Genomic DNA, 57671 nt, shown 5'->3' with positions numbered 1-57671 from the left:
CGCATGCCTTTTTCGTAGTATTCCTGCACTTCCTTGTACAGCGCCCATACCTGCGGCACCTTGGTCACGTCCGGGTTGATCTCTTTGGCGATGATGCCGCGCTGGTCGCTGACAATGTGTTCCAGCAGCGCGACGTTGGCATCGCGCGACATCGGCTCGTCGCCATCGCCGCGCATGCCCAGCGTGATCAGCTTTTCCTGGCCTTGCGAGACGCGCAGACCCTGCGTCCAGAATTCGCGCAGGGCGTCGCCGCTGCGGTTGTAGTCCCACGGCTTGCCGCCGCCATAGCGGCGCCACTCATCGTGGGCGCGCATCATCGGTTCGTGGTGCGAGGTGCCGATCACGACGCCGTATTCGTCGGCGGTCTTGCCGTTCAGCTTATCGTCGTCGTAGAAGGCTTCGCCCCACATGGCCGGCCACAGGTAATTGCCGCGCAGGCGCAGGATCAGCTCAAACACCTTCTCGTAGAACTGGTGATTGAAGCCGCCGTAGCGCTGCTTGACCCAGCCGGTCAGCGCCGGCGCTTCGTCATTCAGAAAGATGCCGCGATACTGTACCACCGGCGCATCGCTGACGGCGGCGCTGGCGGAGGCGTACACGTTACCGTGCTTCGCCGCCGGCACGTCGGCCCACCAGTTCCAGGGCGAGACGCCAATCTGCTCGGACATCTCATAGATGCCGTAGATGGTGCCGCGCTTGTCGCTGCCGGCGATGACCAGCGCGCGCTCGACGCCTGGCAGCGGTTTGCTCAGCGTCTGTACCTGCCAGCCTTCCCATTTGCCCTTGATGGCGGAGACATCCAGCTTGCCGGCCGCCACCAGTTGATCGATCAGCGCGCTTTTTCCCACGGTGCCGATGATGACCACATCGGTGCCGGCCGGCTTGCCGTCCTGGTTCAGCACCGGTTTGGCGGCGCTGACGCGGCCGATGTCGGCCTGCAGATCGCCGGCCGCGCGTATCACGCCGGGATAGTCGTTCGCATCGATATACAGTCGGGCGGCCTGGCCGTTACGGGCCAGCGCGACGGCGTCGGCGGGCGGCTGGTCGAACCAGGCCAGTTTTTTCTGGCCCAGCGCATGGGCGGGCAGGGCGTGGGAAAACAGGGCCAATAGCACGGCCCCGGCGGCGATCAAGCGTTGTCTCATATCGGTTTATTTTTCCACTGGCTGGTAGTCGAACCATGCAAAATCTGCGGCAGGCATGGCTTGCCGCGGTTTGGCGCCTTCGGCGTACATGCCGATGAAGACGCCGGTAAATCCGCCCGCCGCTTCCGACGACAGCGGTGCGGTAGGCAAGGAGCCGACAGGCTTGAACGGCCCGCTGCCGCTGCCAAAACTGAAGACATAATGATCCGGCCACGATTCGACCTGCAGCACCACGGGACCGGCAGGCAGCTCCGCGCTGCCCTTCAGCGTGGTCACACCCTGCACGCGTTCCACCAGCTCCAGCCGGCGCCGCGGCGCGCCGGTGATCCGCAGTTCGTAGTAGTTCTTCTCATTCTGGCGCAGCACCAGGCCGGCCGCTTCGCTTGCGGCAGCCGGCTGGAATTCGAGCTGGGTGGCCGCGCGCATGCGCATGTGTTCCTGCCGGCGCGCGATAAATGCCGGCTGGGCGATGTCGTTCATGGTGACGCTGCTGCCCTTCAGACGCAGATGGCCGGCACACTCGCTGAGTGACCACAGGCCGTCGCCGGGTCCGCGCAGCTGTGTCCAGTGCAGCGCGAGCCTCGGGGCGTCGAATTCGTCGCGCACCGGTTGCGCGGGCCATGGTGCCGCCGGCGGCAGGCCGGCGCCGGACATCTCCAGTGCCAGCGGCTGGCCGCTGTTCACGGTCAGCCAGCCGTCCTTGTTCCAGGCGACTGGCGTCAGCATGGTCTCGCGGCCCAGATGATGTTTCTGCTCCACCGGCCGTATGCCCAGCAGCGGCATCCACCATTTGCCTTCCGGCGTTTGCACCAGATCGCCGTGACCGATGGCTTGCAGCGGCAGCTCGGGATGGCCGCGGTGCGTGATGACGGGATTGCCCGCATAAGCGGTGTATGGTCCCATCGGCGACGGGGAGCGCGCCATGGTCAGGCTGTGGTTATAGGAGGTGCCGCCTTCCGAAATCAGCAGATAGTACTGGCCATCGTGCTTGTACAGATGCGGACCTTCCGGCCACACGCCGCCGGTGCCGGACCAGACGAGGCGCGGCTGTTCCAGCAGCTTGCCGGCCTTGAGGTCGATTTCGGCCTGGTACACGCCACCGTGCTCGCCGCCGCCGTGACGGGTGTAATACACCTTGCCGTCGTCGTCGAAGAACAGCGATGGGTCCATGGCGAAGGCCGGATCGTTCAGCCACACCGGTTCCGACCATTCGCCGGCTGGATCGCGGGTGTGCACGTAGAACGCGCCGCCGCCCTCCATATTGGTGGTGACCATGTAGAACACACCGTCATGGCAGCGCAGCGTCGGTGCGTAGATGCCCTGCGAGCTGCGGGTGTGCGTCAGATTCAGCTGGCTGGCGAGTGTCAGCGCGTGGCCGATCTGGCGCCAGTGCACCAGGTCCTTGCTATGGAAGATGGGTACGCCGGGGAAGTATTCGAAGCTGCTGGTGGCCAGATAATAATCGCCGCCGACGCGGCAGATGCTGGGATCGGCGTGGAAACCGCTCAGCACCGGGTTGCTGTAGCTGGCGGGCTGCTTCGCCTCGGCCGCATGTGCCGGCGCCGCCAGGGAGGTTATACCGACCAGCGCCGAGAATGCCGAAAGTGTCGAAAGTGTCGAAAACGCCGATGCGGCGGTGCGCAGCGACATCATTTGCCGCCTCCGCAGCTTTTGCGCAAAGCCGCCAGCGGCACGGTATCGCCGAGCGCGCGGTAGCCGGCCAGATTGGGATGCAGGCCGTCGTTGTCGTAGACTTTTTTCAGCAGCTTGGGCTGGGCCGGGTCGCGCAGCGCCGCGTCGAAGTCGGCCACCGCGTCGAACACGCCGGAGCCGCGTATCCAGTTGTTCAGCTCCTGCCGGTCCGCCTCGTTTTCAGCGGCGGGGCGATAGTAATCGCTGCCGCTGTAGGGCGTGATGGTGCCGGCGATCAGGCACACGCCATGGGCGTGTGCGCGTTCGGCCAGCTGACGGTAAGCCAGTTTCAGATCGGCCAGCAGTTGCTGGCGGTCGGCCGGCGTATCAGGACCATTGCGGTGCTGGCTGCCCATGTCGTTCACGCCGATCAGCACCAGCGCGTGGGTGACGCCTGCGCGTGACAGCACGTCGCGGTCGAAGCGTGAGGCCAGATTCGGGCCGGTGCCGTCGCGCAGCATGCGGCCGCCGCCAATCCCGGCGTTGACCACGCCCATCGTGTAGTGGTTGTCACGCAGGCGCGCCGCCAGCACGTCCGGCCAGCGGGTGTTGGTGTCGGTGGGGACGCCGTAGCCGTCGGTGATGGAATCGCCGATGGTGACCACGGCGCCGGTGGAACGGGGCGCCCGCACCTCGACATCGCTGAGCGCGTACCAGTGGGCGATCTTGTCGGTGTCGCCCCAGGCGGCGTCCATGACGCGATTGCCCTTGGCAATAAAGCTGTTGCTGCGCGAGCCAGGATGGCCGCTCTGGCGCGCCGGCGCGTCCTTGAAATACATGGAGATCGCCAGGTCCGAGGCCGGTTTCACCGTCATCTGTACCGGATCGCTGTAATACTCGGCGCCCGCGGGAATCATGATGCTGGTGCGGCCGTCGAAGGTCAGCGGATGCAGGGAGCCGGCGGCGATATCGGCATTGCCGGGCGCCGTGGCCAGGCCGACGCTGGCGCCTTCGAGCAATAATGGTGCGGTGCCATATGCATTGCTGATCCGCACCCGCAACTGCTGCCCGCCCAGAGTGAGGCGCACGATCTGGCGCAGGCTGGCGTCGCGCCATTTTTCCGCCGCCAGCTCGTTGTTGGGCTCGACGATCTGTTGCGCCGCACCCCAACTGGCCACCCAGTGGCTCGCCGGTTCGGCGCCGGCGGAACCCATCAAACATACTGCGGCAGCAGCCCCTAAACAGCTACGTAATGCGTGTTGACTTGATCGCATAAATCCTTCACACTCACAAAATGTTAGCGCTATTCATTTTAGGGTAAGAGGATGGTATATGCAACAAAAACGCCGGAAGCAGTCGGTCCGGTGATAACGGAGATGCGGGTGATACCAGTGGCAGGTTACGACAGCATGCTGTTGAATCTGTGCGGCGCCCATGCTCCGTTCTTTACCCGTAATCTGGTGTTGTTGAAAGATAGCGCAGGCAATACCGGCATGGGCGAAGTGCCGGGCGGCGCGGGCATCCTGCGCGCGCTGGAAACCGCCGTACCGCTGGTGGTGGGGACTGCGATCGGCCGCTACAACCGCACGCTGAACAGCATCCGCGCCGCCATCGGCGGCCATCACCAGGTGACTTCGGCCGCCGAGGCGGAAGTGCTGAAGCAGCCGCACGAGATCAATCTGCGTCTGGACAACGTCATCACCGCCGTCGAGGCGGCGCTGCTCGACCTGCTGGGGCAGCACCTGGGCGTGCCCGTCTGCGAACTGCTGGGCGCGGGCCAGCAGCGCGACAGCGTGCCGATGCTGGCCTACCTGTTCTACCTCGGCGAGCGTGAGCGCACCGATCTGCCGTATCTGAGCGGCGAAGGGCAGAGCGGCTGGTATGCCCGCCGCCATCAGGCCGCGATGACGCCGGCCGCCATCGCCGAACTGGCCGAGGCCACGGTGGAAAAATACGGCTTCAAGGATTTCAAGCTGAAGGGCGGCGTGATGCGCGGCGCCGACGAGATGGAAGCTGTCGCCGCCATCAAAGCGCGCTTCCCCGATTCCCGTGTGACGCTGGACCCGAACGGCGCCTGGTCGCTGCGCGAAGCAATCGACCTTTGCCGCGGCCAGGGCCACATCCTGGCTTACGCCGAAGATCCTTGCGGCGCCGAAGACGGCTATTCCGGCCGCGAGATCATGGCCGAATTCCGCCGCGCCACCGGCATCCCCACCGCCACCAACATGATCGCCACCGACTGGCGCCAGATGGCGCACTCCCATCTGCTGGGCGCCGTCGATATTCCGCTGGCCGATCCGCACTTCTGGACCATGCAGGGTTCGGTGCGTCTGGCGCAGCTGTGCGATGACTGGGGACTGACCTGGGGCTCGCACTCGAACAACCACTTTGACGTTTCGCTGGCGATGTTCACCCACGCGGCGGCGGCCGCGCCGGGCCGCATCACCGCCATCGACACGCACTGGATCTGGCAGGAAGGCCAGGAGCGCCTGACGCGCGCACCGCTGCGGATCGCTGGCGGGGCGGTACAGGTGCCACAAGCGCCTGGCCTGGGCATTGAACCGGACATGGACCGCATCGCAGCGGCGCATGCGCTGTACAAGAAGGTGGCCACCACGGCGCGCGACGACGCGGTGGCGATGCGTTATTTAGTACCTGGCTGGACGTATTCTCCGAAAAAACCGAGCCTGGGGCGCTGACCCCAGCTTTACGAGACAAGGAAATCCCGTGAAAAACACTCTCAAGCACGCGCCGCTGGCGGCGCATCTGCCGGCCGACCTGTCGGACGCCCTGCTGGTCGGCCGCGTATGGCGCGCCGGCGACATCAACGGCCCGAGCGTGGTCGTGGTGCGCAATGGCGAAGTCTTCGACATCACCAAACAGATATCCACCGTGGCCGACCTGCTGGACCGCCAGGACGTGGTGGCCTTCGCCAAATCGGCGCAAGGCGAATCGCTGGGCGACGCCGAGGCGCTGATCGAAAATTCGCTGAACGGCACCGCCGGCGCGCCCTACCTGCTGGCGCCGAACGACCTGCAGGCCATCAAGGCCTGCGGCGTGACCTTCGCGGTCAGCCTGCTGGAACGCGTGATCGAAGAACAGGCCGGCGGCAACCCGGCCAAGGCCGACGAGCTGCGCAAGTCGCTGCTGGAAGATATCGGCGCCGACCTGTCGGCCATCAAGCCCGGCTCGCCGGAGGCGGAAAAGCTGAAGCAGCAGTTCATCGCGCGCGGCGCCTGGTCGCAGTACATGGAAGTCGGCATCGGTCCGTACGCCGAGGTGTTCTCCAAATCGCAGCCGATGTCGGCGGTCGGCTTTGGCGCAGACGTGGGTCTGCATCCAGCCTCGAAGTGGAACAACCCGGAACCGGAAGTGGTGCTGGCGGTGAACAGCCGCGCGGAAGTGGTCGGCGCGGCGCTGGGCAACGACGTCAACCTGCGCGACATCGAAGGCCGCAGCGCGCTGCTGCTCGGTAAAGCCAAGGACAACAACGCCTCCTGCGGCATCGGGCCGTTCATCCGCCTGTTTGACGACAAGTTCACGCTGGACACCGTACGCAACGCCGAAATCCGCCTGCTGATCGAAGGCGCGGAAGACGAGTTCCGTCTGGATGGCGAGAGCCGCATGCGCGAAATCAGCCGCGATCCGCTCGACCTGGTGTCGCAGACCGCCGGCGCGCACCACCAGTACCCGGACGGCTTCATGCTTTTCCTGGGCACCATGTTCTCGCCGATCAAGGACCGTGGCGCGCCTGGCGCCGGCTTCACCCACAAGCTGGGCGACCGCGTCACCATCAGCACCCCGTCGCTGGGCGCGCTGGTCAATCACGTACAACTGAGCGACGCGATCACGCCGTGGACTTTCGGCGTACGCGCCCTGTATCGCAATCTGGCGCAGCGCGGACTGCTGGCCTAATCACATAATCAACTGGAGGAATACAAGATGGTGCAATCAACCGGCGGACAGCGACCTTTGGTCTTCGCCACTTATCCGGACCTCGCCGACAAGCGGGTGCTGATCACTGGCGGCGGCACCGGCATCGGCGCCGGCATCGTGGACGCTTTCGTCAAGCAGGGCGCCCAGGTGTTCTTCATCGATATCGTGGTCGATGCCTCGCGCGAACTGGTCGACAGCCTGAAGGGCGGCAAGCACGCGCCGGTGTTCTTCCACTGCGATCTGACCGACCTGGACGCCTTGGCCAAGGTGATGGAACAGATCGAGCGCGATCACGGCGCCATCGAAATCCTGATCAACAACGCCGCCAACGACAACCGCCACCAGGTGCAGGACGTCACCGCCAAGTATTGGGACGACAGCCTGGCCGTCAACCTGCGCCACCAGTTCTTCTGCGCCCAGGCCGTGGCGCCGGGCATGAAGAAAGCTGGCGGCGGCGTGATCCTGAACTTCGGTTCGATCTCCTGGCACCTGGCGCTGCCGGACCTGACCCTGTACATGACCGCCAAGGCGGCCATCGAGGGCCTGACCCGCGGCCTGGCGCGCGATCTGGGCAAGGACGGCATCCGCGTCAATTGCGTCATCCCTGGCTCGGTGCGTACCCCGCGCCAGATGGCGCTGTGGCATACGCCGGAAGGCGAGCAGGAAATCCTCAACGCGCAGTGCCTGCACGAGCGCGTGGAGCCGGAGGACATCGCCGCCATGGCGCTGTTCCTGTCCTCGGATAACGCGCGCCGCTGCTCCGGCCGTGACTATTTCGTCGACGCCGGATGGTATGGAGCATGAATTTGTACCAGCCTGAGTGCATCTGGTCATTGGGCGCGACCCTGGGCGAAGGCCCGGTCTGGCATCCGGAACACAAGGCCCTGTATTTCGTCGACATCAAACAGCGCGCGATTCATCGCTGCGCTGAAGATGGCAGCCGCCGTCAGAGCTGGACGGTGCCGGACGAAGTGGGCTTCGCGCTGCCCATGCACGGTGGTGATTTCGTCTGCGGCCTGCCGGGCCGCATCGCCCGCTTCTCGTTCGAGACCGGCGAGCTGACCACGCTGCAGGAACTGGAAGCGGACCTGCCGGGTAACCGCCTGAACGACGGCTACGTGGACCGCCACGGCGCCCTGTGGTTCGGCTCCATGGACAACGCCGAGGTGGCGACTAGCGGCTCGCTGTACCGCGCCACCGGTGTCATGGCAGGTGCGCCGCTGGAGCGCATGGACAGCGGCTACGTGATCACCAACGGCCCCTGCACCAGCCCCGACGGCCGCACCTTCTACCACACCGACACGCTGGAGAAGACGATCTACGCCTTCGACCTGGACGAGCAGGGCAGGCTGTCCAACAAGCGCGTGCTGGTGCGCATCGAGGACGGCTATCCGGACGGCACGGCGGTGGATGCCGACGGCGCCTTGTGGGTGGGCCTGTTCGCCGGCGGCCGCATCGACCGCTACGCACCATCGGGCCAGCTACTGGACACCATCAACATGCCGTGTTCGAATATCACCAAGGTCGCTTTTGGCGGTGAAGATCTGCGCACCGTATTCGTCACCACGGCCCGCAAGGGTCTGACGGCCGAGGAATTGAGCCGGGAGCCGCTGGCCGGAGGCATTTTCAGCTTCCGCGTGGCCTCGCCGGGACAACTGCAACATCTGTATCTACCTGAATAGGCAAGCATTATGAGCACCCAATCGCGTCGCTACCGCTCGCAGGACTGGTTCGATAATCCGGACCACATCGACATGACCGCGCTGTACCTGGAGCGCTTCATGAATTACGGGATCACGCCGGAGGAACTGCGTTCCGGCCGCCCGATCATCGGCATCGCCCAAAGCGGCAGCGATATCAGCCCGTGCAACCGCATCCACCTGGAGCTGGCCAAGCGCGTGCGCGACGGTATCCGCGACGCCGGCGGCATCGCCATGGAATTCCCGCTGCATCCGATCTTCGAGAACTGCCGCCGTCCCACCGCCGCCATCGACCGCAACCTGGCCTATATGGGCCTGGTCGAGATCCTGCACGGCTACCCGATCGACGCGGTGGTGCTGACCACCGGCTGCGACAAGACCACACCGTCGCAGTTGATGGCCGCCGCCACCGTGGATATCCCGGCCATCGTGCTGTCCGGCGGGCCGATGCTGGACGGCTGGCTCGATGGTGAGCTGGTCGGCTCGGGCGCGGCGATCTGGAAGGGGCGCAAGCAGCTGGCCGCCGGCAAGATCGACAACGAGAAGTTCCTGGAAATCGCCGCCGCCTCGGCGCCGTCGGCGGGTCACTGCAACACCATGGGCACCGCTTCGACCATGAACGCCATCGCCGAGGCGCTGGGCATGTCGCTGACCGGCTGCTCGGCCATTCCCGCGCCTTACCGCGAGCGTGGCCAGATGGCCTACGAAACCGGCAAGCGCATCGTCGAAATGGCCAAGCAGGACATCCGTCCGTCGCAGATCCTGAACCGCGACGCCTTCCTGGACGCGATCGTGGTGAATGCCGCCATCGGCGGTTCGACCAACGCCCAGCAGCACATCGTCGCCATGGCGCGTCACGCCGGCGTCGAGCTGAAATCCAGCGACTGGATGGAGTACGGGCACAAGGTGCCGCTGCTGCTGAACATGCAGCCGTCCGGTAAATTCCTGGGCGAGCGCTTCCATCGCGCCGGCGGCGTGCCGGCCGTGATGTGGGAACTGGAACAGCAGGGCAGACTGCGCTCCGACCGTTTCACCGTCACCGGCAAGACCATGAAGGAAAATCTGGTCGGCCGCGAGACCAACGACCGCGAGGTGATCTACCCGTTCAGCGCGCCGCTGAAGGAGGACGCCGGCTTCTTCGTCCTGAAGGGCAATCTGTTCGACTTCGCCATCATGAAGACCAGCGTGATTTCGCCGGAGTTCCGCCAGCGTTATCTGAGCACGCCTGGCCGTGAAAACATCTTCGAATCGCGCGCCATCGTGTTCGACGGTTCGGGCGACTACCACGAGCGCATCAACGATCCGTCGCTGAACATCGACGAGAACTGCATGCTGGTGATCCGCGGCGCCGGCCCGATCGGCTGGCCGGGGTCGGCGGAGGTGGTGAACATGCAACCGCCGGATGCCCTGATCAAGCGCGGCGTCAACTGGCTGCCGACACTGGGCGACGGCCGTCAGTCCGGCACCTCGGACAGCCCGTCCATCCTCAATGCCTCGCCGGAAAGCGCGGTTGGCGGTGGCCTGGCCTATATCCGCACCGGCGACACCGTGCGCGTGGACCTGAATGAAGGCAGCTGCAATATGCTGATCAGCGACGAGGAACTGGCCAAGCGCAAGGCGGAAGGCATTCCGCCGGTACCGGCCAGCCAGACGCCGTGGCAGGAGATTTACCGCTCCACCACCGGACAGATGGAAACCGGCGCCTGCATGGAGCTGGCGCTCAAGTATCAGGGAGTCGGCGAGAAGCTCGCGCGCCACAATCACTAAAGAATTCGAATCTCAGGAGACAAAATGAAGAAGACTGTAGTTAGCGCCCTTATCGGCGCCACGCTGGCCCTGAGCGCCGGCGCCGCGATGGCCGATGCCAAGAACCCGAAGATCGGTTTCTCGATCGACGACCTGCGCCTGGAACGCTGGGCGCGCGACCGCGAATATTTCACCGCCGAGGCGGAGAAGCTGGGCGCCAAGGTCTACGTGCAATCGGCCGACGCCAGCGAGCAGCGCCAGATTTCGCAGATCGAGAACCTGATCTCGCGCGGCGTGGACGTGCTGGTGATCGTTCCCTACAACGCCACGGTGCTGAACAACGCCGTGCGCGAGGCGAAAAAGGCCAAGATCAAGGTGGTGTCCTACGACCGCCTGATCCTGAACGCCGATATCGACGCCTACATCTCCTTCGACAATGCCAAGGTCGGCGAACTGCAGGCCAGCAGCCTGGTGGCGCTGAAACCGAAAGGCAATTACTACCTGCTGGGCGGCGCGCCGACCGACAACAACGCCAAGGTGCTGCGCGAAGGCCAGATGAAAGTGCTGCAGCCGCTGATCACCAAGGGCGACATCAAGGTGGTGGGCAGCCAGTGGGTCAAGGACTGGAGCGCGTCGGAAGCGCTGTCCATCGTGGAAAACGCGCTGACCGCCAACGGCAACAAGATCGACGCCGTGGTCGCATCGAACGACGCCACCGCCGGCGGCGCCATCCAGGCGCTGGCCGCACAGAAGCTGGCCGGCAAGGTGCCGGTCTCCGGCCAGGATGCCGACCTGGCGGCCGTCAAGCGCGTGATCGCCGGCACCCAGGCCATGACCGTCTACAAGCCGCTGAAACTGATCGCCACCGAAGCGGCGCGCCTGTCCGTCAAGCTGGTGCGCAACGAAGCGCCGGCCTACAACGCCAACTACAACAACGGCATGAAAAACGTCAGCACCATGCTGCTGACGCCTATCGCCCTGACCAAGGCGAACGTGAACGTGCTGGCTGACGACGGCTTCTACAGCAAGGCCCAGCTGACCGCCAACTAAGGAATCCGCATGTCCGAATATCTTCTGGAAATGCGCAACATCGTCAAGGAATTCGGCGGTGTGCGCGCATTGAACGGCATCGACATCAAGTTGAAGCGCGGCGAATGCGCGGGCCTGTGCGGCGAGAACGGCGCCGGCAAGTCGACCCTGATGAAGGTGCTGTCCGCCGTCTACCCGCACGGCACCTGGGATGGCGAAATCATCTGGGACGGCAAGCCGCTGCAGGCGCAGTCCATCCGCGAAACCGAGGCGGCCGGCATCGTCATCATCCACCAGGAACTGATGCTGGTGCCCGAGCTGTCGGTGGCGGAGAATATCTTCCTCGGCAACGAGATCACGCTGCCGGGCGGCCGCATGGATTATGCCGCCATGAACCGCCGCGCCGAGGAGCTGCTGAAAGAGCTGAACATCAACGATGTCAACGTGGTGCTGCCGGTGAAGCAGTACGGCGGCGGCCATCAGCAGCTGATCGAGATCGCCAAGGCGCTGAACAAGAACGCGCGCCTGCTGATCCTCGACGAGCCTTCGTCCTCGCTGACCGCTAACGAGATCAAGGTGCTGCTGAATATCATCCATTCGCTGAAGGCCAAGGGCGTCACCTGCGTCTACATCTCGCACAAACTGGACGAAGTGGCGGACATCTGCGACACCATCATCACCATCCGCGACGGCCAGCACATCGCTACCACGCCGATGTCGGAGATGAATATCGACCGCATCATCGCGCAGATGGTGGGCCGCGAGATGACCCAGTTGTATCCGCAGCGCGAACACACGCCGGGCGAGGTGATCTTCGAAGCCCGCAACGTGACCTGCTACGACGTCGACAATCCCGAGCGCAAGCGCGTGGACGACATCTCGTTCAAGCTGCGCCGGGGCGAGATCCTCGGCATCGCCGGCCTGGTCGGGGCGGGGCGCACCGAACTGGTGTCGGCCATCTTCGGCGCGTATCCCGGCGATTATCAGGCCGAGGTCTGGTACAACGGCCAGAAGCTGGATACCGGCTCGCCGATGAAATCCATCCGCAACGGCCTGGCGATGGTGCCGGAAGACCGCAAGCACCACGGCATCGTGCCCGACCTGGGCGTCGGCTACAACATGACGCTGTCGGTGCTGAAGGATTTTTCGCGCGCCACCCGCATCGACCAGGAGGCCGAACTGGCCACCATTCGCCAGGAGATCAAGGCCGTCAAGCTGAAGACCTCCAGCCCGTTCCTGCCGATCACCGGCCTGTCCGGCGGTAACCAGCAAAAGGCGGTGCTGTCCAAGATGCTGCTGACCAAACCGAAAATCCTGATCCTGGACGAACCGACCCGCGGCGTGGACGTCGGCGCCAAGTTCGAGATCTACCAGCTGATGTTCGATCTGGCCAAGCAGGGCATGTCCATCATCATGGTGTCGTCGGAGCTGGCAGAAGTGCTGGGCATTTCGGACCGCGTGCTGGTGATCGGCGAGGGCAAGCTGCGCGGCGATTTCGTCAACGATAACCTGAGCCAGGAAACCGTGCTGGCTGCCGCGCTGGATCAGGCGCATTGAACTCATTGGATGACTTATGAAGAGTAACAACATCAAACAGCTGTTCACGCAGTACAAAATGCTCGCGCTGCTGATCGCGGTGGCCATCATCTGGGGCTTCTTCAGCTATCACACCGAGGGCGGCTTCATCACCCCACGCAACCTGTCCAACCTGATGCGCCAGATGGCCATCACCGGCATCGTCGCCTGCGGCATGTCGCTGGTGATCATTGCCGGCGAGATCGACCTGTCGGTCGGCTCGCTGCTTGGCCTGCTGGGCGGCGTGGCGGCGGTGCTCGATGTCACGCACCACCTGCCGCTGCCGGCCACGCTGGCCGTGGTGCTGGCGGTGGGCCTGGTGATCGGCCTGTTCAACGGCTACCTGACCGCCTACCTGGGCATCCCTTCGTTCATCGTCGGTCTGGGCGGCATGCTCGCCTATCGCGGCATCGTGCTGGGCGTGACCGGCGGCACCACCATCGCGCCGGTGTCGGACGACATGGTCTACCTCGGCCAGGGCTATCTGTCGCCGACGCTGGGCATCGCGCTGGGCGTGCTGCTGTTCGTGGTGGCGATCTACCTGATCTTCCAGCAGCGCCGCAGCCGCGCCGCGCACGCGCTGGACGTGGCGCCGGTGTGGCGCGACGCCGCCAAGCTGGCCATCATCGGCGTGGTGCTGGCCGCGTTCATCATTACCTTCAACGATTACGAAGGTATCCCGCTGCCGGTGCTGCTGTTGCTGGCGCTGCTGGGTATCTTCAGCTACGTGACCACCCAGACCGTGTTCGGCCGCCGCGTGTATTCGGTCGGCTCGAACATGGAAGCCACCCGCCTGTCGGGCATCAACGTCAAGTCGATCAAGCTGTGGATCTTCGGCATCATGGGCCTGATGTGCGCCTTGGCTGGCCTGATCAACACCGCACGTCTGGCGGCGGGTTCGCCGTCGGCCGGTACCTCCGGCGAGCTGGATGCGATCGCGGCCTGCTTCATCGGCGGCACCTCGATGCGTGGCGGTTCGGGCACCGTGCACGGCGCCCTGATTGGCGCGCTGGTCATGGCCTCGCTGGACAACGGCATGTCGATGCTGGACGTGGATACCTACTGGCAGATGATCGTCAAGGGCGCGATTCTGACCCTGGCCGTCTGGGTGGACGTCAGCACCCGCGCCGGCAAGCGTTAAACACCAAAAAAATCACTAGGAGACAAACGCATGAGCAACAACCGCAGGCAGTTCCTCACTTCCATGACCGGCCTGGCCGGACTCTCGGTGCTGCAGGCGCCGACCGCGCTGGCCGCCGCCGCGCAGGCGCCGTACAAGGACGCCGCGCTGCCGGTCGAGAAGCGCGTCGACGATCTGTTGGGCCGCATGACGCTGGAAGAGAAAATCGCGCAGATGCAGTGCACCTGGCAGGCCAAGACCGAGATCCAGGACGCCAAGGGCGAATTCTCGGCGGCCAAGGCGCAGAAGGTGTATCCGCATGGCCTGGGCATGATTGCCCGTCCGTCGGACCGCCAGCTGGGCCAGGCGGCCGGCGCCGGCGACACCGGCGGCGTCAAGAACCGCAATGCGCACGACACGGCGGTGTACATCAACGCGGTGCAGAAATGGGCGGTCGAACAGACCCGCCTGGGCATTCCGTTGTTCATGCACGAGGAATCGCTGCACGGTTACGTGGCGCCGGACGCCACCTGCTTCCCGCAGGCGATCGGTATCGCTTCCTCGTTCGATCCTGAACTGACCACCAAAATCTTCAGCGTGGCGGCGCGCGAGATGCGTGCGCGTGGCGCCAACCTGGCGCTGGCGCCGGTGGTGGACGTGGCGCGCGAACCGCGCTGGGGTCGTATCGAAGAGACTTACGGTGAAGACCCCCACCTGTGCGGCGAGATGGGCAAGGCGGCGATCCGTGGCTTCGCCGGCGACAATCCCAAGCTGGCCAAGGACAAGGTATTCGTCACGCTGAAGCATATGACCGGCCACGGCCAGCCGGAGAGCGGCACCAACATCGGTCCTGCGGAGGTCAGCGAGCGCACGCTGCGCGAGGAATTCTTCCCGCCGTTCGAGAAGGCGATCAAGGAAACCAACGTCGGCTGCGTCATGCCGTCGTATAACGAGATCGGCGGCGTACCCTCGCACGCCAATCACTGGCTGCTGCACAAGGTGCTGCGCGAAGAGTGGGGCTTCAAGGGCATCACCGTGTCGGACTACTTCGGCATCAATGAGCTGATCACCCGCCACAAGCTGGTGGCAACGCCGAAAGAAGCGGCATTCCGCGCCATCAAGGCGGGTGTCGATGTCGAGACGCCGGACGGCCTGGCCTACAAGGAATTGGGCGCGCTGGTGAAGGAAGGCCGCGTCTCGGAGGCGGAAATCAATGACGTGGTGCGCCGCATCCTGACCATGAAGTTCCAGTCCGGCCTGTTCGAGAGCCCGTACGTGGATGCCAAAGTGGCCGACAGCCTGACCGCGACGCCGGACGCCGTGGCGCTGGCGCGCCTGGCCGCGACCCGCACGCCGGTGCTGCTGAAGAACGACAAGGGCCTGCTGCCGCTGGATGGCAAGAAGGTCGGCAAGCTGCTGTTGATCGGCACCCATGCCAAGGACACGCCGATCGGCGGCTACTCCGACCATCCGCGCCACATCGTCTCGATCCATGACGGCCTGGCTGCGGAAGCCAAGGCGCAGGGCTTCCAGCTGTCCTACTCGGAAGGCGTGCGCATCACCGAGGAACGCATCTGGGGCGCGGACGAAATCAAGTTCACCAAGCCCGAAGTCAACGCCAAACTGATCGCCGCCGCCGTGGAAGCGGCCAAATCGGCCGACACCATCGTCATGGTCCTGGGCGACAACGAGCAGACCAGCCGCGAAGCCTGGGCCGACAACCACCTGGGCGACCGCGACAGCCTGGACCTGATCGGCCAGCAGAACGACCTGGCCGCGCAGATTTTCGCGCTGGGCAAACCGACCGTGGTGTTCCTGCTGAACGGCCGCCCGCTGTCGATCAACCTGCTGGCGGAGAAGGCCGACGCCATCATCGAAGGCTGGTACATGGGCCAGGAAACCGGCTATGCCGCCGCCGACCTGCTGTTCGGCCGCGCCAACCCGGGTGGCAAGCTGCCGGTGTCGATCGCGCGCAGCGTCGGCCAGCTGCCGATCTTCTACAACCATAAGCCTTCGGCTCGCCGCGGCTACATCGATGGCTCGACCAAGCCGCTGTATCCGTTCGGCTTCGGTTTGAGCTACACGACGTTTGCGATCTCGGCGCCGCGTCTGGCCAAAGCGAATATCGCAGTGGGCGAGTCGACCAAGGTGGAAGTGGATGTGGCGAATACCGGCAAGCGCGCCGGCGATGAAGTGGTGCAGATCTACATCCGCGACGATGTGAGTTCGGTGACCCGGCCGGTGCTGGAACTGAAAGCCTTCCAGCGCGTGACGCTGCAACCGGGCGAGAAGCGTACGCTGAGCTTCGACATCAAGCCGTCGGACCTGTGGTTCTACAATACCGACATGCAGCGTGTGGTGGAACCGGGCAGCTTTACCATCCACGCCGGCCCGGATAGCGCCAACCTCAAGTCCGTCAAGCTGATGGTGGGTTGACGCTCGGAGAATACAGGACCAGCCGCAATGGCTGGTCCTCGATGCTGCTTAGTAGCGGTAAGCGGCGCGGACCACGAACAGGTTCACGCCGCCGTTAGGATGCTTGATGCCGCCGTTCGAGTAGTGCTGCAGGCGCACGCCCAGATCCCACTTGTTGGACATCACATAGCCGAAGCCCACGTGGTCGGCGAATTCGAACGCGGTCGACAGGTGGCGGTCGGTATTCTGGTACACGCTGGAGAACAGCGCGGCGCCGATACCGGCGTCGGCGTACAGGCCCAGCTTGTTGTCAGCTTCCCAGCGGAACACCGGGGTGATGCCGACCACGCCCAGATTCTTGTGATTACCCGAGACACCCAGCCAGTCGTTGGCGCGCCAGTAGGCGACGTTGGCATCCCAGTAGCCCGACAGGTGGTAACCGCTGGTCGGGAACCAGTTCTTGTTCCAATCCTTTTGTGCCGACAGGCGCACCATCTGCATGCTCTCGCCACCGCCGGCTTCCAGCGAAACCGAATCAACCAGGCCGGTGCCGGCATGGCTGGATTGTGCGAGCGACAGCGCGGCAACGGCGACCAGGGAGCTGAGGAGTTTTTTCATTTGTGATTCAACCTTTATTCTGAATAATATTTTGCGATAGGGTAGTGGATAGCACCTTACCCCGATCAGGTAACAGATTGTATACGGAAGCGGCAAAGTTCGCCGGAGAGCTAAAGGGAGAGCCAGGGGCGGAAATTTAATATCGGTAAAGATTTTGTCGCTACTGTTGGTGGTAATTAACTCGAAATCACCCCATGACCGCCATTTCTTCTGTCAGCAGCAGGCCACTTGCAGTCGTGCCGATTTGGCCGGAGCGCCGCCCGGACGATGCATTGATTGCAAGCGATGGCGTCATGCCGCAAGCGGCGGTTTCCTCTTCCCCCGCCGGCCTGGCCAGCCTGCAACCGCCGCTGTTGAACGCGCTGAGCTGGAAGACCCGTTCGAGCGATGCGCTCACGTCCCTCATGACCGTCAACTTCGGCGCCAGTACCTTGCTGGATCGCTTGCAGGGGCTGGGCGCCGCGGCGCTGCAGCGCTTCGGTAGCGAGGCGGGCGATTTTTCGCAAGCGGTCTCGCGGTTGAATTCGGGCGGCGGCCAGAGCGCATACCAGGTAGCGCTGAAGATCAGATTGGCCGATGGCGTCGACGTCAGCGTGGGGATGGACAGCAAGGGCGACAGCCTGGCGTTGCAGATCAAGAGCAGCGGTCAGCTCAGCGCCGCCGACCGCCACGCCGTGACCGGTATGGCGACCGCCTTCCAGAACGCCATCGACGGCATGACGCGCTCGTCCGGGCTCGATTTCAGCGGCCTGCTCGACCTCGATCCGGCGCTGGTGGCGTCGATTGATCTGCAGACGAAATACACTTTTCAGGGCCGGGAGGTGCAAAGCCAGGAATTCCATGCCGATCAAAGCGCGCGTTCGTTCAGCAGCGTGGGGCAGGATGGCAGCATCAAGCTTGGCATCGATCTGCGCCAACTGGCGGCCATGGGCAATGCGCGGCAGCGCCAGACGGGCGTGCAGGCATATTTGAAGCAGTTCGATGAAGCGGGCGTCCGCGGCCATGCCCATGCGGCGACGCTGGCCAGCTTCAAGGACGCGTTCTCGCAGATGATCGGAGCATCGTCCACCACTGCCGCCGACCAGCGCGCGACCCCACTGTCCGAGGACGATCTTGCCCTATTGAGCGGGGTGCCGGATTTCAGCGCATCGATCAGCGACACCCCGGTGTCGTCCAACCCGATGCGGCTGGAAGAAACCGATACGTTTTCCTATCGGGTCGAGCAGGGCACCAGCATCAGCGCCCATGGCCAGGGCAACCGTGCGATTTCGCAGCGCCGGCATGCGCATCTGGAGGCGAGTTTTCATGAATCGCTGCGGGCGGGGATGCCGCTGGCGCTGGACAATAGCCGCCAGTCGCAAAACTATGCGTACAAGCGGGTCAGCGAAGACGCGGTCAGCGACACGGAAATCCGCCACGACAACGGCCTGATGACGAGCGCCGCGACCGGACAAACCGTCAGCCGCTCCACGCAGGAATGGAAATATCTGATGGGCGTGCTGACCGGGCAAACTACGACGCCGGAGACCAGTACGGTCAAGCGCGACCTGCTCAAGGAGCTTCTGCCGAAAGGTGCGCGGGCCGCCAGAGCTGCATTGTAAAATCCACGACTACAGCCCGTCCGGGCGGCGATCAGAGGAGAGAGATGATGGCTAACAAAAACACGATCTGCCTGTGGTACGAAAAAGATGCGGAAGAAGCGGCGAATTTCTACGCCAGCGTGTTTCCCGACAGTGCGGTGAGGTCCGTGCACCGCGCGCCCGGCGATTTTCCGGGCGGGAAGGAAGGCCAGGTGCTGACGGTGGAATTCACGGTGCTGGGCATCCCCTGCATGGGACTGAACGGCGGCCCGGTGTTCAAGCACAGCGAGGCGTTCTCGTTCCAGGTCGCCACCGACGACCAGGAAGAAACCGACCGCTACTGGAACGCCATCGTCGGCAACGGCGGCAAGGAAAGCGAATGCGGCTGGTGCAAGGACAAGTGGGGCCTGTCGTGGCAGATCACACCGCGCGTGCTGACCGACGCCATGGCGCAGGGCGGCGAGGTGGCGCAGCGCGCCTTCCGGGCCATGATGACCATGGGGAAAATCGACGTCGCCAAAATCGAAGCCGCCGTGCGCGGCTAGGATATCCGGGTCACTGGCCGGCTGGCGGCTGCCACAGTTCGACCTTGTTGCCCTCGGGGTCGATCACCCAGCCGAATTTGCCGTAATCGGAATCGTCGGTCTTGTCGAGCACCTCGCATCCCTCGTCGCGCAGGGCCTGGAGCAGGGCGTCCAGGTCGGCGACGCGGTAATTGATCATGAACGAAGCGCGGCCCGGCGCGAAATGGGCGCTGTCGGCCGCGCTGATGCACCAGGCCGTGGTGCCGCCCACCGGTTTGCCGGTATCGTCCGACCAGTCGAACGCGGCGCCGCCCCACACCTGCACGTCGATGCCCAGATGCTGTTTGTACCAGGCGCGCAGCGCCGCCGGATCCTGCGCGTAGAAGAACACACCGCCGATTCCCGTTACCCGTTTCATGTCTGCCTCCCTGTCTTGATCCACACACTGTAGCATGCAAAATCGTGCTCAGGCCGGGCAACGTGAGAGTTTATGTTCAAGCGTTCAGCAGCGCGTAGCCGAGTCCCGAAACGGCCACCGCCATACCCCCGATCAGCGGCACGAAGACGCCGGCCAGACCGCCCCAGGTGGCGCGTTCCACCCGCCCGAGTGTGGCAAGGTCGTAGGCGATCGCCAGGATGACGAGCAGCAACATGCCGGCCATGGCAAATATCGGCGCCATCCCGAGGCCCAGTCCGACCACCGGCCAGAAGGCGAAACGGGCGAAAGCCGGTCCGATGATGGACAGGGAAGCGAAGAAGATCAGGCGGTGATGCGCCGGCGGACGATGGCGGCGTTTCACCGCCGCCGCCAGCAGGATCGCAAAGGACAGCAGGCTGGTGAAATTCGCCCAGATAAACATGTTTTCCGGGTCGCTTGCGGAGCTGAGCTGAAGTGCCAGGCGCAGATTCACCCACGCGCCGCTGACGATGACGGCGACGATCACCGGCAACGTCAGCCAGGCCAGACGCCGATGCCATGCGCGCCGGCGCCCAGACATCAGCAGGCCCTGAATCACGACCACGGCGAACCACAGCGTCAGGGCGATGCCGTGCAGTTGCAGCAGCAGCGGCAAAGGACGCGGCACGAACAGCCCGCGCAGATAAAAGGTGCGGGCGAAGCCGGCCAGTACGATGCACAGCAGGGCCAGGTGCGCAAACAGAAAAAACGTGGTTTCTTTCGAGCGTGGCCCCATCATGACTCCCTCGTGCTTGCGGAGTGTGCATTATACGGCGGCGCGGCTGCTTACTGCATGAACCAGCCGTGGCTGACGACGATCGACTGACCGGTCAGAGCATTCGACGGGAAGGCGGCCAGGAACAGCGCGGTCTGGGCGACGTCGTCGACGGTGGTGAATTCGCCGTCCACGGTTTCCTTCAGCATCACTTTCTTGACCACGTCGTCCTCGCTGATGCCCAGCTCCTTGGCCTGTTCGGGGATCTGCTTTTCCACCAGCGGCGTGCGCACGAAGCCGGGGCAGATCACGTTGGCGCGCACGCCGTGGGCGGCGCCTTCCTTGGCGACCGTCTTGCACAGGCCGACCAGGCCGTGCTTGGCCGTCACGTACGGCGCCTTCAGCACCGACGCTTCCTTCGAGTGCACCGAGCCCATATAGATGATGCTGCCGCCGCGCTTCTGTTGATACATGCGCTGCAGGCAGGCACGCGTGGTGAGGAAGGCGCCGTCCAGGTGGATCGCCAGCATCTTCTTCCAGTCGGCGAATTTGAACGACTCCATCGGCGCCACGATCTGGATGCCGGCGTTCGACACCAGCACGTCGATGCCGCCCAGCTTGTCGGCGGCGGCGGCGATGCCGGCGTCGACCTGTTCCTCATTGGTGACATCCATCGCCACCGCGATGGCGCGCTGGCCGGACGGATCGAGCTCGCTGGCGACCGCCTGCGCCGATGCCAGATTCAGGTCGGCGATGACGACCTTGGCGCCGTTTTGAAAATAGACGGTGGCGATTTCCTTGCCGATGCCGCTGGCCGCGCCGGTGACGACGGCTACTTTGTCTTTCAGGTTCATGATGGTCTCTTCAAAGGTTGGGCCGGTTTCGTCAGAAAGTCGAACACGGCGGGGTTGTTGTCGGAACTCGGAAGCCGGAGAATTTCTTCATGCGCGAGCGTGGCGTCGGCGTCGGCATGGCCTGCCTGCCAGTGCTCGTTCATCGTCCTGCGGGAAAATTCTACGTCTTTATATTGACCTTCGTATGTCGCCGAGCGATAAATCAGTTCGACGATGTTGTAAAGCGCCGGATCGGCCGCCGCGGCCAGCGCCCGCGCCTGCGGCGATGCCGCCACGTCGGCCGGGATCATGTCCAGCAGCTCGCACAGGGTGCTGCGTAGTTTTTTCACCTTGCGCAAGGAATCGGTGGCGCTGCGCGTGCGGCTCGAATACTGGATCTCCTTCATGCGCGTGGCGACGCTGGCCAGGTCGCGCGGCAGTTCGCCGTGGGCGCTCCACAGGTCGACCTGCCACACCAGCGTGTCCAGCCCGGTGCCATTCGACAGCACCCATTCCAGCGGCGTATTCGACACCATGCCGCCGTCCCAGTACTGTTCGCCGTCGATCTCCACCGCGTCGAAGCCGGGCGGCAGGGCGCCGCTGGCCATGATGTGCTCGGGACGGATGCGGTCTACCGTATTGTCGAAATAGGCGAAATTGCCGGTGCGGACATTCACCGCGCCGACGCTGAGCCGCGTCTCCCGGGCATTGATGCGGTCGAAATCGACCAGCCTCTCCAGTGTTGCGCGCAGCGGCGCCGTATCGTAATAGCTGGTGGCGCCGCCACCGTTCCACAGCAGATAGGGTGGCGGCACCCGCGGCGTGAAAAAGCCGGCCACGCCCTGGGTAAAAGCGCGTTCGGCGGCCAGCTGATTGACCCAGGCGCGCACCGTATCGACCATCGGCGCGCCGGACCAGTAGATCGGCGCGCCGGTGGCGCTGCCGCTGACCAGCTCCCAGAATTCGCGCAGCCGTGCGAGGCGCTGCTCCCTGGGGTTGCCGGCGATGATGGCGCTGTTGATGGCGCCGATCGAAATGCCGGCGATCCAGGTCGGCTCGATGCCGGCAGCCAGCAGCCGTTCGTAGACGCCGGCCTGGTAAGCGCCCAGCGCGCCGCCGCCCTGCAGCACCAGCGCGACGCTGCCGAATTCCGAAGCGGCGCGGCTGGCGGGGGCAATGCGGGCGTCGCGCAGGGTGACGGGATCGCGTTTATTCACGTTCCGGCACCGGCACGTTAAAGCCGTTCAGTGTGGTCGACACCAGGGCGTACAGGCCGACCAGGTAAATCAGCTCATTGGTGCCGTGCTGGCCGAAGGTGTCGACGGCCAGGCGATACAGCGGCTCCGGCAGCGTGCCGCCGCGGCACAGCGCATAGGAAAAATCGAAAGCGATATTTTCCTGCTGGTTCAAATCGGTGGGCTTCTGGTCGGCCACCAGCGCGGCCAGGCGCTCGGCCGACATGCCTTCCTTCTCGGCGACGGCGACGTGGGCGTAGATTTCATAGGCGGCGTCGTAGCGCGCGCCGACCACCAGAATGGCAATCTGGCGCACGTTATCGGGCAGCACCGCGTTGGCGGTCATGGCCAGGGTCAGATCCCAGATCGCCTTGCCGATCTGCGGCTCATGCAGCCAGGGATTCCAAGGCCCCATCAGGGCGCCATCCTCGCGCTCGACTTTGAAGGCATTGAAATTGCTGGCAATACCCTTGCGCATGCTGTCGTACAAGGGTTTCTGTTCGGGCGTGAGTTCGCCCGGCGGAATGAGTGGAAGTCGCAAAATGTCCTCGCATGTGGTTGTTTCATCAGGCGAGACAACCCATGGGGCGCTGAGACCGTGCCGGTTGCCTCAACAACCATTCTGGCAGTTTACCGCCGAGCTCGGCGTCCGATACAAATCCGGGGTCAGTTCTGCCAATCGCACACGGGCTCGTGTACCAAAGTCAGACCTGACCCCGGAGTGACTGCGGATTAGGTGCGCTGTCGAACATACGACTAGCTCATCCATTGCTACGATGACCTCACGAGTTCAATAAAAGTGAGGCAAATCATGGCAAGCGCAAAACAGGTTCTGGTGGTGGACGATAATGTCGATGTGGTGGAGACGCTGTCGGCGATGCTGCAATGCCACGGCTACGAGACCGCCGCCGCGCACAACGGTTACGAAGCGTGCGACTGGGTGCGCGATGCGCTGCCGCGCGCGATCATCATGGATCTGGGCATGCCGTGGATGGACGGCTACGGCGCGGTGCGCGCCATCCGCCGCATCCCCGGCGCGCAGTCGATTCCGATCATCGCCGTCACCGGTTCCGCCGACCGCGATTCCGCCAAGAAGGCGGTCGCGGCGGGCTTCACCCAGCATTTCTCGAAGCCGCTGAACTTCGATCATCTGAATCAGTATCTGGATACCGTGGCCTGATCAGCGCAGCGTCTCCGTCAGCACGCGGCCTTCCGCGCCTGCCGGCGGACGCACGTGCAGCAGGTTGGCCAGGGTCGGCGCGATGTCGACCACTTCCGCGTACTGCCCGTAAGCGCCCGGCTTGACCCAGCGTTTACCCATGATCATCAGCGGCACGTTGGTGTCGTAAGCGTACGGCGAGCCGTGCGAGGTGCCGCTGACGCCCGTGCCGAAGAACCAGAACGGCTTGGTGATCACCATCAGGTCGCCCGAGTTATCGCGGTTCCAGGCGCGACGCATCAAGGTGGCGATGTGAGTGCCTTGCACCGCGCCGCTTTCGAACTGCGTGCGGGTGAATGCGTCCGCGATGCCGTTCTGCGCCAGCAGATAGCGCGCGGCGGCGGTTTCCACTTCCTCGCGCTTCAGCTTGTTCTGCTCGACCAGCCTGTAGTCCAGGTGGATGTTCGGCAGCGACCACGCTTGCACCAGTTTGGCGACACCGAACTTCTGCTCCAGATGCTGGTTCAGCGCGGCCATCAGCTTGTCGCCGTCGAGGCGCTCGGCATCCAGGTGCTGGGTTTTGGCGAATTCCGGCGTGTTGGGGAAGCCATGGTCCGCGGTCAGCACCACCAGCACATTGTCCATGCCGACACGCTTGTCCAGGTAAGTGAAGAACTCGGCGACCATGCGGTCCAGGCGTTGCAGATGGTCGTGCGACATCTTGCTTTCCGGCCCAAACGCATGGTTGATGTAGTCGTGCGCAGACAGGCTGACGCCCAGGATGTCCGGCACGCCGGCCGGATTGCGGCCCAGGTTTTCGCCTTCGACGGCGGCGCGCGCGAAGTCCAGCGTCAGCTGATCCAGATACGGGCCGACGCGCAGGCTGGCGTAATAGCCGGCATCGATCTCGCCGCTCTCGCTGTAGTAGGTGTAGGGCAGGCGGTTGTGGGTGCCGGCCTTCGGCACGTTCAGGTCTTCGCTGGCGTCGCCTTCGTAGGCCGCCGCCGGCAGCAGCGGCGCCCAGGTCTTGCCGTAGTAGCGGTCCTGCGGTTTGGCCGCTTCATATTTGGTGACCCATTCCGGGTGCTGCTTCATGTAGTAGGTGGAGCTGGAGAAGTTGCCGGTCTTGTCCATGTACATGTAGGCGGTGCCGGTCTTGCCCGCCAGCAGAATCGCGCCGCGGTCCTTGCCCGACACGGTGACCACCTTGCTCTTGCTGCCGGTGGCATAGCGCAGCTCGTCGCCCAGGGTGTTCACTTTCAGCTTGTTCGGCGAGGTGCCGTCGGACGGCTTGGTCTCCTCGCCGATATAGGTGTAGTTGGTGTCTTCGGTGCAGTAGACCGATTTTTTGGTGAGCGGGTCGATCCAGTTGTTACCGATGATGCCGTGCACGTAGGGATAGGCGCCGGTCAGTACGGCGCTATGGCCGATGGCGGTGACGGTCACGCCGTGTGCCTGGTGGGCGTTGCTGAACGATGCGCCCTGGTCCAGCATGCGGCGCAGGCCGCCCTGGCCGAACTGGTCGCGGTAGCGCTGCACCTGCTCGTTCGGCAGGCCGTCCACCACCAGCACGACGACCAGCTTGGGCAGGGTGGCGGCGGTGGTGGGCGCGGCGTAGACGGTTTGTATCGCGAGGCAGGAAGCGGCGACCACGAGGGCGCGCAGCGACAGTTTTTTTGTCATGGTCATTGTCGTCAAGTTGAACTGGGGCAGCATGCCGCAAAGCGTAGCACGCGTGTGCGGCATGCTACCCCATTCTTGTGACGAAATGATGACACTACGCCGCGCGTTTGCCTCCCGCCACGACCTGCACGATGACGGCGATGACGATGTTGACGGCCAATGCCAGCAGTCCGGTGTACAGGGTGTAGCTGTCGCTGCCGAACACCAGGGTGTGCACCGGCTTGATGCCGTCGCTGATCGCCAGGTAGCTGCCGGTGATGATGCCGACCGCCCAGCCGCTCAGCAGCGCACGCGCGCCGAACCAGCCGAAGAACAGGCCGAACACCACCGACGGGAAGGTCTGCAGGATCCAGACGCCGCCCAGCAGCTGCAGGTCCAGCGCGAATTTGGTCGGCAGGAACAGGATGCAGACCAGCGCGCCGACCTTGACCACCAGCGACACCAGCTTGGCCACCTTGGCCTCGCCGTCCGGCTGGATGTTCGGGTTCACGTACGGCTTCCAGAAGTTACGCGTGAACAGATTCGCCGCGCCGATCGACATCACGGCCGCCGGCACCAGCGCGCCGATGGCGATGGCCGAGAAGGCGAAGCCGGCGAACCAGCTCGGGAACAGGGCGTTGAACAGCGCCGGCACCACGTCGTTATTGGTGGCGACGTGGATCTTGGCGGCATACGCCATGAAGCCCAGCAGCGCGATCAGGCCGAGCAGGATGGTATAAGCCGGCAGGAACACGGCGTTCTTGCGGATGGTGTCCGCGCTCTTGGCGGCAAAGATGCCGGTCAGCGTGTGCGGATACATGAACGCCGCCATGGCCGAACCCAGGGCCAGCGTGGCGAACGGCAGCACCTGCGCCGGTTTCAGCGTCAGGCCGGTGGCGCCGCCCTTGGCCGCGAACGCGTCGCCGGCGGCGGAGAACACCGCGCCGTAGCCGCCCAGCTTGGCCGGCACCAGCACCACCGCCACCAGCACCACGATGTAGATCATCAGGTCCTTGACGAAGGCGATCAGCGCCGGCGCGCGCAGGCCGGCCGAGTAGGTGTACAGCGCCAGGATCACGAAGGCGGCGGCCAGCGGCAGCTCGCCGGTCAGGCCCAGCGCCTTGATCACCACTTCCATGCCGACCAGTTGCAGCGCGATGTACGGCATGGTGGCGATCACGCCGGTCAGCGCGATGGCGAATTCCAGCGGACGGGAACGATAGCGGCCGAACACCACGTCGGCGGCGGTGACATGGCCGGCCTTCTGGGCGGCGTGCCACAGCTTGGGCATGATGGTGTAGACGATGGGGTAGACCAGAATCGTGTACGGCAGCGCGAAGAAGCCGTAGGCGCCGACCGCGTACACCAGCGCCGGCACGGCGATCACGGTGTAGGCGGTGTAGAAGTCGCCGCCGACCAGGAACCAGGTGATCCAGGTGCCGAAGTTGCGGCCGCCCAGGCCCCATTCGTCGAGGTGGGCGCCCTTGTTTTCCTTGCCGCTCTGCCAGCGCGAGGCCCAGAAGCCCATCACCGTCACCAGCGCAAAGAAGAAGATGAAGACGCCTAACGCGGTCCAGTTGACGTTCTCGCCCATCATTCGACTCCCTGCTTCAAATCGTTCTGGTAGACGAGCCAGATGATGAGCGCCGTCAGCGGCACCCACAGGAACTGATACCAGTAAAAGAACGGGAAGCCGAACAGCGACGGCAGTTCCTGGTTATAGAAAGGCAGCCACAGCAGGCCGATAAAGGGGATGAGCAGCAGGAAGCGCATAAGGGACTCCTTGATTAGGATTGTTATTGGCGGCGGAGACCTTTGCGCTTTTAACCAACGGTCTCGCGCCGATGAAACAATCTATCATATAAAAAGAGAGCTTGCCGCGCATCCCCCGATTGGGGTCCTCAGGGCTGGGGATTCCAGCCCATGCCGTTGCCGTAGGCGGCAAACACCCTGGCGCGGTCGGCAAAGCCGGCCGCCACGTCGCTGGCGCTGAGCTGGAAGCCGCCGACGCGCGCCGCCAGGTTGATCGGCTCACCGGACAGCGTGGTGCTGCCGTACTCGCGCCAGCCGCTGGCGGCGCTGGCCACGGCCGGGTTCGGGGCCGGCTGGCTGTTCACGCCGGCGGCCGCCCAGCCCACGGCGGCGATGTGACTGTCCATCCGCGTGTTGATGAAGGCGATGTTGTCCCAGTACGCGGCATTGCCGGCGCTGCGCGCCAGGTAGGTGGCGCCGGTCGGTACGTCGCCATGCAGCGGTCCGGGTCCGGCGCCGTGCGTCAGGCGGCTGTTGAGGAAGACGTAGCCCTTGTCGCCTGCATTGGCGGCGCGCGCTTGCAGGATGTAGCCGCCGCTGCCGGCATTGCTGGTGTCGCCCACCGAGCGGATCTCGCTTTCCTCGAACAGGGCGGCGCGGCTGCTGCCCCAGATGAAGTCGACGTTGCCCGCCACCAGGCTGTGATAGAACCAGGCGTAGCCCTTCAGGTTCAGCGTATCCTGCTCGCTGTAGAAGTTGGCGTTTTTGGCGACCAGGCGGCCGGTGTCGGCATTGAAGTAGATGGTTTCCGCCTGCGCCGAGATGGCGCCGGAGCGCAGCGTGGTGTTCCTCAGCGTGATGGTGTCCAGCACCAGCATGTCGGACGATTCCACCAGCATCACCGCGCGGCCGCCGGCAGCCGCCGCGTCGGCGCTGGTCTGGCTGGCGCCGGAGCCGGTGTTGAGCGTGTCGTAGTTGGTGTACTGGATGATGGCGCCGTCGCGGCTTTCACCTTTCAGCGTAACGTTGTCCTTGCCGCGCAGGTAGAGCAGCTCGTTGTAGACGCCGTCGCGGACGTTGATGGTGACCGGCGTGGCCTGGCTTTCCTGCATGGCGAAGTTGAGCGCGCCCTGTACGGTGTTGAAGTCCGCATCGCTGCCGGCGCCCACGGTCAGGCTGGTGCTGCCGGTCGCGGGGCCGCTGTCGCGGGTGGTGAACGACCAGTCGCCCAGCTTGCCGATGCCGACGAACGGCACGCCGCCCAGCGAGGCGCCGGTCAGCACGCCGTTGGCGATGGCGACGTAGTACTCGGTGCCGTAAGCGAGCTTGTTGGCGTGCGGCTTGATGGTGACGGTGTTGCCGCTGATGCTGACGGGCGTGGTGTTCACCTTGCGGACGTTCGCCTGACCAGGATAGCCCAGGACATCGGTCTCGCCGGACAGCCGTATCACATCCACCTGCGCGTTATCGGCCTTGCGGAAGATGCGGATGGTACCGCCGGCGCCCAGGACCGGCGGATTATCAAACGTCAGCGACAGCGAAGCGTCGATGTTGATGGCGTCGGCGTGTGCGGCCGGCAGGGCGGCGCCGCCGAGCGCGTAGCTCTGCGTCGGCTGCACGAACTGCGGGCTGATGGTGGCGGCGATCACGCGCTGCAGGGTGGAATCGGAGTCGCTGGTGACGCTGATGGTGGCGTTGCCGGCGCCGACCGGGGTGACGGTCAGCGTGGTGCCATTGATCGCCACCGCGGCCACGGCCGGATTGCTGGAAGCGGCGCTGAAGCTGTCCAGCGAGCCATCGGGCTTGACGGCGGTGACGCCGACCGCCAGCGGCGCATCGCCCACTTCCGCCGCGTAGCTTGGCGTGGCCGGGTTCAAGGTCAGCTGCGAAGGCTTGAGCGATGGATCGCCGATGCGCACATCATCGATCTGGAACGACTTGTTGGCGGTGTACAGGCCGATCACGCCGCGCTCGGCGAAGGCGCTGTCGGTGACGCTGCCCAGCGCCTCGCCGTCCAGGTAGACGGTCAGCGTGGTGCCGATCATCTCGAAGCGCACGGTGTAGAACTGCGCATCCATCTGGATCGACTTCTTCACCTGCTTGGGCCGGGTCAGCGTGCCGGCCAGCATTTTGGCGATTTCCACCTGGGTGCTGGTGGTGGCGTTCTGTACGTTCAGGCCGGCGCCGTACCAGTTGCTGGCGTCCTTGTAGCGCGTCAGCAGGTACAGCAGCTTGTTGCTGGTGGTGCTGTTGGTCATGGGCTTGATGCGCGCTTCGACGTAATAGTCGGCGGTCGGCACGTTGGCCATGGCGGACGCCTTCAGCGTCGCCAGCACGCCGCCGGTGGAGGCCGCGGTATACTGCATCACGATGTTGGATGCGCCCACGCTTTCCGCCTTGACGCCGAAGCTGCCGTTCGGGCCTGCCACCGGCAGCAGGTTCCAGTTGGCCATGCTGCTGTTCTGGAAGTCGTCGCAGAAATACAAACCGGTGGCGGGGCAGGTGAGGGTGACGGTCGGATCGGGCGTGACATTGCCGCTGCCGCTGATGGCGGACGTCAGCTTGCCGGCGCCCGCCTGCGCAATCGCATTGGCCTTGACCAGCGCCACCGGCCGCGCGCTGTAGGCATACGGCACGCTGTAGGCGACGCTGTTCGGCGTCGAGCAGCCGGCCAGCGCGGCGCCGTTCAACACCGAGCCGGCATCCCTGAACGCGCCCGGGATGGTGCCGCCGATGGGCTCCACCACCTCGTCGCAGCGCGTCACGCCGGCGATTTCGAACACATTGTTGTTGGACAGGATCTGCGCCTGCTGCCCCACCCCGATGCTGTATTCGTACGGGTAGGCGGGATGCGATTTGCTGCCGACGAAGTAGTTGTTGTAGACGTGGACCTGGCCGAAGCGCACCCGCGGCGCGCGGCTGACGATGTCGCGGAACACGTTGTTACTGAACGTGATGTGCAGCTTGCCGTTGTCCCCGGTCGCCGTGTCGCTGGAACCGATCAGATTATTTTTACGGTGCTGGCCGAACACGTTGTACGACACCGTCACGTAATCCGATGCGTTGGTGATGTCCAGCGCGCCGTCGTGGCATTGCTTGATCTGGCCATTCTCGACCGGCAGCAGATCGTCGCTCATGGCGCCATCGGTGAAGCTGACGTGATCGACCCAGACGTGGTCCGAGCCGGTGACGCCGATGCCGTCGTAAGCGGAATTCCAGTTGCCCAGCGCGCCGTCGGTCGGATCCCAGACCGGCCCCACATCGCAAGGGTTCACGATCTTCAGGTTACGGATGATGATCTGCGAGACATTGGACACCACGATATGGCCGTTGACGATGCCTGCATTGGCATCGGCGCCGATCAGCGTGGTATTGCTGGGCAGGCGTATCAGGCCGCGGATGGCCTGGTCGCCGGTATTCGCATACGGCACGCCTTCCGTCATGTCGATGGTGCCGGCCAGCTTGATGATTTTCGGGTTCACGCCGCCGCGCTGTATCGCCGCCAGCAGCTGGGGGCGGGTGGAAACGGTATAAATCTGCGACGTCAGCGCGGCCGAACCGCCGACCGTGCCGCTGCCAAAGCCATCGGCCGGCGCGGTTTGCAGTGCGGGATCGATGGTGGCCGCATTGACGGCGGTGGCCAGCATCAGCATCGACAGGCGTAGCGCGGCCCTGAAACGGTAGAGTTTCATGTTTTTACTCCTTGAGTTGTCAGAGGGCGCTTAGCCGCGGCGGCGTGCGCGCAGTCCCAGCCCGAGCAGGCCGGCCATCAGCATGGTCACGCTGGCCGGTTCGGGCACCGCGGCCGCCAGCGTGATGGAGGTCTGCAGCGGGTTGAAATCGCCGTTCCATTCCACCGCGCTCAGATCGAGGGTGATCGTATGCGGGTTGACGATGCTGAGCACCGGTGCGCCGCCGGTGACGCCGGCATCGCTGACGGTGAAGCTCTTGATGTCGGCGTTCAGCGTGCCGCCGAAATCGAAGCTGACCTTGTAGGCGCCGGCGGGGATGCTGCTGTTGTTGTAGATGGTCAGACGGCCGTCGGCCGCGAAGTCGAATCCGAACATGGCGTCGGCCGTAAAGAATTCAACGCTGGTATTGAGCGGATCGAGGGCGCTGACATTGCTGCCGCCATAGTTGTCGCTGATGCCGAGGATGTCGCCGCCGCTGTAGCTGGCGGTGATGACGGCGTTCTTCAGCGGATCGGCCGACTGCGCCGAACCGGCGGCCAGCAGCAGGCATGCCGCGGCAGCGGCTTTGCGTAAGGTGATATGCATTTTGTCTCCAGATAGTTTGAGTTCAACGACGCCGGTCTGTGTCGGACGCCGGTCGGCACACCTCGCGTATGCCGTGCCACCGAAAGGAGGGCCGGAGGACGGCCGAGCTCGCGGTTGGTCAAAAATCTGTGATGCAGTGGTCGACCAATTCTACGGTGGCCTGACCACTTTGACAATGGACTATCGTGCCGATTGTTGCGTGTTTGGCATGTAAATGCATGTAAATCTATCAAACTAAAACAACAATAAGTTTTATCAATCGACATAGTGTTGTAAAGCAAGTTTTTTTACGGAAAAGAGTACTTTTTTACGGTAGATGCCTGCATGAAATGGAAACTCTTGCCAAAACGCTGATAGAATGCAGGGGTGAGGAATTCTCTTGCAGGAGTCAATTATGATTATGGTGAACAACATTGGCGGTGCTACCCTGTCCGCGGCTTTGGTGGCCGGGAAGGCGGTCGAACCCGCGAAGGTCACCGACAATGGCAGCAATGCGGACCTGAGCGCATCGGTCGCTGCCTATCTGTCGCTGCCGGGCTTTAACGCCACCAGTCCCCTGCAGACCAATACCAGCAATACCACCAACACCGGGTTTCAGGCGAATGCGCTGGTCAAGGCCGTGTCGCAGGATCAGTCGCTGAAGACCGCGTTGCAGCAGTTCGACGAAGGTCTGAAAAAACTGACGGAACGTCCGGAGACGCAGATTTTCCAGGCCCGCTTCGGCGCCGAAGCGAAAACCCAGGGCGTGGAAAACAACCCGCTGCTGTCGCCGGAGCCGCTGCCAGGCGTCGGCGAAGACGGCGTGCTGGGTGTGCCGCCGCCGGATTCGGAAATGGCGGCCGATACCAACCATGACGGCAAGGTGAGCGAAGATGAGCGTATCCGCTATGAAGCACCGCTGACCTACCGCAGCCTGGCGCACGACGAGGAAGCCGTCGATGCCCAGACCAATGGCCCCAACCTGTTCTCGCTGAACGAAGTCAATCGCGCATACGGCGCGGTGGCCACGCCGGAACTGGCCTGACGGCTCCGGTATTCATGAAAAAACCGCCAGCGACGGCGGTTTTTTTTCGTCCTCACGATTGCACATCATCGTCGGTCAGCGTGCGCAGGAAGGCGACGATGTCCTGTATCTCCGCTTCGTCCAACGCCGGTTTGTCACCGGGTTTTCTGTTCATCGGCGCGGTCAGGTGATCGACGTTGCTGCGGTAAGCCGCGGGCAAATCGTTATAGCGCTCGATTTTGCCCGAAGCCGATTTGCCGTACCAGCGTGCGGGCCGGATGTCGCGCTCGACGTAGAAGCGTACCGCGTCGGCCAGGTTGTCGAACACGCCGTTGTGCATGAACACCTGGCGGCTGGCCACATTGCGCAGGCTGGGCGTCTTGAACGTGCCGCAGTATTTGTCATCGAGGGCGGCCGGCATTTTGCGCAGCGGGCCGCACAGGCCGATGTCGTGGAACGCCGGATCGGCGTTGGCCGCCAGCTTGCGATTGCGCGGCACGCCCAGGTTGGCGAAGGAGTAGTCGGTGAACAATGGCGGCGCGCCGTTTGCGCCCGGCGCGGCGATGTGACATGAGGCGCAGTTGCCCTTGTCCGGGTCGGCGAACAGGCGCAGGCCGCGTTGTTCGCGGGCGCTTAGCCGGGCCTGCCCCTTGAGGGCGCGATCGAATTTGCTGGTGTATGGCGCGAAACTTGGATCGTCGAGCTGGAATCGTTCGAGCGCCATCGCCAATCCGTTCACGGCCTTGCGGTCGTCGGCCAGCGCAGCGGCGCCGAACACGCGCGCGAATTCGGCCGCGTAGGCGGTGGCGCGCAGCCTGGCGGCCAGCGACGCGTCGTCGCGGTTGGCCATCTCCACCGGATCGAACAGCGGCGCCCTGGCCTGGTCGTGCAGCGTGTCGAAGCGGCCGTCGCGCGTGAAACCGCCGGTAGGGACGGAATCGACTTCGATCTCGCGCTCGATGGGATCGCGCTGGTGTTCCTTGAACCAGCGCGGTGTGCGCGGCAGCACGTAGCGCAGCGACGGTACGGCGCGCATGCCTTCGCGGTCCAGGTGTTCGCCACCCAGCTGCACCGCCTTGCCGTCCGGCGGACCGTAGGCGTGGGCCGGGTTGTGGCAGCTGGCGCAGGAAAGTCGGCCGGAGCCGGACAGGGTGGCGTCGAAGAAGATCTTGCGTCCCAGGGCCGCCACGGCGGCGCGGTCCGCCGCGGTCGGGGATGCGGCCGCGGGCGCGGGCGCGCGCTCGCAGGCGACCAGCGTCAGGGCCAGGAGAAGCGCCCCGCAGTGCGGGGCGATCGCAGCAAACCGCTTGTTCATCAATTCGTGAAGATGTCGCTGCCGAAGGCGGCCAGGCCGGATTGGTTGGCGTAGCCCAGATACTCCTTGATCTTGAAGATGTCCTCGATACTCTTCAACATGGCGTAGTGGTTGTAGCCGACGTTGCTGACGGTGCCCGGCTTGATGAACGGCGACAGCAGCACGGCGCCGGTGCGGCCGCCGCCGGGTGCCGGGAACTTCAGGTCGTACTGCATGGTGGCCGAAACCGGGAAGGTCAGGGTCAACGGATAGGTCACGTTCGGACCGCCCGCCTGATTGCAGCACGCCTCGCTGGAGTTGTAGTTGACCGTGATGTGCTGCATGCCGCTGGCATCCACCGTGACGCTCTGGCCGGCCGTTGCGCCGCCCTCGTCGAAGTTAATGATCAGCAGGCCGTCCTTTTTGTACGCCTCGGACGCCAGGATTTTCGGCACCCACACCTTCAGGAATTCATCCGCCGATTTCAGACCGCCCGGCTGGCCGTCGATGCAGCCCTTGCCGGCCGCGCCGGTGCCGTCGCCGTCATGGCCGTCGTTGCAGACGTTGGGCGTGATGAACACGAAGTTGGGCGTCGTGTCGATTTTTGCCAGGTCGGTTTCCAGCTTGTCCAGCGCGACCACGTTGGTCTTGCATTCCGGGGAGTCGATGATCGAATGGAAGTAGACGAACGGATTGTGGCGGGCGGCATACTGGTCGCCCTTGGGCACGGCGGCGCTTGGCGCCAGCTGGTGATTGGTCTGGTCGGCGGTGCCGATGACCGGATGGCCGCAGGTGGCGCTTTCGCGGGTCGGGTCGTTGCCCATGTCTTCCATGTAGCCGCGCCAGGTCAGGCCGGCGGTCTTGAGCTGGTCCGGCAGAGTCTTGACGCTGGCCGGATAGACGCAGCCGTTGCCGACCGGGATGCCGTCGGCGCTGGTGCCGGTCTGCACGAAGTCGGTGTAGGTGGTGCAGTCGCCCCCACTTGATGGCGTCACCGGCTGGCCGCTGATCATGGCAATGTAATTGGTCAGGCTGGCGTGGCCGGTGCCGTAATATTGCGTCAGCAGCGCGCCCATGCCGGGCAGGGTTTTCTGCAGATAGGGATTCTGGGTGCTGTTGACGAACGTATCGTTGTAATCCTTGTTTTCCAGGGTGATCACGAATACGTGCTTGACGCGTTGCGGTCCGCTTTCCGCAGCCACGTTATCGCCGCCGCAGGCGGCAACGATGGCGCACAGCGCGGCAAGGCCGGCGATGCCGGCCCATTTCAATTTCGATCCCGGTTTCATTGTTATCGTCCCACTTGTTGATGTTAAAGGACTTACTATAGGCAACCGATATGACAAGCTTGTGACGAATGTCGAAAGAAAATCGAAAGTTTCTTCTTTCTAAAACTGGATGAATGGCCTTTCGCAATAAAGTTGAAGAAGGCTTGCCTATCCGCCGCGCCGCTGCTGCCGCTGACGTGGATGCCGTCGTGGCTTAAGCGGCTTGCAAGAAATAATCGCGGATTTTAGAAGGGAAACGCGCGCCCCTGATGCATAAAAAGCACACCAAAAGTGCAAAAAATGCGAACATGTGCAACCACATGCACATAAGTTAACTTTTGGTATTGCTTAGCACCTTCATCAGGAGTAATCGCGTGAAACAACAACAAACAGGACGACTCCGGCGCTACACGCTGCGCATGGGCGTGACGGCGCTGGTCGCCGCCGGCTTGGGTGGTTGCGCACTCGGGCCCGATTTCAAATCCCCCGCCGCGCCGGCCACCGCCGGCGACAGCTACACGCCGACGCCGTTGCCATCCCGGACCGCGTCCGCGCCGGGCCCGGGCGGCGCCGCGCAGCAGTTCGCGTTCGGGCAGGAGATCCCGGCCCAATGGTGGACGCTGTTCCGCTCCCCGGCGCTGGACGAATTGATACGCGGCGCGCTGGCGCAGAATCCGAACATGGCCGCCGCCGAAGCGGCGCTGCGCCAGGTCCAGGAAAACTACAACGCGCAGGCCGGCAATCTGCTGTATCCCTCGGTGAATGCACAGCTGGGCGCGACGCGGCAGAAAACCAGCGTCGCCACGGCCGGCGCCGCGGCGGGCGTGTACAACGTGTATAACGCTTCGGTCGCCGTGGCCTATACGCCGGACGTCTTTGGCCGCACGCGGCGCACGCTGGAAAGCGCACAGGCAGCCATCGATTATCAGCGCTTCCAGGTCGAGGCGACGTATCTGACCCTGAGCGCCAACGTGGTCACCACGGCGATCCAGGAAGCTTCGCTGCGCGCGCAGCTGAAGGCCACCCGCGAGGTGCTGGATGCACTGACCAAGCAGCAGAACGTGATCGAGAAGCAGTTCGAGTATGGTGCCATTCCGCGCACCTCGGTACTCAGCCAGCGTAATCAGGTGGCGCAGATCAATGCCACCATCGCGCCGCTGGAAAAGGCACTGGCGCAGGCGCGCCATCAGCTATCGGTCCTTGCCGGCAAACTGCCGGGCGAGGGCGGCATGCCGGAATTCGCGCTGGAGAACCTGACCTTGCCGGAGCAACTGCCGGTGTCGTTGCCGTCGGCGCTGGTGCGCCAGCGTCCCGACGTGCGCGCCAGTGAAGAAGCGCTGCACCAGGCCAGCGCGCAGATCGGCGTGGCCACGGCGGCACAGTATCCGCAGTTCACGCTGAGCGGCAGCTACGGCTCGGCCGCCGACACCTTCGGCAAGCTGTTCGACTCGCAGACCAGCTTGTGGAATCTGGCCGCCGGCGTGACCCAGCCGATCTTCAACGGCGGCGCCCTGAGCGCTCAACGGCGCGCGGCCGAAGCGGCGTACGATACGGCGGCGTCGCAATACCGCGCCACCGTGCTGACCGCGTTCCAGAACGTCGCCGACACGCTGCGCGCGCTGGACGCCGACGCTGCCGCGCTTAAATCGCAGGCCGAGGCGGAAGCGCTGGCCAAGGAAACGCTGGACCTGTCGGAGCAGCAGTACAAGCTGGGCGGCATCAGCTACCTGGTGCTGCTCGACGCGCAGCGCAGCTATCAGCAGACGCACATCGCGCTGGTGCAGGCGCAGGCGGCCCGCTACGCGGACACCGCGGCGCTGTTCCAGGCACTGGGCGGCGGCTGGTGGAACCGCGCCAACGGCGCCCCCGCGGCGACGGCGGTTTCCGCCATCCCGCCTTACGGCAAAACCAATAACACCAATAACTGAAAGCAGGAGAACGATACATGGCCAAGCGACCTACGACCAAGCGTATGCTGATCATGGTGGGATGCGTCATTTTACTGATCGCCGTACTCGCGTTCGGGAAGTTTTTACAGATTAAAAAGCTGATCGCCAGCGCGCCCAAGCCGAGCGCCCAGGTGGTCACGGCGGCCAAGGTGGCCAGCGCCGAATGGCAGCCGCAGCTCACCTCCGTCGGCACGCTGACGCCGGTGCGCGGCGTCGACGTCACCACCGAGATCGCCGGCCTGGTGCGCGAAATCCGCTTCAAGTCCGGCGACGAGGTGAAGAAAGGCGAAGTGCTGTTCGAGCTGAACGCCGATTCCGACATCGCCCAGTTGCGCGCGCTGCAGGCCAACGCCGATCTGGCCAACACCACGCTCAAGCGCGACAAGCTGCAGCTGCAGGCGCAGGCCATCAGCCAGGCGCAGGTCGATGCCGACGAGGCGGACCTGAAGGCCAGGCAGGCGCTGGCCGCGCAGCAGAAGGCGCTGGTCGACAAGAAGACCATCCGCGCGCCGTTCTCCGGCAAGCTGGGGATCACCGCCGTCAATCCGGGCCAGTACCTGAACCCGGGCGACAAGCTGGTGACGCTGCAGACCATCGATACGGTCTACGTTGATTTCTTCGTGCCGCAAAAGAACCTGGCCAATCTGTCGCTCGGCCAGAAGCTGAACCTGACGGCCGACGCCTATCCCGGCCTGGCCTTCCCGGCCAAAGTCACCTCGATCAATCCGAAGATCGATCCGGCCACCCGCAACGTGCAGGTACAGGCCACGGTGCCGAACGCCAAACGGCAGCTGTTGCCGGGCATGTTCGCCAACGTCAGCCTGGATCAGGGCGAACTGAAAAAATATCTGACCCTGCCGCAGACCGCCATCACCTACAACCCGTACGGTTCCACCGTGTTCGTGCTGGCGCCGCCGCCGGCCGACGCCAAGGATGTGATGAAGGATGACAAGGGCCAGCCTTACGCCGTGGCGCAGCAGGTGTTCGTCACCACCGGCCCGACCCGCGGCGACCAGGTGGCCATCCTGTCCGGCCTGAAGGAAGGCCAGGTGGTGGTCACCAGCGGCCAGCTCAAACTGAAGAACGGCACCCCGGCGGTAATCGACAACAAGGTGCTGCCGGCCAACGACATCAATCCAAAGCCGCAGGAACACTGAGGATAGAGCATGAACTTTACCGATATCTTCATCAAGAAGCCGGTGCTGGCCAGCGTGATCAGCCTGCTGATCGTCGTGCTTGGCCTGCGCTCGCTGTTCAGCCTTCCGATCAACCAGTATCCGAAGACGCAGAACGCGGTGGTGACCATCTCCACCACCTACTATGGCGCCGATGCGGCGACCATCGCCGGCTTCATCACGCAGCCGCTGGAATCGGCCATCGCCCAGGCGCAGGGTATCGATTACCTGTCCTCGTCGTCCAACAGCGGCGTCTCGGTGATCACCGCCACGCTGCGTCTGAACTACGATTCCAACCGCGCGCTGACCGAGATCACCACCCAGGTCAACTCGGTCAGGAACCAGCTGCCGCAACAGGCGCAGCAGCCGGTGCTGACGGTGCAGACCGGCCAGACCACGGACGCCATGTACATGGGCTTCTACAGCGACACGCTGCCGACCAATAACGTCACCGATTTCCTGCTGCGCGTGGTCAAGCCCAAGCTCGATTCGATCCAGGGCGTGCAGACCGCCGAGCTGCTGGGGGCGCGCCAGTTCGCGCTGCGCGCCTGGCTGGACTCCAGCAAGATGGCGGCCCACGGCGTCACCGCCGCCGAGGTCAGCGCGGCGCTGGCGTCGAACAACTACCTGGCCGGCCTGGGCGCCGCCAAGGGGCAGATGGTGACCGTGCCGCTGGTGGCCGGCACCGACCTGCACACGGTCGATGAGTTCAAGCAGCTGGCCATCAAGGAAAGCGGCGGCGCCATCGTCCACCTGGAGGATATCGCCACCGTCACACTGGGCTCCGAGAACTACGATTTCAACGTGGCGTTCAGCGGCGTGCGTTCGGTGTTCATCGGTATCAAGGTGGCACCGGAGGCGAATATTCTGGATGTGGCCAAGCGCGTGCGCGAAGCCTTCCCCGGCATCAAATCCCAGCTGCCGACCGGCCTGACCGGCGAAATCGTGTACGACTCGACGGAGTTCATCAACACCTCCATCGACGAAGTGATCAAGACCCTGATCGAGGCACTGATCATCGTGACGGTGGTGATCTACCTGTTCCTGGGCAGCTTCCGCGCGGTGATCGTGCCGGTGGTGGCGATGCCGCTGTCGCTGATCGGCACCTTCTTCGTGATGCTGCTGCTGGGGTATTCGATCAATCTGCTGACGCTGCTGGCGATCGTGCTGGCCATCGGCCTGGTGGTGGACGACGCCATCATCGTGGTGGAAAACGTCGACCGCCACATGAAGCAGGGCATGGCGCCGTTCGACGCCGCCATCATCGCCGCGCGCGAGCTGGGTAGTCCGATCCTGGCGATGACGGTGGTGCTGATCGCGGTGTACGTGCCGATCGGTTTTCAGGGCGGCCTGACCGGCGCGCTGTTCACCGAATTCGCTTTCACGCTGGCCGGCGCGGTGGCGGTGTCCGGCATCGTCGCGCTGACCCTGTCGCCGATGATGTGCGGTCACTTCTTCGACCACACGCAGGACGAGGGTAAATTCGTCCAGGCCATCGACAAGGTGTTCAACAAGGTGCACGACGGCTATCTGCGCGTGCTGCATAGCCTGTTGAATACCTGGTCGGTGCTGATCGTGTTCGGCGTGATCGTGTTCGCGCTGCTGATCGTGCAGTTCAAGATGTCGCAGTCGGAACTGGCGCCGGAAGAGGACCAGGGCATCGTGCTGTCGCAGGTGGTCGGCGCGCCGACCGCCACTTCCGACCAGATGCAGACCTACGCCAAACAGATCTTCGAAGTGGCCAAGTCGCTGCCCGAGTACGAGCAGATGTTCCAGATCACCGGCGTGCCGACCACCAATGCCGGTATCGGCGGCGTGCTGTTCAAGTCCTGGGACAAGCGTTCGCGCTCGGCGCATGAAATCCAGCAGGAGCTGCAGGCCAAGTGGAATCACATCGCCGGCGGCCGCGTGGCGGCATTCCAGTTCCCGGCGCTGCCCGGCAGCTCCGGTCTGCCGGTGCAGTTCGTGATCACCACCACCGAGCCGTTCGAGAACCTGAACACGGTGGCGCAGGCGGTGCTGGACAAGGCGCGTAAGGACAACAAGTTCTACTTCGTCGACGTCGACCTGAAGATCGACACGCCGCAGGCCAAGGTCGAGGTGGACCGCGACAAGCTGGCCACGCTGGGGCTGACGCAGCAGGACTTCGGCAACGCCATGGCGGCGGCGCTGGGCGGCGGCTACGTCAACTACTTCTCGATCGCCGGCCGTTCTTACAAGGTGATCCCGCAGGTGCAGCAGGTGGACCGCCTGAACGCCAGCGACGTGCTGGACTTCTATATCAAGACGCCAAACGGCGACATGATCCCGGCGAGCACCGTGGCCAGCATCAAGTACAGCGTGCAGCCGGAATCGATCACGCGCTTCCAGCAGCTGAATTCGGCCACCATCTCGGGCGTGACCGGCGCCTCGCAGGGTGAAATCCAGCAGTACCTGCGCGACACCCTGGCGCAGGTGGCGCCGTCCGGCTACACCGCCGACTTCTCCGGCGAATCGCGCCAGTACGCCAAGGAATCGGGCGGCTTCCTGGTCACCATGCTGTTCGCGATCATCATCGTGTTCCTGGCGCTGGCGGCGCAGTTCGAAAGCTTCCGCGATCCGGTGGTGATCCTGTTCTCGGTGCCGATGGCGCTGTTCGGCGCGATGACCTTCATCTTCCTCGGCTTCGCCTCGATCAACATCTATACCCAGGTCGGCCTGGTGACGCTGATGGGCCTGATTTCCAAGCACGGCATCCTGATCGTGGAAGTGGCCAACCATCTGCGCGAGGGCGGCAAGTCCAAGCGCGAGGCGATCGAGGAAGCGGCGGCGACCCGCCTGCGGCCCATCCTGATGACCACGGCGGCGATGGTGTTCGGCGTGATTCCGCTGGTGATCGCCTCCGGCGCCGGCGCGGCCGGGCGTCACGCCATGGGGCTGGTGATCTTCACCGGCCTGTCGATCGGCACCCTGTTCACCTTGTTCGTGGTGCCGGCCATGTATATGTTCCTGGCGGGCGAACACAAGGCGGAAGCCGCGCCGGCCGACGACGCGCACGCGCCGCCGCCGAACGAACCGGCTCCGCAAGGCGCGCATTGAGGGATGCCATGAACGGGGACGAGAGCGCCGGCCGCAGTCGCTGGCGCTGGCGGTCCACCGGGCGCCAGCGCAGCCAGCAGGAAGTGATCCTGATGCTGCTGTGCGCCCTCAGCATCCCCAGCATCCTGCCGTTCGGGATCTATCGGCTGCTCAACGGCGCCTGGATGTCGGCGGCGGTGGACATGGCGCTGGTGCTGGCCATGTCGGCGGTGATCGTCCACGTCTGGCGCACCGGCCGTCACAGGGTGGCCAGCCTGGGCGTCACCATCTTTTACTCGGCCGGCATGCTGGCCACCGTCTATCTGCGCGGCGTGTCGCTGGTCTACTGGGTGTATCCGACCATGATCGCCGCCTACTTCGTGCTGCGGCCGACGCTGGCGCTGGCCATCAACAGCGTCGGCCTGCTGATACTGATCGCCATTCTGGTCGCGCAACTGGCGACCATCAACCTGGCCACTATCATCGTCACCATCGGGCTGGTGAATCTGTTCGCCTACATCTTTGCCTATCGCACCGGCCGGCAAAACCAGGAATTGCACACGGCGGTGGAGCGCGACTTCCTGACCGGCGTCGGCAACCGGCGCGCGCTGGAACGGCGTCTGGCCGAGCATGCGCAGGAACGCCGTCCGCAGCTCGAGGCCAGCCTGCTGCTGCTCGATCTCGACCATTTCAAGCAGATCAACGATCAGCATGGCCACGCCGCCGGCGACCAGGTGCTGGTGCGGCTGGCGGAGCTGATGCGCCGCCACACGCGCTCGTCGGACCGCATCTTCCGTTACGGCGGCGAGGAGTTTGCCATCATCGCCGCCGGCGCCAGCCTGATCGCGGCCGGCCATCTGGCGGAAGGCTTGCGCGCGGCCGTCGCCGCCGCCACGCTGCTGGAGGGGCATCCGATCACCATCTCGATCGGCGTCGCCTTCATGGACAAGGCGCACACGCCGGCCGATTGGCTGGCCGAAGCCGACAAGCTGCTGTACGCGGCCAAGCAGGGCGGCCGCAACAGGGTATGCGTGGCGCCGCCGTCAGTCCACCACGCCGAGGGCGATTAGCAGCGGCAGACGGGTGGCGCTGAACGCTTCGGCGCGCACGTTGAGTTCCGCCAGGTTCTGCTCGTCGCCCTGCAGCGTCGCCCCATCCTTCACCAGCGCCTGGCCCTGTGCCTTGAGCAGCGCCCAGGCGTAATCCGCCAGCTCGCCGGGCTGGCCCTTGCCGTGCACGCGCGCCAGCAAAAACAGCTGCTGTATGCGCTCGACCGTGACGCCGCCGCCCAGCACCGGACTGGCCAGAAACTGCACGGCCTGGCCGCCGCGCGCCTGCTCCAGCAGCACGCGGTTCAGCGCGCTGGCGCGCGGCCTGCAGCGGGCGATGGCCTCGTCATCCTGGGCGACCGCCAGTGCGCCTTTTTCCATCAATACGATGGCCGCCTGCTGCACCTGCGCCAGCGATATCTGATACTCGCGCAGCGCCTGCGCCAGCTGGCCGATGGTGCGCGGCTGGTGGTCGGCCAGCAGCTGCAGTACCGGCTTGTAGATCGCCTCACTCAAGGTAACCTGGCCCAGGATGCTGTTCAGCGTGTAGCCGACCTCGGCGGCCGGCATGAACAGCACCACGCGCAAGGCGCTGATCTGTTCCGCGTGCTCCAGTGGGGTGAGCTGGCGCGGCCCCTTGACCCAGTAATCGCGGCGGAACTGCTGGTTGATCATGAAATCGCGCACGCTCTGGCGGAACACCGGGTCCGGCAGCTCGTCCAGCAGGGCGCGCTGTTCGGCCGTCAGCTGGACTTCCGGGACATGCTCGGCGGCGGTGGCGGAGCAGGCGAAATTCAGCTTGGCGTGTTCCAGCCAGTCGGCCACCTTGGCGAACGACATGGGCAGCCAGTCGCGGTTGAAGTATTCGTGGGCGACGTAATGGCGGTCCTGCGCCTCGATCGCCTTGAGCCGCTCCGCCACTTGCGGATGGGCCCTGGCGAAGGCCGGATTGGCGGCCCACAGCTTGCGCGCGAAGGTGATGGCGTTGTCGACCTTGGCCACCATGCCGGCGCCGGGCGAGGTCATGATCTCGGCGTGGCGCGTCAGCAGGTCGCGTACCGGCACCATGGCGGTCCAGCCGGGCTGGGTGTTGTAGCTGAGGTAGAGGATGCCGCCCACCTTGAGTTTGCGGCGCAGGAAGTCGACGATGACGTCGCGGTTGTGGTCGGAGATCCAGCTCCAGATGCCGTGCAGGGCGATGTAGTCGAAGTCGGGCAGGTCGTCGCGGGCGCAGAATTCGGCGAACGCCTGATCGTAGAGCTGCGCGCCATCGCTGTAGCTCGATGCCAGCTGTTGGGCAAAGCCGGCCTGGGAGGGATTGAAGTCGGTGCCGTACCAGCGCGTGCCGGAGGCGGCGGCATGAATGTTGACGCTGACGCCCTGGCCGAAGCCCAGTTCGCACGCCGTGCCCACGCGCGGCGGCACCAGCCGCGAATTCAACAGCAGCAGGCGCGCGCGCAGCGGGTTCAATTCGGCGTAGTAGCCGTAGGTATAGGCGATATCCGCGACGTAACCGCTGGTCCAATCCGACATATCTTCTCCCTGGTCTGGTTTGCCGGATATTTTAAAAAAATTGTAACTATGGTGACGCACGCAAGGCCGGCGTGGCAGAATCAACGCATGAAGACCACGCTTATCGTTCTTTTGTGCGCCGTGCACGGATTGAGCCTGGCGGGGCCGCAGCAGCAGCCGGTGGCGCCGGATCTGGGCGCGCCGGAGAAGCCCGGCCTGACCGATGAGGTGATCAGGAAGGCGGTGCGCGACACCATCGCCGAGGATCCGCGCCCGCTGCCGGCCGACAAGCAACAGGGCCCGGCTTACCGCAGCGGCGACAGCACTTCGGCCCGCATGAGCGCGGCGTTCGACGAGGCCAAGGTGCCGGACTGCCTGCACGGCGATGCGCTCAGACTGCAGCCTGCCACCATCGGCCCGATCGCCGTGGTGGGGCCGTACGCGCTGCCCTGGCTCATCGCCGCCGCCGTGCGCGGCAAATGCCGCTAGGGCGGCAGACGGCCCGGCGCCTGGCGCGCAATGCGGTCAGCGCAGGCGCCCGGCCAAATGCACCGTGTCGCCATCGCCATCACCACCGCTGACCAGGCGCAATGCGCACCAGCCGGCAGGCGCTTCCGCCATATCGGCGTCTGGCGCCTGTGCATGGGGGGCACGGCTGGTATCCCCGACCTGCACGCACAGCATGGGCGAGGGCAGGGGCACCGGTTTAAGGAAGCGCACTTCGATTTCGCTGAACGCGAGGCCATGCCGCATCAGCACCTCGTAGCTGCGCACGAGACTGCCGAAGCCGTGCAGCACCATGCCCTTGAAGACGGATTGCCGCGCCAGCGGGGCGCACCAGTGTATGGGGTTGAAGTCACCGGTCAGCAGGGCGAAGTGCAGGCCGTCACGCCGGTCGGCCCGCCAGCTGCCGGCGGTGTGCCATTGCGGCTCCGCTGGCCGCGGCGGCTGCGGCGTCTTGAGCGGACGCGGGCCGGGCTGCAAAAAGCTCATGTGCAGTCGCGTCTCCACCAGCGCCGGCTGCTGTGTCGTGCCGGTGCTGACGACCACCACGACTTTGGCGCGCCCCGGCGCTTCCTCCATCTTCTCGATGGCGGCGCTGAGCCGCAGCGGCACGCCGCGCGGCAGCGGGCCGCGCACGCGCAAGTCGACACCCTGGTTGATCACGCTGGTCAGCTTGTACGCCGTGCGCAGCAGCAGTTCGCCGACCAGCGGCAGGCTCCATTGCGACACCATGTGCGGCGGCAGTTCGCCCGCATAGCGGCCGTCGGCGCCGGCCCAGGCCAGGTATTCCGCCACCAGGTCGGTGGGCGGTGCCGGGATGGTGCGCGTGACCGGTGCGATGTTCGTGCCGGCGGCGGGCGGGCGCAGCGTGTGGCCGACGATGCGCGCGCCGGCCAGCAGCATCGCGCCGTGGTGGCGCAGCAGACCGAATGGCAGGGCGCCGCTCACGGTTGCGCCGCCTTGAGCACGGCCGCCAGCAGCGCCTGCGGCTGATACAGCAGCTTGTGCGGCGTCAGACCCAGGCGCACAAGCACCAGCTGACGCGACGGCACCACGGCGATGCTCTGTCCATCATGGCCTTCCATCCAGTAGGTGTCGGCCGGCAGCTGGAAGCGTGTATCGGGATTCTGTCCTTCCGGCGTATTGCCGGACGGTCCCCAGCGCCATACCTGGCCTTGTCCGTACTGCCCGCCCGATATCGCCGCCGCCTGCTGCATCATGCCGACAAATCCCGCGGGCAGGATGCGCTTGCCCTGCCAGACGCCTTCCTGCAGCAGGAACTGGCCGAAGCGCGCCCAGTCGTGCGTGGTGGCGTACATGTAACTGGAGCCGACCAGATTGCCGCGCGCATCGGCTTCGATGACCGCGCTGTTCATGCCGAGTGGCGCGAACAGGCGGTCGTGCGGCAGCGACAGCACCGCCGGCGACGTCGGGCTGTGGGCCTTGCCCGCCGCCGCGTTCTGCCACAGTCGCGACATCAACACCGTGGTGCCGCTCGAATAGTTCCAGCTGGTGCCGGGCGCCTGCTCCAGCGGCTGCCCCATCGCGAAGCCGGCCATGTCCGGCTCCAGGTACAGCATGCGGGTGACGTCGGAGACGTCGCCATATTCCTCGTTCCAGCGCAGGCCGCTGCTCATGGACATCAGCTGCGCCAGCATGATGGGCGAGCGGTTGTCGCTTTTGTCCGGCCAGAAGCCGCTCTGCTGCATCGACAGCTTGCCCTCGGCGATCTGCATCCCGACCAGCGCCGCACTGACGGTCTTGGTCATCGACCAGCCCAGCAGCGGCGTGGCTGCGCTGAAGCCCGCGCCATAGCGCTGCGCCACCAGCCGTCCGCGATGGATCACCGCCATGCCGCGCATGCCCGGTCCCGCCAGCGCATCCTGGTCCAGCACCGCCTGCACGGCCGCATCGGTCTGCGCCTGCGAACCCGTGGGCCAGGGCACGTTGGGCGAGGGCGCCCAGATCGGCAAAGGATTGAACTGGTATTGCGATGCCTGCGCCACGTCGCCATCGGGCACCGCCGCGCAGCCGGTGCCGGGCCGGTAAATGGCCATGCCGTCGCCGACGAAACCGAAGAACTGGGTGCGCACCAGCTTGCGCTGCGCATCCACGCTGACGCGCAGATGTTTGAGGACGGGATGGCCGGGCGCCTGCACGTCGTCGGCCAGCACGGCCTGCGCATCGCGCCCGGCGATGAAGACATTCGAGCACACGATCTTGGCGCCGTAGTTGGCGCCGACCCGCAGCAACTCCGGCGGCCGCACCGCCAGTGTCGCCGCACCGCCCGCCACGACCGCTACCACCACCAACGCTGCCGCAACAGCCGGTCCGGTTTTTGATGACATTACATGCTGGCCCTGAATTCGACGCCGATCGCGCGCGGCGGCGTCAGATATGCATATGGCGCGCCGTATTGCTCGGTTTGCCCCCCGAGCGATTGTACATAACGCTGGTCGAACACGTTGTTCACGATGAGCGCGACGCCGTAGCGCGAGCCGGGGCTGTCCCAGCCCAGGCGCAGATCGTATTTGCTTTGCGCGCGGCCGGTCTTCAGTGTCGCCGTCGTCAGGCAGCTCAGGTCCGCCGTATCGGTATTGCAGCGCTGCGCGGTGGAGTGCGTGCCCTGGAAATTGACGCTGGCGCGGCCGGCCGCCAGTTCCCAGTTCATGTTCACGCCCGCCATAGCGGTCAGGCGCGGCGTGCCGACCGGCTGCCCGCCCAGGTCCAGCATGACGTTGCCGCCGGCGTCCAGGCGCTGATAGCGGGTGTAGGTCTGGTCTATGTATTCGAAGCCGCCGAACAGCGTTACCCGCGGCGACAGGCGGATGCGGCCATCGACGTCCAGACCGTGCGCTTTCTGGTCGCTGGCCACCACGTTATAGGTCGGCACCGTGCCCACGCTGTAAAGCTGGATGTCCTGCAGGTTCTTGAACTTGTAGGCAAACAGCGCGGCGTTGACGGTGGCGCGCATGGCCGGCAGCGCCAGTTTCACGCCGGCCTCGAAATTGGTCATCTTCTCCGGCTCGAAGCTCGGGTCCTGGCCGGTGCGCGTGGCGGAAGCCGGGTTGGGCGGCGTGAAGATGTTGAAGCCGCCGGCCTGATAGCCGCGCGCGACGGAGGCGAACAGCAGGGTGTCCGGGTTGAGCTTATGGTCCAGCACCAGGCGCGGGCTCCAGTCGGTCCAGTCCTTTTCGCGCGTGACCGGCGCGGCGGCCAGTTGCGCGGCGGTGGCGAAGATGACGTTGGACGGGAAGGCGCTGGCGTCGATCCCGGCCAGCGGCCCGAAGCGATTGAGGAAATCGTCCAGCTGCGGCGACACGCGGCCCGGCACGAACCAGGTCATGCGCTTCTTGTCGCGCGTGTAGCGCAGGCCCGCGGTGACGTTGGTGTGCGGCGTCAGATGCCAGATGGTGTCGCCGTAGACCGAGGCGGAGCGGGTACGTACGTCGCTGTAGTGGGTTTCGTCCCAGGAGAACACGCTGTCGGGACGGATGCCGGGCAGTCCGGCCGCCGCCAGGCCGCCGAACAGCATGGCGAAATTGGCATCGCCGCCGGCGAACTGGCTCAGGGTGTCCAGCGTGCCGGTGGTGACGAAGGCGCCGGCGTCCTGGTGCTCGTTGTTGTGATAGAAGCTCAGGCCCGCGATCCAGTCCAGCGTAGCGGTTTTGCCGGACAGCTTGAACTCCTGCTGGAAGCTGCGCGCGCGCTTGGCGTCCTGCGTGGTCAGATACAGGTCGGGCCGCGCGCCGCCGTCGTTGTCGGTCAGGTTGTGGGTCTGGAAGCGGCGGTAAGCGGTGGTCGAGTTGAAGGTCAAACCGGCCAGCGGCGCTTCGATGCGCAGGTTGGCGCCATCGAACGTGCGGCCTTCGTTGCCCTGCTGGTCATTGGCCAGCGGCGCGCTGAAGGGATCGACGAAATTGGCGGTGTAGGCGGCATCGTAGACGCCGCGGTAGCCGGCCAGCGGCAGCGCCGGATTCTTGATCACGCCGAAGGCCGGGCGGCCGTACTGCTCCATGTTTTCGTGCTCGAGGCCCAGCACCACCCTGGCGACGTCGACGTCCTTGCGCAGCGAGATGCGGGTGGCCCAGTCCTTGTCGCCGCCGGACTTCTTGCCGGTGGCGGCGTTGTCCGCCCAGCCTTCGCTGCCGGCGCGCACGGCGACGATGCGCGCCGCCATGGTGCCGCTGATCGGCAGGTTGAGCATGACGTCCGCATTGGCGCGGTTGAAGCGCCCGACTTTCAGATGGCCGGCGGCGTCCAGCTGAAATCCGGGATCGTTGGTGACGATGGCGATGGCGCCGGCCGCGCTGTTGCGGCCGAACAGGGTGCCTTGCGGTCCCTTGATCACCTCGATGCGCTGGACGTCGATGAAGTTCATCAGCGCGCCGCCGGTCTTGCCGGTGTAGACGCCGTCGACATAAATCCCCACCGGCGAATCGGTGGCGATGCCGAAGTCGCCGGCCTGCACGCCGCGTATGCCGAAGCCGGGCTGGGTGGGTTCGGTGGCGTCGACCACCAGGCCGGGAATGTAGCCGTTGAGGTCCGCCAGGTCCTTGGCGCCGATCGCCTCGATATCTTTGGTGGACAGCACCTGCATGGTCATCGGCACGTCCTGCACCAGCTGTTTGCGGGACTGCGCGGTGACCACCACCGACTGCACATCATCGGCGGCGCGGAGCTGGGGTGCGAAGAAAGCCGCGGCCAGGCTGGCGGCGAGTAGCGTGCGTTGCGTCTTCATGTCGTCCTCCAAAGATGTGGTTTTATGTTTTACCCAACTCCCGATGAGACTATGTAAATGACGGCTTGCGTGGCTTCAGGGCGATACGGCTTGCGCCTTGTCGCCATCGTCCTGATTGATGATCTTGTAGTAGGCGATGGCGGTCATCGCCGGCAGGCCGGTGTGCAGTACGATCAGCCACCACAGGCTGCCTGTCAGCGCATAGCCGCCGGCGAACAGCAGGGCGGAGACGATGCTGGCGCCGATCTGCTTGCGGCTGGTGTAGCCGTGGGCCGCGCCGTAGGCCACGCCGGCAATGATCACGGTGCGCCAGACGCCCATCACCGGCGTCAGCGCCAGCAGCAGGAAGCCGCGGTACAGCAGTTCCCAGCCGGCGCCGAGGAACACCGACAGCACCAGATACAGATTCAGTTCGCGTTTGGTGCGCGGCAGGCTTTCGTCCCGGCGCAGGCGTTCATAGTCCGCCGCCAGTTGCTCGGGATTCAGGCTGCGCTGGCGCAGCTTGCCGGCATAGTGCAGCAGCGGCAGGAGGATGGCCGGTATCAGCAGGCACCATAGCGCGGCGCCGGAATCCGGCGGCGCCAGTCCCAGGTCCGCGGCGCCATGGCCGCTCCACCAACTGGCCAGCAGCAGGGCCACCAGCAGGATGGCGATTTCGCGGATGGCCGTGCCATACACCTGCACGCGCGGACGGCGCGGCGTGATGGACTTTTGCAGGCTGCGCCACAGCCGCATCGACGGCAGTATCACTACCAGGTAAAGTACCAGCGCGAGATCGATCATGTAACGAGAACTATTATTATCCGGATGGTTGATTATACGTTACAAAATAATTAATCTGGAAGTGCCGGCAAGCGCCGGCACGCGCCGATTATACGTTACAGGATAATCATGCCGGTTCGTCACCGGAAGGCCGGTCGATCGCCACCGGGAAGTCGATGCGGTACTCTTGCACGAAGGCTTCCAGCGCGGCGCGGTTCATCACCGCATGATGCTCGAACACCGAGTGCAGTCCGAGCACCGCCACGTCCTGCTCCGCAAAAGTGGCGCGGATGGTCCTGGCCTGCGGGATGCCGTGCGAGACGCAGCCGGGGCACAGCATCTGGAAGGCGTGGATCACCACCACTTTGCCGCGCAACTGCGCCAGCGACAACGGCAGTGCCGCGTTGAGCCAGGATTCGACCTGCAATTCCGGGGCGACAGGGTACATGGCCGCTCCTTACTTGGCGCGCAGTTTGACGGCAGGGAAATCGACCGGCACCTGGAACGCCACGTTCACGTAGTTGGTGAACAGGTTGAGCGCCACATGCGCCAGGATCTCCATGATTTCTTCGTCGCTGAAACCGACGGCGCGCAGGCCGGCCACTTCCTCGTCGCCGATCTGGGCGCGGTTGTTGACCACGGCGGTGGCGAAGCGCAGCGCGGCGGCGGTCTTCGGATCGTCCGACCGGCCGGCCTGCGCCGCGCTCATTTCATCGGCGCTGGCGCCGGCCTTGCGGCCCAGGACCGTATGCGCGGCCAGGCAGTATTCGCATTCATTGCGGTCGGCAATGGCGACGGCGATCTGTTCGCCCAGCTTGGCCGGAATCACGCCGCCGCCCAGGGCGCCGAACGCGCCCCACATGCTTTTCAGCGCGGCGGTGGAATTGGCCACGGCCTTGAACATGTTGGGCGTGGCGCCAAATGCGCTCTGAATCTGGGCCAGCAGTTGTTGGCGTTCGCCGGTGGTGTCGGCGGGGGTAACGAGAGCGATGCGGGACATGGTGATTCCTTTCAGTGGTTTAAAATAGGAGTCCTAACTAATATAGCCAAAAAAAATTGCGCAGGATCTGGTGGCAACCCTATGCAAACACTTTCCAGTTCCGGGCCTTGGCCGCCGGCTCGGCTGGTTGATGCTCCTGACAATCCATGCGCAGCAGCGGTACCGACAATGGTGCATCCACCAGATTGCAGTGGTGCGGCGCAGCCTTGCCCGGATGGCGGTTCGGTTCAAAGAACCGGCACGACAAACAGGCGCGCATTTCGGGAAAACGTTCGGTCTTCTGCAACTGGGAGATCAGTTTGAACAGACCGGTCAGCAGCTCCGCCTGCTGTGACGCGGGCAGGGCGGCCGCGGCCTGTTCGGCGAAACCGAGGGCGCTGCCGATGCGGGCCGCCATCACTGCACCTTCCGGTGTCAGGAACAGTGCGGTGGCGCGACCATCGTCCTCGGCGCGGGCTTTGACCAGCAAACCCTTGGCCACCAGCGCCGACACCGAATCGCTGGCACTGGCGGCGCTGATCGACAACTGCGATGCGAGCCAGGACAGGCGCACACCCTGGGTACGACCCTGCAGCAGCTGCAGCATCTCGGCCTGGGTGGGATTCAGGTTTTCGGCCGTGGCGAATTCCCACATACCGGAGCGCATCACACTGGCGATGCGCCCGATAGCGGTAACGATGCGCGCTGAGACATCAGGCGTATCCTGCCACGGCTTGTCGGTTTTGGTGTCCATGCGTGGCATTATACACGGCCGGATTTAATTGACAAGGACTCCTAACTATATTTAAAAACTGGTCGAAATCCCGGCGTACAGCGAGCGGCGCTCGCCATACTGCGGCGCGCCGACGCCGATGCCGGAACCGTCGCGCAGCAGATAAACCTTGTCGAAGGCGTTGATCAGCGCCAGGCGGCCCTCGACCGTGCCGACCGGCGTGGCTTTCCAGGTATGGGTCAGCGCCAGGTTGACGGTGGCGTAGCGCGGCAGGTGCCCGGAGTTCGGCGCGCCGCCGTCCGGCGTCATGCGCAGGCCGCTGCCGTACAGGACGTCGCCGCTGACCTGGTTGTCGCCCCAGTGGTAATGGGCGCCGCCCGACACCGACACGGTCTGGTCGTGATCGACGTGCACGTAGTGGTTGGCGATGTAATCGAGTTCGTCCTGGCCGAACAGGGCCTGGCCGGAAACGATGTTGCTCGCTTCCGCCTTCTGCGTGGTGACGTTGAGGAAGCCGCCCCAGTTCTTCTGGTTGTAGACGGCCGACAGTTCCAGGCCCTTGGCGAAACCGCGGTCGTAATTGAACGGCGACAGTATCAGCGCCTGGCCGAACTGGCCTTCATCGAGCATGTTGCGGATGCGCTTGTAGTAGGCGTCAGCGGTGAAGGTCAGCTGCTCGCTGAACTGGTGGCTCAGGCCCACGTCGAAATAATGGGTGCGTTCCGAGCGCACGTTGTCCGAGGCTGCCACCTCCGGCGCGTTCGAGGTGCCGGCGTACTTGTCGATGCTCGACTGCGCCGCCAGTTCCTGCGGCGGCGGCGTGAAGTAACGCGAGTAGCCGGCGTGCAGCGCCGTGCCCTTGGCCAGCTGGTAGGCGACATTGACGCGCGGGCTCCATTGCTGTTCGTCGACGAAGGCAGCCACCTTGTCGAAGCGTACGCCGTAATTGACCGTCAGCGGCGCGCCGATATGCCATTCGTCCTGCAGGTAGACGCTGGAGGAGTGGCCGGTCTTGCCGCCATTGTCGACGATGGTGCGTGGCGTGGTGCTGGCCTGGGTGCCGTCGTCGTTCATGTCGAACACGCTGACGCTGTTGTCGCTGTGCGTGGTCTGGCGCGTGTAGGCCAGGCCGGCGCGCAGGGTGTGGGCCTCATTCAGCTTGTAACTGGCGTCGAACTGGGTGCCGCTGGAGGCGTTCGAGCGCAGCGTGTTGGACGATACGCCGTTGTAGGCCAGGTCGCCCAGCGCATCCGGAATGTAGCGCAGTTCCGAATACTGGTGAAAGCCCGACAGCTGGTAATTGAAATCGCCCATGCTCTTCTGCAGCGACAGCACCACGAAGCGGTTCTTCTCGCGCTGGTTCTCATCCAGCTGCGACGAAGCCGGCGGCGTGGCGCCGCCGATGGCGAACGCCGGTTCCTGCGCCGGATTGTTGGGGATCTGGAAGCGGCCGTTGTAGGTGCCGAACATCAGGCCGAGTCGGGTGTTATCGTCCAAAAAGTACGACAGCGCGCCGAAGGATTTCGACTGCCTGGTCTTGTCGTGCAGCGCGCTGCGGGTAGGCAGCGGATTTTCGATGCCGAGCCCGTTCGACAGGTAGCTGCCGGACAGGTAGTAATTGAACGCGCCCTGGGTGCCGAAGAATTCCGCGCTCGGCTCGACGTGATCGTGGCTGCCGACCAGCACACCCACGCGGCCGCCCGATTTCGGCTGGCCTTCCTTGGTCTGGATGTCGACGATGCCGGCGGTGCGCAGGCCGAATTGGGCCGGCAGCGCGCCGGTGATGAAATCGGTCGACTCGACGAAACGGGTGTCAATCGATTGACCGAAACCGCTGATCGACTCCGGCAGCTGCACGCCGTTGACGCGGTACTGCACGTTGCCATGGTCGTCGCGCACGTGGATCGAGCCCGAGCCTTTGGAATCCTGGCTCACGCCCGGCAAGCGCAGCAGCACTTCATTGAAGGGCGTGTTGTCGCCCTGGCCCAACTGGTCGACCATGTGCTTGTCGATGCTGTAGATGGTGGTGCCGACGTTCGGCGACAGGTCGATGCGGGCGCTTTTCAGGTGGGCGGCGGTGACTTCCACCGACGGCATGACATCGGGCGCAGGCGCCGCGTCTTCGGCCAGGGCGTGGTGGGCGTAGAAAGCGGCGGCGATCAGCAGCGGCAGGGTGCGGAGTTGTGGCGTGTGTTGCATGTTCAATCCTCGAATGTTCAGACGTGGCGGCGCAATGGCCCGATCAGGCGCAGGCGGCAGCCGATATTAAAAAGTTCAGATGGAAGAAACAGCAACGCCGGGCGGCGCGTGGGAGGGAGGCGTCAGGTATTCATTGCGTGCCGTACGCACCGGGACGGCCGGCATGACCAGTGCCACGCCGGCCTGCGGCGCCACCGGCAGCAGCGCCAGCGCCAGCGGCGGCACGCCGCCCGCGGGCAGGTGCACCACCGAGCAGGCCGCGCAATCCGGTTCGTGGTCGGTGTAGGCGTGGGTGTGGGAATTCGCTCCCAGCAGTTGCAGCGCCAGGAACAGCAGCACGAAAAACATCATGACGCGCTGGTAGCGCGACTGGCGTTTTGGCGTGTTCATGGAAAGGGCCTGGGCATGCATCCCCTGATTTTACAGGGGATTTGCCCGATACGGCAACGCCATCAATGCGGATTATTGGTCAGGAACGAGTCGCTGACCAGGCCGCGGCGCGCGGCCAGCACCACGGCGTGGGTGCGTGCCGTGGCGCCAAGCTTGTCAAAAAGACCTTTGACGTGGGTCTTGACGGTGCCGACGCCGATGCCCAGTTCGCGCGCGATCGACTTGTTGCACTGGCCCTGGGCCAGCAGCTGCAGCACGTCGGTTTCGCGGCTGGTCAGGCCGATGCGGGTGAAGCTGTCCGCCACGCAGCGGCTCAGTTCCGCGCTGAGGTAGCGCATGCCGCGGCTCAGCGAGCGCACCGCCGTCAGCAGCTGCTCGGGATCGGCGTTCTGCAGCAGGTAGCCGTGCACGCCGGCCATCATGGCGGTGCGCACTTCCCATTCGCGTTCCAGCTGCGTCACGATCAACACCCGCGCCGGGGTGTCGTGGTGCGGCGCGCTGGCGCAACGGCGCATGTGTTCCAGGCCGTTGCGGTGGTCGAGGATGACGACGTCCGCGCCACCGTGGCCGACCGCGTCGGCGGCGGCCACGGTGGTGATGTGCATATCGCCGTGCGCGCCCAGCAGCGCGGCCACGCCGGCGCTGACTATCGGGTCCGCGTGTGCGATCAGCACTTGGACTTTGTCGCCTTGTTGGACGATGGCGTTGGTGTTACCGGTACCGCCGACGGCGGTCTGTGGCCAGGTTCGGTTATCCATTCGCATGTCACTCTCCTAAAATAAAAAACCAGAATCAGTCGCGTTCCATGTGGTTCAGCGGCAGCACCAGCCGGCGCCGCCCGAACAGGCGGGCGTCCAGCGAATACGCCCCCGCGCCCAGCAGGACCAGGGCAATCGCCGTGATCACGGCGATCAGCAGCGGCGCCGCATGGCTCCAGGTGGCGTGCCCCAGGCACACCATCTGGTAAGCGCCGCTGAGCAGGCTGGCGATGGGCGTCAGCATGCCCGACACCAGCGCCAGGCCGACGACCAGTTCGACCGCCGCCAGCCACCAGGGCGTGGCGCCGGTGCAGCCATTTTCGGCAAGCAGCTGCAAGCCGACCGCCACCCTTAACAGCAGGAGGCCAACGCCCGCGCTCCCGCGCGGAAAACCGGAGCTGAATCCCCGCATGTTCGTTTGCCTCTCACATGGATACGCTATGCTGAACAGAAGGTTAAGCGTTTCACCGGTTTTTGCCACGCCCCGATCCGGGAGGTAGCCTCTACCCAAATGGAGGTATAGTGTCATGGTTGCGGATGTGGCATGATTAGGCTACACGCCCGAAATTTATTCGAGAGAATCTCATGACCCCGGCCCCGACCCCGCCGATCTCCATCCTCAGCGTGGATGACCATCCGATGTTCCGCGAAGGCATAGCCAGCGTGATCGCCGACGAAGACGACATGCGGCTGGTGGCCGAGGCCACCAACGGTGTACAGGCGCTCGACGCCTATCGCCGCCTGCAGCCCGACGTGACGCTGATGGACATCCAGATGCCCGACATGAACGGCATCGACGCCACCATCGCCATCCGCAAGGAGTTCCCCAACGCCCGCATCGTGGTGCTGACCACCTACGAGGGCGACGTGCTGGCGCAGCGCGCGATTTCCGCCGGCGCCGCCGGCTATCTGTTAAAGAGCATGCTGCGGCGCGAACTGCTGGCGACCATCCGCTGCGTGCACGAGGGCCGGCGCAGCATCCCGGCCGCCGTGGCCAGCGGCATCGCCGAGCACTGGCACGAGGGCGCGCTGAGCAAGCGCGAAGTGGAGGTGCTGCAGCTGGTGGCCGGTGGCCAGAGCAACAAGCGCATCGGCATGCACCTGGTGATTTCCGAGGAAACCGTCAAGGTGCACATGAAGAGCATCCTGGCCAAGCTGAATGCCAGCGACCGCACCCACGCGGTGACGCTGGCCATCGAGCGCGGCATCCTCGACCTGCATTCCTGCGGCGTGGTGCAGTAAGCGGCCGGGTGCTTAGGCGGCCTCGCGCCGCAGCCAGCGCCGCAGCGGTCCCGGCTGGTGCAGATGAATCGTCGCGGCCGGCGTCACCACGTGCACCACCGTGCCCATGCCCGGACGGCAGCGCAGCTCCAGCGTGGCGCCGATCTTGGCGCCGCGCTCGCGCATGCCGATCAGGCCCCAGTGGCCGGGCCGTTCGCCGGCCGCCAGCACCTGTTCATCGATGCCGCGGCCGTCATCGCGTACCTGCAGCGTGACGAACTGGCTGGCATAACCCAGTTCCAGTTCGATGCGGCTGGCGCCCGAATGGCGGAAGGCGTTCAGCAGCGCCTCGCGGCCGATGTGGTACAGGTGTTCGGCCGCCACCTCGTCCAGCGCGGTCGGCTGGCCGGTGACGATCACCACGAAGTCGGCCGCCTGTTCTTCGCGCAGATGCTGTCCCAGCTCGGTGAACAAACGTGGCAGCTCGTGCTGGTAGCTGCCGGCGTCGCGCAGGCCGCGCACCTGGTTGCGGCCTTCCGCCAGCACGTCGTCGGCCTGGTTGAGGATTTTTTCCACCAGCTGGTGCGCTTCGCCGCCGGCCGGCAGACGCTTGAGCAGGGTCTGCACGCGCAGCATCAGCCCCTGCACGCTCTGCAGGAAGGTGTCGTGCAGCGCGCGGGCGATGCGTTCGCGCTCGTCGGCACGGTCTTCCAGACGAATGCGCAGCCGGCGCGTCACGTGGCGCAGGTGCAGGCGGTACGCCGCGAACAGCGCGCCGCCCGCGGCCAAAGCGCACAGCAGCTTGAACCAGGCGCTCTGCGCGAAGGTGGGCGGGATGGTGAAGGCCAGCTGCGCTTCCTGCGGATTCCATACGCCGTCCTCGTTGGCGGCCATCACGTGAAAGCGGTAGCTGCCGGGCGCCAGGTTGGTGTAGAACGCCTGGCGGCGCGTGCCGGGATCCTGCCAGTCGTGGTCGACGCCATCGAGCCGGTAGCGGAAGCGCACCCGTTCCGGCACGCCCAGGCTGAGCGCCGTGTAGTCGATGCGCAGGCTGTCGCTGCCTTCGGGCAGGGTCAGGCCGGGCAGGGGGCTGTAGCGCTGCTCGCCGATCGCCAGGTCGCGCACCAGCACCGGCGGCGCGACCGGATTATGCGTCAACCGTCCCGGATCGATCCAGTTGATGCGGTTGGCGGTGGCCATCCACAGCAGGCCGTCGTCGCCCGCCACCAGCGAGGGCATGGGACGCAGCTGCGAGGCCGCGCCCAGCAGGCCGTCGTGGGCGTCGTAACGCTCGTATTCCACTTCGTAGCCGGGCTGCCGCAGCGCGCGCGCCAGTTCGGCGGCGGCGATGCGGCTCAGGCCCTCGGTGCCGAACAGCCACAGGTCGCCCTGCGCGGTGCGGGCGATGCCGGAAATGCCGCGGAAGGTTTCGCCGCCGCGGCCGTGCAGCGTCGTGAAGCGCTCGTGGTCCAGCCACGCCACGCCACGCTCGCCGCCGGCCCACAGCAGGCCGCCGGCGGTGTACAGCGTCAGCACGTTGCCCAGCTCCACGCCGTGGTCGGGGCCGTACTGCGTGACCCGGCCCTGGCGCAGGCGGGCGATGTGGTTGCGGATGTAGCCGCCCCACAGCGCGCCGTCGGCGTCGGTGGCCAGGCAGGTGGGGAACTGGTCGCCCATGCCGGGCAGGATCGGCGGCAGCATCGCCTGTTGCAGCCAGCGCCCATCGCGCAGCAGGTACAGGCCGGCGCGCACGATCGACACCCACATGCCGCCGCCGGCCGCCCGGCTCATGGCCTGCACCTCGTAGCCGCCGGCGTCCGGCGGCAGCGGGTAGCGCTCGACGCGGCCGCCGGCCACGCTCCACACTTCCTCGTCGTTGCCGGCCCAGAGCACGCCGTCCGGCGCCCGGTACAGGGCCGAGATGCGTGCCGACAGCGCGGTGCGGCGCTCGCCCTCCGGCCCCAGGG

47 protein-coding genes and 1 pseudogene (1 of these 48 running past the window's edge) are annotated in these 57671 nt (G+C 64.9%); 19 read left to right on the top strand and 29 right to left on the bottom strand.

Features of this window, described 5'->3' with window-relative positions; all coding sequences use genetic code 11:
• The 3 genes in view from E4L98_RS25980 to E4L98_RS25970 are tightly spaced (at most 6 nt apart) and all read right to left on the bottom strand, a layout consistent with a single transcriptional unit that may run on beyond the window.
• A protein-coding gene (locus tag E4L98_RS25980; protein WP_135204425.1) for a glycosyl hydrolase 115 family protein crosses the window boundary here: on the bottom strand, window positions 1-1145 show its 5' end (the start). Its footprint begins 1720 nt before the window's first position; 1145 of the gene's 2865 nt are visible here — the first part of the coding sequence; the start codon lies at window positions 1143-1145; its stop codon lies off the left edge, out of view.
• A 6-nt stretch (window positions 1146-1151) separates the two neighbouring features.
• Window positions 1152-2798: a glycoside hydrolase family 43 protein gene (locus tag E4L98_RS25975; RefSeq protein ID WP_205746832.1), complete on the bottom strand. Its 1647-nt coding sequence runs from the start codon at window positions 2796-2798 to the stop codon at window positions 1152-1154.
• A complete protein-coding gene (locus tag E4L98_RS25970; RefSeq protein WP_135204452.1) occupies window positions 2795-3991 on the bottom strand; it encodes an SGNH/GDSL hydrolase family protein in 1197 nt (398 codons plus the stop codon). Before E4L98_RS25970 ends, E4L98_RS25975 begins: the two co-directional genes overlap by 4 nt.
• A 111-nt stretch (window positions 3992-4102) precedes the next feature.
• Here E4L98_RS25970 and E4L98_RS25965 point away from each other — a divergent pair, with 111 nt between their 5' ends.
• The 9 genes from E4L98_RS25965 to E4L98_RS25925 are packed head-to-tail and all read left to right on the top strand — an operon-like array spanning window position 4103 to window position 16319.
• On the top strand, window positions 4103-5476 hold the full coding sequence (locus E4L98_RS25965; RefSeq protein WP_135204424.1) for an enolase C-terminal domain-like protein: 1374 nt from the start codon (window positions 4103-4105) through the stop codon (window positions 5474-5476).
• A gap of 28 nt (window positions 5477-5504) precedes the next feature.
• Window positions 5505-6692, top strand: a complete 1188-nt coding sequence (locus tag E4L98_RS30950) for a fumarylacetoacetate hydrolase family protein (protein WP_229257582.1) — start codon at window positions 5505-5507, stop codon at window positions 6690-6692.
• A 57-nt stretch (window positions 6693-6749) separates the two neighbouring features.
• Complete coding sequence (xylB, locus tag E4L98_RS30945; RefSeq protein ID WP_135204451.1) at window positions 6750-7517, top strand: D-xylose 1-dehydrogenase; 768 nt, start codon at window positions 6750-6752, stop codon at window positions 7515-7517.
• The gene (locus E4L98_RS25950; RefSeq protein ID WP_135204423.1) at window positions 7514-8395 is read left to right on the top strand and encodes an SMP-30/gluconolactonase/LRE family protein; all 882 of its coding nucleotides are present in this window, start codon (window positions 7514-7516) and stop codon (window positions 8393-8395) included. Before xylB ends, E4L98_RS25950 begins: the two co-directional genes overlap by 4 nt.
• Window positions 8396-8404: 9 nt before the next feature.
• Window positions 8405-10180, top strand: coding sequence for an IlvD/Edd family dehydratase (locus E4L98_RS25945; protein WP_135204422.1), 1776 nt, complete (start codon window positions 8405-8407; stop codon window positions 10178-10180).
• Between the two features lie 24 nt (window positions 10181-10204).
• Complete coding sequence (gene xylF, locus E4L98_RS25940) at window positions 10205-11209, top strand: D-xylose ABC transporter substrate-binding protein (protein ID WP_135204421.1); 1005 nt, start codon at window positions 10205-10207, stop codon at window positions 11207-11209.
• Between the two features lie 9 nt (window positions 11210-11218).
• Complete coding sequence (xylG, locus tag E4L98_RS25935; protein ID WP_135204420.1) at window positions 11219-12745, top strand: D-xylose ABC transporter ATP-binding protein; 1527 nt, start codon at window positions 11219-11221, stop codon at window positions 12743-12745.
• Between the two features lie 16 nt (window positions 12746-12761).
• The gene (locus E4L98_RS25930; protein ID WP_135204419.1) at window positions 12762-13904 is read left to right on the top strand and encodes a sugar ABC transporter permease; all 1143 of its coding nucleotides are present in this window, start codon (window positions 12762-12764) and stop codon (window positions 13902-13904) included.
• Between the two features lie 30 nt (window positions 13905-13934).
• The gene (locus E4L98_RS25925) at window positions 13935-16319 is read left to right on the top strand and encodes a glycoside hydrolase family 3 N-terminal domain-containing protein (protein WP_135204418.1); all 2385 of its coding nucleotides are present in this window, start codon (window positions 13935-13937) and stop codon (window positions 16317-16319) included.
• A 48-nt stretch (window positions 16320-16367) separates the two neighbouring features.
• On the opposite strand, the gene E4L98_RS25920 is transcribed toward E4L98_RS25925, so the two are convergent.
• Window positions 16368-16916: an acyloxyacyl hydrolase gene (locus tag E4L98_RS25920; RefSeq protein ID WP_135204417.1), complete on the bottom strand. Its 549-nt coding sequence runs from the start codon at window positions 16914-16916 to the stop codon at window positions 16368-16370.
• A 194-nt stretch (window positions 16917-17110) separates the two neighbouring features.
• Here E4L98_RS25920 and E4L98_RS25915 point away from each other — a divergent pair, with 194 nt between their 5' ends.
• A complete protein-coding gene (locus E4L98_RS25915) occupies window positions 17111-18517 on the top strand; it encodes a hypothetical protein (protein ID WP_135204416.1) in 1407 nt (468 codons plus the stop codon).
• Window positions 18518-18564: 47 nt separating this feature from the next.
• A complete protein-coding gene (locus E4L98_RS25910) occupies window positions 18565-19041 on the top strand; it encodes a VOC family protein (RefSeq protein ID WP_135204449.1) in 477 nt (158 codons plus the stop codon).
• Between the two features lie 10 nt (window positions 19042-19051).
• On the opposite strand, the gene E4L98_RS25905 is transcribed toward E4L98_RS25910, so the two are convergent.
• The 5 genes from E4L98_RS25905 to E4L98_RS25885 all read right to left on the bottom strand — a co-directional run bounded on the left by E4L98_RS25905 (window position 19052) and on the right by E4L98_RS25885 (window position 22801).
• A complete protein-coding gene (locus E4L98_RS25905) occupies window positions 19052-19438 on the bottom strand; it encodes a VOC family protein (RefSeq protein WP_135204415.1) in 387 nt (128 codons plus the stop codon).
• Window positions 19439-19514: 76 nt separating this feature from the next.
• Window positions 19515-20216, bottom strand: coding sequence for a hypothetical protein (locus E4L98_RS25900; protein ID WP_135204414.1), 702 nt, complete (start codon window positions 20214-20216; stop codon window positions 19515-19517).
• A gap of 47 nt (window positions 20217-20263) precedes the next feature.
• Window positions 20264-21046, bottom strand: a complete 783-nt coding sequence (locus E4L98_RS25895; protein ID WP_135204413.1) for a 3-hydroxybutyrate dehydrogenase — start codon at window positions 21044-21046, stop codon at window positions 20264-20266.
• Window positions 21043-22242 carry a patatin-like phospholipase family protein gene (locus E4L98_RS25890; RefSeq protein ID WP_229257581.1) on the bottom strand — a complete coding sequence of 400 codons (1200 nt, stop codon included), beginning with the start codon at window positions 22240-22242 and terminating at the stop codon, window positions 21043-21045. The genes E4L98_RS25895 and E4L98_RS25890 overlap by 4 nt, the downstream gene beginning before the upstream one ends.
• Window positions 22235-22801, bottom strand: a complete 567-nt coding sequence (locus tag E4L98_RS25885) for a carboxymuconolactone decarboxylase family protein (protein ID WP_135204412.1) — start codon at window positions 22799-22801, stop codon at window positions 22235-22237. The genes E4L98_RS25890 and E4L98_RS25885 overlap by 8 nt, the downstream gene beginning before the upstream one ends.
• A gap of 270 nt (window positions 22802-23071) precedes the next feature.
• Between E4L98_RS25885 and E4L98_RS25880 the strand changes: the two genes are divergently transcribed.
• Window positions 23072-23440 (top strand): response regulator, encoded by a 369-nt coding sequence (locus E4L98_RS25880; RefSeq protein WP_135204411.1) that lies wholly within the window; start codon window positions 23072-23074, stop codon window positions 23438-23440.
• Here E4L98_RS25880 and E4L98_RS25875 read toward each other — a convergent pair whose 3' ends face one another.
• From E4L98_RS25875 to E4L98_RS30940, 5 genes are all read right to left on the bottom strand, one after another.
• Entirely contained in the window at window positions 23441-25102 is a 1662-nt protein-coding gene (locus E4L98_RS25875) for an alkaline phosphatase family protein (RefSeq protein WP_135204410.1), read from the bottom strand.
• Between the two features lie 94 nt (window positions 25103-25196).
• Window positions 25197-26675: a monocarboxylate uptake permease MctP gene (gene mctP / locus E4L98_RS25870; RefSeq protein ID WP_135204447.1), complete on the bottom strand. Its 1479-nt coding sequence runs from the start codon at window positions 26673-26675 to the stop codon at window positions 25197-25199.
• Window positions 26675-26854: a DUF3311 domain-containing protein gene (locus E4L98_RS25865; RefSeq protein WP_135204409.1), complete on the bottom strand. Its 180-nt coding sequence runs from the start codon at window positions 26852-26854 to the stop codon at window positions 26675-26677. Before E4L98_RS25865 ends, mctP begins: the two co-directional genes overlap by 1 nt.
• Window positions 26855-26982: 128 nt before the next feature.
• A complete protein-coding gene (locus E4L98_RS25860) occupies window positions 26983-30525 on the bottom strand; it encodes a pectinesterase family protein (RefSeq protein WP_135204408.1) in 3543 nt (1180 codons plus the stop codon).
• 30 nt (window positions 30526-30555) lie between these two features.
• Entirely contained in the window at window positions 30556-31110 is a 555-nt protein-coding gene (locus E4L98_RS30940; RefSeq protein ID WP_229257580.1) for a PEP-CTERM sorting domain-containing protein, read from the bottom strand.
• Window positions 31111-31504: 394 nt separating this feature from the next.
• Here E4L98_RS30940 and E4L98_RS25850 point away from each other — a divergent pair, with 394 nt between their 5' ends.
• Window positions 31505-32134 (top strand): hypothetical protein, encoded by a 630-nt coding sequence (locus E4L98_RS25850; RefSeq protein ID WP_135204407.1) that lies wholly within the window; start codon window positions 31505-31507, stop codon window positions 32132-32134.
• Between the two features lie 52 nt (window positions 32135-32186).
• On the opposite strand, the gene E4L98_RS25845 is transcribed toward E4L98_RS25850, so the two are convergent.
• Entirely contained in the window at window positions 32187-33428 is a 1242-nt protein-coding gene (locus E4L98_RS25845; protein ID WP_135204406.1) for a cytochrome-c peroxidase, read from the bottom strand.
• Entirely contained in the window at window positions 33428-34696 is a 1269-nt protein-coding gene (locus tag E4L98_RS25840; RefSeq protein WP_135204405.1) for an alkaline phosphatase family protein, read from the bottom strand. The genes E4L98_RS25845 and E4L98_RS25840 overlap by 1 nt, the downstream gene beginning before the upstream one ends.
• Window positions 34697-35049: 353 nt before the next feature.
• On the opposite strand from E4L98_RS25840, the gene E4L98_RS25835 reads away from it, so the two are divergent.
• Genes E4L98_RS25835 through E4L98_RS25820 form a run of 4 tightly spaced genes read left to right on the top strand, consistent with a single transcriptional unit; the run spans window position 35050 to window position 41926 of the window.
• Window positions 35050-36603, top strand: a complete 1554-nt coding sequence (locus tag E4L98_RS25835) for an efflux transporter outer membrane subunit (RefSeq protein ID WP_229257579.1) — start codon at window positions 35050-35052, stop codon at window positions 36601-36603.
• 17 nt (window positions 36604-36620) lie between these two features.
• Complete coding sequence (locus E4L98_RS25830; protein WP_135204404.1) at window positions 36621-37781, top strand: efflux RND transporter periplasmic adaptor subunit; 1161 nt, start codon at window positions 36621-36623, stop codon at window positions 37779-37781.
• A gap of 9 nt (window positions 37782-37790) precedes the next feature.
• A complete protein-coding gene (locus tag E4L98_RS25825; RefSeq protein WP_135204403.1) occupies window positions 37791-40877 on the top strand; it encodes an efflux RND transporter permease subunit in 3087 nt (1028 codons plus the stop codon).
• A gap of 8 nt (window positions 40878-40885) precedes the next feature.
• Window positions 40886-41926, top strand: a complete 1041-nt coding sequence (locus E4L98_RS25820; RefSeq protein ID WP_135204402.1) for a GGDEF domain-containing protein — start codon at window positions 40886-40888, stop codon at window positions 41924-41926.
• Here the strand turns inward: E4L98_RS25820 and E4L98_RS25815 are convergent.
• Window positions 41900-43438: a class I SAM-dependent methyltransferase gene (locus tag E4L98_RS25815; RefSeq protein ID WP_135204401.1), complete on the bottom strand. Its 1539-nt coding sequence runs from the start codon at window positions 43436-43438 to the stop codon at window positions 41900-41902. The genes E4L98_RS25820 and E4L98_RS25815 overlap by 27 nt on opposite strands.
• An 87-nt stretch (window positions 43439-43525) precedes the next feature.
• On the opposite strand from E4L98_RS25815, the gene E4L98_RS25810 reads away from it, so the two are divergent.
• Window positions 43526-43906: a hypothetical protein gene (locus tag E4L98_RS25810; protein WP_135204400.1), complete on the top strand. Its 381-nt coding sequence runs from the start codon at window positions 43526-43528 to the stop codon at window positions 43904-43906.
• 36 nt (window positions 43907-43942) lie between these two features.
• On the opposite strand, the gene E4L98_RS25805 is transcribed toward E4L98_RS25810, so the two are convergent.
• The 11 genes and pseudogenes from E4L98_RS25805 to E4L98_RS25755 all read right to left on the bottom strand — a co-directional run bounded on the left by E4L98_RS25805 (window position 43943) and on the right by E4L98_RS25755 (window position 54820).
• The gene (locus tag E4L98_RS25805) at window positions 43943-44869 is read right to left on the bottom strand and encodes a MaoC family dehydratase (RefSeq protein ID WP_229257578.1); all 927 of its coding nucleotides are present in this window, start codon (window positions 44867-44869) and stop codon (window positions 43943-43945) included.
• A complete protein-coding gene (locus E4L98_RS25800; RefSeq protein ID WP_229257577.1) occupies window positions 44866-46230 on the bottom strand; it encodes a serine hydrolase domain-containing protein in 1365 nt (454 codons plus the stop codon). Before E4L98_RS25800 ends, E4L98_RS25805 begins: the two co-directional genes overlap by 4 nt.
• Before the next feature lie 38 nt (window positions 46231-46268).
• Window positions 46269-48662 (bottom strand): TonB-dependent receptor, encoded by a 2394-nt coding sequence (locus E4L98_RS25795; RefSeq protein WP_229257576.1) that lies wholly within the window; start codon window positions 48660-48662, stop codon window positions 46269-46271.
• Window positions 48663-48737: 75 nt separating this feature from the next.
• Window positions 48738-49445 (bottom strand): CPBP family intramembrane glutamic endopeptidase, encoded by a 708-nt coding sequence (locus tag E4L98_RS25790; RefSeq protein WP_135204397.1) that lies wholly within the window; start codon window positions 49443-49445, stop codon window positions 48738-48740.
• A 112-nt stretch (window positions 49446-49557) separates the two neighbouring features.
• A pseudogene (locus E4L98_RS25785) lies at window positions 49558-49872 on the bottom strand (redoxin domain-containing protein); the annotation flags it as partial.
• A gap of 9 nt (window positions 49873-49881) precedes the next feature.
• The gene (locus tag E4L98_RS25780) at window positions 49882-50424 is read right to left on the bottom strand and encodes a carboxymuconolactone decarboxylase family protein (RefSeq protein WP_135204395.1); all 543 of its coding nucleotides are present in this window, start codon (window positions 50422-50424) and stop codon (window positions 49882-49884) included.
• Between the two features lie 79 nt (window positions 50425-50503).
• Window positions 50504-51157: a MarR family transcriptional regulator gene (locus E4L98_RS25775; protein ID WP_135204394.1), complete on the bottom strand. Its 654-nt coding sequence runs from the start codon at window positions 51155-51157 to the stop codon at window positions 50504-50506.
• A 51-nt stretch (window positions 51158-51208) separates the two neighbouring features.
• Entirely contained in the window at window positions 51209-53335 is a 2127-nt protein-coding gene (locus E4L98_RS25770) for a TonB-dependent receptor (protein ID WP_135204393.1), read from the bottom strand.
• Between the two features lie 75 nt (window positions 53336-53410).
• Entirely contained in the window at window positions 53411-53725 is a 315-nt protein-coding gene (locus tag E4L98_RS25765; RefSeq protein ID WP_229257575.1) for a hypothetical protein, read from the bottom strand.
• Window positions 53726-53787: 62 nt separating this feature from the next.
• Window positions 53788-54489 (bottom strand): LuxR C-terminal-related transcriptional regulator, encoded by a 702-nt coding sequence (locus tag E4L98_RS25760; RefSeq protein WP_135204392.1) that lies wholly within the window; start codon window positions 54487-54489, stop codon window positions 53788-53790.
• A 28-nt stretch (window positions 54490-54517) separates the two neighbouring features.
• Window positions 54518-54820, bottom strand: a complete 303-nt coding sequence (locus tag E4L98_RS25755) for a DoxX family protein (protein ID WP_135204391.1) — start codon at window positions 54818-54820, stop codon at window positions 54518-54520.
• Window positions 54821-55068: 248 nt separating this feature from the next.
• On the opposite strand from E4L98_RS25755, the gene E4L98_RS25750 reads away from it, so the two are divergent.
• On the top strand, window positions 55069-55725 hold the full coding sequence (locus E4L98_RS25750) for a response regulator (RefSeq protein ID WP_135204390.1): 657 nt from the start codon (window positions 55069-55071) through the stop codon (window positions 55723-55725).
• Window positions 55726-55737: 12 nt separating this feature from the next.
• Here the strand turns inward: E4L98_RS25750 and E4L98_RS25745 are convergent.
• A partial coding sequence (locus E4L98_RS25745; RefSeq protein ID WP_229257574.1) for a sensor histidine kinase occupies window positions 55738-57671 on the bottom strand: 1934 nt, incomplete at its 5' end.

Origin of the sequence: Duganella callida, from assembly GCF_004614165.1 — a bacterium.
Taxonomy (GTDB): Bacteria; Pseudomonadota; Gammaproteobacteria; order Burkholderiales; family Burkholderiaceae_D; genus Rugamonas; species Rugamonas callida.
Note: the sequence above shows the minus strand (reverse complement) of the source record. Positions and strands in the feature narration are given on the sequence as shown.

What these genes read in the sequence shown, in the direction of transcription:
- E4L98_RS25975 (WP_205746832.1), bottom strand. Translation starts at nt 2,798, where the DNA reads ATGATGTCGCTGCGCACCGCCGCATCGGCGTTTTCGACACTTTCGACA.
- E4L98_RS25970 (WP_135204452.1), bottom strand. Translation starts at nt 3,991, where the DNA reads ATGGGTTCCGCCGGCGCCGAACCGGCGAGCCACTGGGTGGCCAGTTGG.
- E4L98_RS25965 (WP_135204424.1), top strand. Translation starts at nt 4,103, where the DNA reads ATGGTATATGCAACAAAAACGCCGGAAGCAGTCGGTCCGGTGATAACG.
- E4L98_RS25950 (WP_135204423.1), top strand. Translation starts at nt 7,514, where the DNA reads ATGAATTTGTACCAGCCTGAGTGCATCTGGTCATTGGGCGCGACCCTG.
- E4L98_RS25945 (WP_135204422.1), top strand. Translation starts at nt 8,405, where the DNA reads ATGAGCACCCAATCGCGTCGCTACCGCTCGCAGGACTGGTTCGATAAT.
- xylF (WP_135204421.1), top strand. Translation starts at nt 10,205, where the DNA reads ATGAAGAAGACTGTAGTTAGCGCCCTTATCGGCGCCACGCTGGCCCTG.
- xylG (WP_135204420.1), top strand. Translation starts at nt 11,219, where the DNA reads ATGTCCGAATATCTTCTGGAAATGCGCAACATCGTCAAGGAATTCGGC.
- E4L98_RS25930 (WP_135204419.1), top strand. Translation starts at nt 12,762, where the DNA reads ATGAAGAGTAACAACATCAAACAGCTGTTCACGCAGTACAAAATGCTC.
- E4L98_RS25925 (WP_135204418.1), top strand. Translation starts at nt 13,935, where the DNA reads ATGAGCAACAACCGCAGGCAGTTCCTCACTTCCATGACCGGCCTGGCC.
- E4L98_RS25920 (WP_135204417.1), bottom strand. Translation starts at nt 16,916, where the DNA reads ATGAAAAAACTCCTCAGCTCCCTGGTCGCCGTTGCCGCGCTGTCGCTC.
- E4L98_RS25915 (WP_135204416.1), top strand. Translation starts at nt 17,111, where the DNA reads ATGACCGCCATTTCTTCTGTCAGCAGCAGGCCACTTGCAGTCGTGCCG.
- E4L98_RS25910 (WP_135204449.1), top strand. Translation starts at nt 18,565, where the DNA reads ATGGCTAACAAAAACACGATCTGCCTGTGGTACGAAAAAGATGCGGAA.
- E4L98_RS25905 (WP_135204415.1), bottom strand. Translation starts at nt 19,438, where the DNA reads ATGAAACGGGTAACGGGAATCGGCGGTGTGTTCTTCTACGCGCAGGAT.
- E4L98_RS25900 (WP_135204414.1), bottom strand. Translation starts at nt 20,216, where the DNA reads ATGATGGGGCCACGCTCGAAAGAAACCACGTTTTTTCTGTTTGCGCAC.
- E4L98_RS25895 (WP_135204413.1), bottom strand. Translation starts at nt 21,046, where the DNA reads ATGAACCTGAAAGACAAAGTAGCCGTCGTCACCGGCGCGGCCAGCGGC.
- E4L98_RS25880 (WP_135204411.1), top strand. Translation starts at nt 23,072, where the DNA reads ATGGCAAGCGCAAAACAGGTTCTGGTGGTGGACGATAATGTCGATGTG.
- E4L98_RS25875 (WP_135204410.1), bottom strand. Translation starts at nt 25,102, where the DNA reads ATGACAAAAAAACTGTCGCTGCGCGCCCTCGTGGTCGCCGCTTCCTGC.
- mctP (WP_135204447.1), bottom strand. Translation starts at nt 26,675, where the DNA reads ATGGGCGAGAACGTCAACTGGACCGCGTTAGGCGTCTTCATCTTCTTC.
- E4L98_RS25865 (WP_135204409.1), bottom strand. Translation starts at nt 26,854, where the DNA reads ATGCGCTTCCTGCTGCTCATCCCCTTTATCGGCCTGCTGTGGCTGCCT.
- E4L98_RS25860 (WP_135204408.1), bottom strand. Translation starts at nt 30,525, where the DNA reads ATGAAACTCTACCGTTTCAGGGCCGCGCTACGCCTGTCGATGCTGATG.
- E4L98_RS30940 (WP_229257580.1), bottom strand. Translation starts at nt 31,110, where the DNA reads ATGCATATCACCTTACGCAAAGCCGCTGCCGCGGCATGCCTGCTGCTG.
- E4L98_RS25850 (WP_135204407.1), top strand. Translation starts at nt 31,505, where the DNA reads ATGATTATGGTGAACAACATTGGCGGTGCTACCCTGTCCGCGGCTTTG.
- E4L98_RS25845 (WP_135204406.1), bottom strand. Translation starts at nt 33,428, where the DNA reads ATGAACAAGCGGTTTGCTGCGATCGCCCCGCACTGCGGGGCGCTTCTC.
- E4L98_RS25840 (WP_135204405.1), bottom strand. Translation starts at nt 34,696, where the DNA reads ATGAAACCGGGATCGAAATTGAAATGGGCCGGCATCGCCGGCCTTGCC.
- E4L98_RS25830 (WP_135204404.1), top strand. Translation starts at nt 36,621, where the DNA reads ATGGCCAAGCGACCTACGACCAAGCGTATGCTGATCATGGTGGGATGC.
- E4L98_RS25825 (WP_135204403.1), top strand. Translation starts at nt 37,791, where the DNA reads ATGAACTTTACCGATATCTTCATCAAGAAGCCGGTGCTGGCCAGCGTG.
- E4L98_RS25820 (WP_135204402.1), top strand. Translation starts at nt 40,886, where the DNA reads ATGAACGGGGACGAGAGCGCCGGCCGCAGTCGCTGGCGCTGGCGGTCC.
- E4L98_RS25815 (WP_135204401.1), bottom strand. Translation starts at nt 43,438, where the DNA reads ATGTCGGATTGGACCAGCGGTTACGTCGCGGATATCGCCTATACCTAC.
- E4L98_RS25810 (WP_135204400.1), top strand. Translation starts at nt 43,526, where the DNA reads ATGAAGACCACGCTTATCGTTCTTTTGTGCGCCGTGCACGGATTGAGC.
- E4L98_RS25795 (WP_229257576.1), bottom strand. Translation starts at nt 48,662, where the DNA reads ATGAAGACGCAACGCACGCTACTCGCCGCCAGCCTGGCCGCGGCTTTC.
- E4L98_RS25790 (WP_135204397.1), bottom strand. Translation starts at nt 49,445, where the DNA reads ATGATCGATCTCGCGCTGGTACTTTACCTGGTAGTGATACTGCCGTCG.
- E4L98_RS25780 (WP_135204395.1), bottom strand. Translation starts at nt 50,424, where the DNA reads ATGTCCCGCATCGCTCTCGTTACCCCCGCCGACACCACCGGCGAACGC.
- E4L98_RS25775 (WP_135204394.1), bottom strand. Translation starts at nt 51,157, where the DNA reads ATGGACACCAAAACCGACAAGCCGTGGCAGGATACGCCTGATGTCTCA.
- E4L98_RS25770 (WP_135204393.1), bottom strand. Translation starts at nt 53,335, where the DNA reads ATGCAACACACGCCACAACTCCGCACCCTGCCGCTGCTGATCGCCGCC.
- E4L98_RS25765 (WP_229257575.1), bottom strand. Translation starts at nt 53,725, where the DNA reads ATGAACACGCCAAAACGCCAGTCGCGCTACCAGCGCGTCATGATGTTT.
- E4L98_RS25760 (WP_135204392.1), bottom strand. Translation starts at nt 54,489, where the DNA reads ATGCGAATGGATAACCGAACCTGGCCACAGACCGCCGTCGGCGGTACC.
- E4L98_RS25750 (WP_135204390.1), top strand. Translation starts at nt 55,069, where the DNA reads ATGACCCCGGCCCCGACCCCGCCGATCTCCATCCTCAGCGTGGATGAC.